57 protein-coding genes, 3 pseudogenes and 1 riboswitch (2 of these 61 cut by a window edge) are annotated in these 56,177 nt (G+C 72.9%); of the genes and pseudogenes, 51 read left to right on the top strand and 9 right to left on the bottom strand.

Translation table 11 applies throughout. The annotated features are described in order from the left end of the window. The 15 genes from carB to ACFYPS_RS18200 form a co-directional block, all read left to right on the top strand. Nucleotides 1-1,997, top strand: the 3' portion of a protein-coding gene (carB, locus tag ACFYPS_RS18270) for a carbamoyl-phosphate synthase large subunit (RefSeq protein ID WP_354964237.1). The gene continues 1,351 nt to the left of window position 1, outside the view; 1,997 of the gene's 3,348 nt are visible here — the last part of the coding sequence; its start codon lies beyond the left edge, outside the window; the stop codon is at nt 1,995-1,997. Then, complete coding sequence (locus ACFYPS_RS18265; protein WP_354964238.1) at nt 1,994-3,034, top strand: quinone-dependent dihydroorotate dehydrogenase; 1,041 nt, start codon at nt 1,994-1,996, stop codon at nt 3,032-3,034. Before carB ends, ACFYPS_RS18265 begins: the two co-directional genes overlap by 4 nt. 324 nt (nt 3,035-3,358) lie before the next feature. Further along, a complete protein-coding gene (locus ACFYPS_RS18260) occupies nt 3,359-4,633 on the top strand; it encodes an adenosylmethionine--8-amino-7-oxononanoate transaminase (RefSeq protein WP_387325673.1) in 1,275 nt (424 codons plus the stop codon). Nucleotides 4,634-4,692: 59 nt separating this feature from the next. Beyond that, complete coding sequence (gene pyrF, locus ACFYPS_RS18255; RefSeq protein WP_354964240.1) at nt 4,693-5,529, top strand: orotidine-5'-phosphate decarboxylase; 837 nt, start codon at nt 4,693-4,695, stop codon at nt 5,527-5,529. A 178-nt stretch (nt 5,530-5,707) separates the two neighbouring features. Then, a complete protein-coding gene (gene mihF / locus ACFYPS_RS18250) occupies nt 5,708-6,025 on the top strand; it encodes an integration host factor, actinobacterial type (RefSeq protein WP_030335662.1) in 318 nt (105 codons plus the stop codon). Between the two features lie 25 nt (nt 6,026-6,050). Then, a complete protein-coding gene (locus ACFYPS_RS18245) occupies nt 6,051-6,584 on the top strand; it encodes a guanylate kinase (RefSeq protein ID WP_354964241.1) in 534 nt (177 codons plus the stop codon). Nucleotides 6,585-6,648: 64 nt separating this feature from the next. After that, the gene (gene rpoZ, locus ACFYPS_RS18240; RefSeq protein WP_030335666.1) at nt 6,649-6,912 is read left to right on the top strand and encodes a DNA-directed RNA polymerase subunit omega; all 264 of its coding nucleotides are present in this window, start codon (nt 6,649-6,651) and stop codon (nt 6,910-6,912) included. 14 nt (nt 6,913-6,926) lie between these two features. Next, on the top strand, nt 6,927-8,135 hold the full coding sequence (coaBC, locus tag ACFYPS_RS18235) for a bifunctional phosphopantothenoylcysteine decarboxylase/phosphopantothenate--cysteine ligase CoaBC (RefSeq protein WP_354964242.1): 1,209 nt from the start codon (nt 6,927-6,929) through the stop codon (nt 8,133-8,135). 87 nt (nt 8,136-8,222) lie between these two features. Beyond that, nucleotides 8,223-9,416, top strand: a complete 1,194-nt coding sequence (gene metK / locus ACFYPS_RS18230) for a methionine adenosyltransferase (protein WP_387325669.1) — start codon at nt 8,223-8,225, stop codon at nt 9,414-9,416. Between the two features lie 59 nt (nt 9,417-9,475). Further along, on the top strand, nt 9,476-11,392 hold the full coding sequence (locus ACFYPS_RS18225; RefSeq protein WP_387325666.1) for a primosomal protein N': 1,917 nt from the start codon (nt 9,476-9,478) through the stop codon (nt 11,390-11,392). Nucleotides 11,393-11,637: 245 nt separating this feature from the next. After that, nucleotides 11,638-12,621, top strand: coding sequence for an AAA family ATPase (locus ACFYPS_RS18220; RefSeq protein ID WP_387325663.1), 984 nt, complete (start codon nt 11,638-11,640; stop codon nt 12,619-12,621). A gap of 166 nt (nt 12,622-12,787) precedes the next feature. Continuing rightward, nucleotides 12,788-14,056: a cytochrome P450 gene (locus ACFYPS_RS18215; protein ID WP_387325660.1), complete on the top strand. Its 1,269-nt coding sequence runs from the start codon at nt 12,788-12,790 to the stop codon at nt 14,054-14,056. Nucleotides 14,057-14,101: 45 nt separating this feature from the next. After that, entirely contained in the window at nt 14,102-14,662 is a 561-nt protein-coding gene (gene def / locus ACFYPS_RS18210; protein WP_089016580.1) for a peptide deformylase, read from the top strand. A gap of 5 nt (nt 14,663-14,667) precedes the next feature. Continuing rightward, complete coding sequence (fmt, locus tag ACFYPS_RS18205) at nt 14,668-15,594, top strand: methionyl-tRNA formyltransferase (protein ID WP_387325657.1); 927 nt, start codon at nt 14,668-14,670, stop codon at nt 15,592-15,594. Next, nucleotides 15,591-17,027 carry a transcription antitermination factor NusB gene (locus tag ACFYPS_RS18200; RefSeq protein ID WP_354964246.1) on the top strand — a complete coding sequence of 479 codons (1,437 nt, stop codon included), beginning with the start codon at nt 15,591-15,593 and terminating at the stop codon, nt 17,025-17,027. The genes fmt and ACFYPS_RS18200 overlap by 4 nt, the downstream gene beginning before the upstream one ends. Nucleotides 17,028-17,108: 81 nt before the next feature. On the opposite strand, the gene ACFYPS_RS18195 is transcribed toward ACFYPS_RS18200, so the two are convergent. After that, complete coding sequence (locus tag ACFYPS_RS18195; RefSeq protein WP_354964247.1) at nt 17,109-17,999, bottom strand: septum formation family protein; 891 nt, start codon at nt 17,997-17,999, stop codon at nt 17,109-17,111. An 85-nt stretch (nt 18,000-18,084) separates the two neighbouring features. After that, complete coding sequence (locus ACFYPS_RS18190; RefSeq protein ID WP_354964248.1) at nt 18,085-18,975, bottom strand: septum formation family protein; 891 nt, start codon at nt 18,973-18,975, stop codon at nt 18,085-18,087. 253 nt (nt 18,976-19,228) lie between these two features. Between ACFYPS_RS18190 and rpe the strand changes: the two genes are divergently transcribed. The 17 genes and pseudogenes from rpe to ACFYPS_RS18105 all read left to right on the top strand — a co-directional run. After that, a complete protein-coding gene (rpe, locus tag ACFYPS_RS18185) occupies nt 19,229-19,909 on the top strand; it encodes a ribulose-phosphate 3-epimerase (RefSeq protein WP_354964249.1) in 681 nt (226 codons plus the stop codon). 1 nt (nt 19,910) lies between these two features. Further along, on the top strand, nt 19,911-20,867 hold the full coding sequence (locus ACFYPS_RS18180) for a response regulator (RefSeq protein ID WP_354964250.1): 957 nt from the start codon (nt 19,911-19,913) through the stop codon (nt 20,865-20,867). Between the two features lie 78 nt (nt 20,868-20,945). Then, nucleotides 20,946-21,116, top strand: a riboswitch (FMN riboswitch). A 163-nt stretch (nt 21,117-21,279) separates the two neighbouring features. Beyond that, nucleotides 21,280-22,341: a bifunctional diaminohydroxyphosphoribosylaminopyrimidine deaminase/5-amino-6-(5-phosphoribosylamino)uracil reductase RibD gene (gene ribD / locus ACFYPS_RS18175; protein ID WP_354964251.1), complete on the top strand. Its 1,062-nt coding sequence runs from the start codon at nt 21,280-21,282 to the stop codon at nt 22,339-22,341. A 1-nt stretch (nt 22,342) separates the two neighbouring features. Further along, complete coding sequence (locus ACFYPS_RS18170) at nt 22,343-22,987, top strand: riboflavin synthase (RefSeq protein WP_354964252.1); 645 nt, start codon at nt 22,343-22,345, stop codon at nt 22,985-22,987. Further along, nucleotides 22,987-23,676, top strand: coding sequence for a nicotinamide riboside transporter PnuC (gene pnuC / locus ACFYPS_RS18165; RefSeq protein ID WP_354964253.1), 690 nt, complete (start codon nt 22,987-22,989; stop codon nt 23,674-23,676). Before ACFYPS_RS18170 ends, pnuC begins: the two co-directional genes overlap by 1 nt. Beyond that, entirely contained in the window at nt 23,673-24,938 is a 1,266-nt protein-coding gene (locus ACFYPS_RS18160) for a bifunctional 3,4-dihydroxy-2-butanone-4-phosphate synthase/GTP cyclohydrolase II (RefSeq protein ID WP_354964254.1), read from the top strand. The genes pnuC and ACFYPS_RS18160 overlap by 4 nt, the downstream gene beginning before the upstream one ends. A 2-nt stretch (nt 24,939-24,940) precedes the next feature. Next, the gene (gene ribH, locus ACFYPS_RS18155) at nt 24,941-25,438 is read left to right on the top strand and encodes a 6,7-dimethyl-8-ribityllumazine synthase (protein WP_354964339.1); all 498 of its coding nucleotides are present in this window, start codon (nt 24,941-24,943) and stop codon (nt 25,436-25,438) included. 8 nt (nt 25,439-25,446) lie between these two features. Continuing rightward, nucleotides 25,447-25,728: a phosphoribosyl-ATP diphosphatase gene (locus ACFYPS_RS18150; protein ID WP_197701276.1), complete on the top strand. Its 282-nt coding sequence runs from the start codon at nt 25,447-25,449 to the stop codon at nt 25,726-25,728. 46 nt (nt 25,729-25,774) lie between these two features. Beyond that, nucleotides 25,775-26,620, top strand: coding sequence for an ATP phosphoribosyltransferase (gene hisG, locus ACFYPS_RS18145; RefSeq protein WP_354964255.1), 846 nt, complete (start codon nt 25,775-25,777; stop codon nt 26,618-26,620). A gap of 62 nt (nt 26,621-26,682) precedes the next feature. Continuing rightward, nucleotides 26,683-27,156, top strand: coding sequence for a PH domain-containing protein (locus tag ACFYPS_RS18140; protein ID WP_354964256.1), 474 nt, complete (start codon nt 26,683-26,685; stop codon nt 27,154-27,156). Between the two features lie 383 nt (nt 27,157-27,539). Continuing rightward, complete coding sequence (infC, locus tag ACFYPS_RS18135) at nt 27,540-28,190, top strand: translation initiation factor IF-3 (RefSeq protein ID WP_354964257.1); 651 nt, start codon at nt 27,540-27,542, stop codon at nt 28,188-28,190. A 20-nt stretch (nt 28,191-28,210) separates the two neighbouring features. Then, nucleotides 28,211-28,405 (top strand): 50S ribosomal protein L35, encoded by a 195-nt coding sequence (gene rpmI / locus ACFYPS_RS18130; RefSeq protein ID WP_354964258.1) that lies wholly within the window; start codon nt 28,211-28,213, stop codon nt 28,403-28,405. A 32-nt stretch (nt 28,406-28,437) separates the two neighbouring features. Further along, complete coding sequence (rplT, locus tag ACFYPS_RS18125; RefSeq protein WP_030335718.1) at nt 28,438-28,830, top strand: 50S ribosomal protein L20; 393 nt, start codon at nt 28,438-28,440, stop codon at nt 28,828-28,830. Between the two features lie 83 nt (nt 28,831-28,913). Further along, the gene (locus ACFYPS_RS18120) at nt 28,914-29,711 is read left to right on the top strand and encodes a TrmH family RNA methyltransferase (RefSeq protein ID WP_387325645.1); all 798 of its coding nucleotides are present in this window, start codon (nt 28,914-28,916) and stop codon (nt 29,709-29,711) included. 215 nt (nt 29,712-29,926) lie between these two features. Beyond that, complete coding sequence (gene pheS, locus ACFYPS_RS18115) at nt 29,927-30,994, top strand: phenylalanine--tRNA ligase subunit alpha (protein ID WP_354964260.1); 1,068 nt, start codon at nt 29,927-29,929, stop codon at nt 30,992-30,994. A gap of 40 nt (nt 30,995-31,034) precedes the next feature. Beyond that, on the top strand, nt 31,035-33,581 hold the full coding sequence (pheT, locus tag ACFYPS_RS18110; protein ID WP_354964261.1) for a phenylalanine--tRNA ligase subunit beta: 2,547 nt from the start codon (nt 31,035-31,037) through the stop codon (nt 33,579-33,581). Between the two features lie 3 nt (nt 33,582-33,584). Further along, a pseudogene (locus ACFYPS_RS18105) lies at nt 33,585-33,875 on the top strand (S26 family signal peptidase); the annotation flags it as partial. 245 nt (nt 33,876-34,120) lie between these two features. Here the strand turns inward: ACFYPS_RS18105 and ACFYPS_RS18100 are convergent. After that, entirely contained in the window at nt 34,121-34,501 is a 381-nt protein-coding gene (locus ACFYPS_RS18100; RefSeq protein WP_354964262.1) for a winged helix-turn-helix domain-containing protein, read from the bottom strand. Between the two features lie 328 nt (nt 34,502-34,829). Between ACFYPS_RS18100 and ACFYPS_RS18095 the strand changes: the two genes are divergently transcribed. The 11 genes from ACFYPS_RS18095 (at nt 34,830) to argH (ending at nt 46,611) form a co-directional block, all read left to right on the top strand. Continuing rightward, entirely contained in the window at nt 34,830-36,041 is a 1,212-nt protein-coding gene (locus ACFYPS_RS18095; protein WP_354964263.1) for a nucleotide sugar dehydrogenase, read from the top strand. Further along, the gene (locus ACFYPS_RS18090; protein ID WP_354964264.1) at nt 36,038-36,832 is read left to right on the top strand and encodes a glycosyltransferase family 2 protein; all 795 of its coding nucleotides are present in this window, start codon (nt 36,038-36,040) and stop codon (nt 36,830-36,832) included. The genes ACFYPS_RS18095 and ACFYPS_RS18090 overlap by 4 nt, the downstream gene beginning before the upstream one ends. Nucleotides 36,833-36,840: 8 nt before the next feature. Continuing rightward, nucleotides 36,841-37,866, top strand: a complete 1,026-nt coding sequence (locus tag ACFYPS_RS18085) for an NAD(P)-dependent oxidoreductase (protein ID WP_354964265.1) — start codon at nt 36,841-36,843, stop codon at nt 37,864-37,866. A 173-nt stretch (nt 37,867-38,039) separates the two neighbouring features. Continuing rightward, entirely contained in the window at nt 38,040-39,041 is a 1,002-nt protein-coding gene (argC, locus tag ACFYPS_RS18080; protein WP_354964266.1) for an N-acetyl-gamma-glutamyl-phosphate reductase, read from the top strand. 55 nt (nt 39,042-39,096) lie between these two features. Beyond that, entirely contained in the window at nt 39,097-40,269 is a 1,173-nt protein-coding gene (argJ, locus tag ACFYPS_RS18075) for a bifunctional glutamate N-acetyltransferase/amino-acid acetyltransferase ArgJ (protein WP_354964267.1), read from the top strand. Then, nucleotides 40,266-41,207: an acetylglutamate kinase gene (gene argB / locus ACFYPS_RS18070; protein ID WP_354964268.1), complete on the top strand. Its 942-nt coding sequence runs from the start codon at nt 40,266-40,268 to the stop codon at nt 41,205-41,207. Before argJ ends, argB begins: the two co-directional genes overlap by 4 nt. Continuing rightward, nucleotides 41,204-42,475: an acetylornithine transaminase gene (locus ACFYPS_RS18065; RefSeq protein WP_354964269.1), complete on the top strand. Its 1,272-nt coding sequence runs from the start codon at nt 41,204-41,206 to the stop codon at nt 42,473-42,475. Before argB ends, ACFYPS_RS18065 begins: the two co-directional genes overlap by 4 nt. Beyond that, a complete protein-coding gene (gene argF / locus ACFYPS_RS18060) occupies nt 42,472-43,419 on the top strand; it encodes an ornithine carbamoyltransferase (protein WP_387325637.1) in 948 nt (315 codons plus the stop codon). Before ACFYPS_RS18065 ends, argF begins: the two co-directional genes overlap by 4 nt. After that, complete coding sequence (locus ACFYPS_RS18055; protein WP_074318603.1) at nt 43,416-43,931, top strand: arginine repressor; 516 nt, start codon at nt 43,416-43,418, stop codon at nt 43,929-43,931. The genes argF and ACFYPS_RS18055 overlap by 4 nt, the downstream gene beginning before the upstream one ends. Continuing rightward, the gene (locus ACFYPS_RS18050; protein ID WP_387325634.1) at nt 43,928-45,139 is read left to right on the top strand and encodes an argininosuccinate synthase; all 1,212 of its coding nucleotides are present in this window, start codon (nt 43,928-43,930) and stop codon (nt 45,137-45,139) included. The genes ACFYPS_RS18055 and ACFYPS_RS18050 overlap by 4 nt, the downstream gene beginning before the upstream one ends. An 8-nt stretch (nt 45,140-45,147) precedes the next feature. Then, complete coding sequence (gene argH, locus ACFYPS_RS18045; protein ID WP_354964272.1) at nt 45,148-46,611, top strand: argininosuccinate lyase; 1,464 nt, start codon at nt 45,148-45,150, stop codon at nt 46,609-46,611. Between the two features lie 46 nt (nt 46,612-46,657). Here argH and ACFYPS_RS18040 read toward each other — a convergent pair whose 3' ends face one another. Together ACFYPS_RS18040 and ACFYPS_RS18035 are read right to left on the bottom strand one after the other, a co-directional pair. Beyond that, nucleotides 46,658-47,011, bottom strand: a complete 354-nt coding sequence (locus ACFYPS_RS18040; RefSeq protein ID WP_354964273.1) for an MmcQ/YjbR family DNA-binding protein — start codon at nt 47,009-47,011, stop codon at nt 46,658-46,660. A gap of 101 nt (nt 47,012-47,112) precedes the next feature. Next, nucleotides 47,113-47,538 (bottom strand): DNA-binding protein, encoded by a 426-nt coding sequence (locus tag ACFYPS_RS18035; protein ID WP_354964274.1) that lies wholly within the window; start codon nt 47,536-47,538, stop codon nt 47,113-47,115. A 99-nt stretch (nt 47,539-47,637) separates the two neighbouring features. Here ACFYPS_RS18035 and ACFYPS_RS18030 point away from each other — a divergent pair, with 99 nt between their 5' ends. The 3 genes from ACFYPS_RS18030 to ACFYPS_RS18020 all read left to right on the top strand — a co-directional run bounded on the left by ACFYPS_RS18030 (nt 47,638) and on the right by ACFYPS_RS18020 (nt 49,721). Continuing rightward, entirely contained in the window at nt 47,638-48,273 is a 636-nt protein-coding gene (locus ACFYPS_RS18030; protein WP_354964275.1) for a DNA-3-methyladenine glycosylase, read from the top strand. An 85-nt stretch (nt 48,274-48,358) separates the two neighbouring features. After that, complete coding sequence (locus tag ACFYPS_RS18025; RefSeq protein ID WP_354964276.1) at nt 48,359-49,444, top strand: exo-alpha-sialidase; 1,086 nt, start codon at nt 48,359-48,361, stop codon at nt 49,442-49,444. Between the two features lie 10 nt (nt 49,445-49,454). Continuing rightward, nucleotides 49,455-49,721 (top strand): ubiquitin-like small modifier protein 1, encoded by a 267-nt coding sequence (locus tag ACFYPS_RS18020; protein ID WP_354964277.1) that lies wholly within the window; start codon nt 49,455-49,457, stop codon nt 49,719-49,721. 16 nt (nt 49,722-49,737) lie between these two features. On the opposite strand, the gene ACFYPS_RS18015 is transcribed toward ACFYPS_RS18020, so the two are convergent. Continuing rightward, complete coding sequence (locus ACFYPS_RS18015) at nt 49,738-49,860, bottom strand: DUF3224 domain-containing protein (RefSeq protein ID WP_354964340.1); 123 nt, start codon at nt 49,858-49,860, stop codon at nt 49,738-49,740. A gap of 47 nt (nt 49,861-49,907) precedes the next feature. Further along, a pseudogene (locus ACFYPS_RS18010) lies at nt 49,908-50,039 on the bottom strand (DUF3224 domain-containing protein); the annotation flags it as partial. 173 nt (nt 50,040-50,212) lie between these two features. Between ACFYPS_RS18010 and ACFYPS_RS18005 the strand changes: the two are divergent. Together ACFYPS_RS18005 and ACFYPS_RS18000 are read left to right on the top strand one after the other, a co-directional pair. Next, nucleotides 50,213-51,352, top strand: coding sequence for an LLM class flavin-dependent oxidoreductase (locus ACFYPS_RS18005; protein ID WP_354964278.1), 1,140 nt, complete (start codon nt 50,213-50,215; stop codon nt 51,350-51,352). Further along, nucleotides 51,349-52,047: an FMN reductase gene (locus ACFYPS_RS18000; protein WP_387325627.1), complete on the top strand. Its 699-nt coding sequence runs from the start codon at nt 51,349-51,351 to the stop codon at nt 52,045-52,047. Before ACFYPS_RS18005 ends, ACFYPS_RS18000 begins: the two co-directional genes overlap by 4 nt. Here ACFYPS_RS18000 and ACFYPS_RS17995 read toward each other — a convergent pair. Continuing rightward, complete coding sequence (locus ACFYPS_RS17995) at nt 51,977-52,858, bottom strand: universal stress protein (RefSeq protein WP_387325624.1); 882 nt, start codon at nt 52,856-52,858, stop codon at nt 51,977-51,979. The genes ACFYPS_RS18000 and ACFYPS_RS17995 overlap by 71 nt on opposite strands. A gap of 309 nt (nt 52,859-53,167) precedes the next feature. Here ACFYPS_RS17995 and ACFYPS_RS17990 point away from each other — a divergent pair, with 309 nt between their 5' ends. Then, nucleotides 53,168-53,629, top strand: coding sequence for a cyclic nucleotide-binding domain-containing protein (locus ACFYPS_RS17990; protein WP_354964281.1), 462 nt, complete (start codon nt 53,168-53,170; stop codon nt 53,627-53,629). A gap of 75 nt (nt 53,630-53,704) precedes the next feature. After that, a complete protein-coding gene (locus tag ACFYPS_RS17985; RefSeq protein WP_354964282.1) occupies nt 53,705-54,205 on the top strand; it encodes a GNAT family N-acetyltransferase in 501 nt (166 codons plus the stop codon). A 196-nt stretch (nt 54,206-54,401) separates the two neighbouring features. On the opposite strand, the pseudogene ACFYPS_RS17980 reads toward ACFYPS_RS17985, so the two are convergent. Continuing rightward, a pseudogene (locus tag ACFYPS_RS17980) lies at nt 54,402-54,509 on the bottom strand (hypothetical protein); the annotation flags it as partial. A gap of 234 nt (nt 54,510-54,743) precedes the next feature. Between ACFYPS_RS17980 and ACFYPS_RS17975 the strand changes: the two are divergent. Then, nucleotides 54,744-56,177, top strand: partial view of an AAA family ATPase gene (locus ACFYPS_RS17975; protein WP_354964283.1) — the 5' portion only. It continues 1,521 nt past the right edge of the window; 1,434 of the gene's 2,955 nt are visible here — the first part of the coding sequence; it begins with the start codon at nt 54,744-54,746; its stop codon lies beyond the right edge, outside the window.

The raw sequence follows: 56,177 nt of genomic DNA, 5'->3' as shown, positions 1-56,177 counted from the left end.
GCCTCGGTGCGTCGATCGCCGAGGTCACCGCGGCCTCGGGTGGGATCGACCCGTGGTTCCTGGATCAGATCGCCGCGCTGGTTGAGCTGCGCGCGGAGATCGTGGACGCTCCGGTGCTCGACGCCGAACGGCTGCGCCGGGCCAAGCGGGCCGGCCTGTCCGACCGGCAGCTCGCCGCGCTGCGGCCGGAGCTGGCCGCCGAGGACGGCGTGCGTACGCTGCGGCACCGTCTCGACGTGCGCCCGGTCTACAAGACCGTGGACACCTGCGCGGCCGAGTTCGAGGCGAGCACGCCGTACCACTACTCGACGTACGACTCAGAGACCGAGGTCGTGCCGTCGGACCGGCCGAAGGTGCTGATCCTGGGCTCCGGCCCGAACCGGATCGGGCAGGGCATCGAGTTCGACTACTCGTGCGTGCACGCGGTTCAGGCGCTGCGGGGCATCGGCTACGAGACGGTCATGGTCAACTGCAACCCGGAGACGGTCTCCACCGACTACGACACCGCCGACCGGCTCTACTTCGAACCACTGACCTTCGAGGACGTGCTGGAGGCCTGGCACGCCGAGGACTCCTCCGGCCGGTCGGCCGGCGGGCCGGGCGTGGTCGGTGTGATCGTGCAGCTGGGCGGGCAGACCCCGCTGGGGCTGGCGCAGCGGCTCAAGAACGCCGGGGTGCCGGTGGTCGGCACCTCCCCGGAGTCGATCCACCTGGCCGAGGAGCGGGGCGCGTTCGGTGCGGTGCTGGCCCGGGCCGGGCTGCGCGCGCCGGCACACGGCATGGCCACCTCGTACGACGAGGCCAAGACGATCGCCGACGAGATCGGCTACCCGGTGCTGGTCCGGCCGTCGTACGTGCTGGGCGGGCGGGGCATGGAGATCGTCTACGACGACCCGACCCTGCGCGACTACATCGGCCGCGCCACCGACATCTCCCCGGACCACCCGGTGCTGGTGGACCGCTTCCTCGATGACGCCATCGAGATCGACGTGGACGCGCTCTGCGACGCCGACGGTGAGGTCTACATCGGCGGGGTGATGGAGCACATCGAGGAGGCCGGCATCCACTCCGGCGACTCCTCCTGCGCGCTGCCGCCGATCACCCTCGCCGGTTCGCACCTGGCCGAGGTCCGCCGCTACACCGAGGCGATCGCCCGCGGTGTCGGCGTCCGTGGCCTGCTCAACGTGCAGTACGCGCTCAAGGACGACGTGCTCTACGTCCTGGAGGCCAACCCGCGGGCGTCGCGGACGGTCCCGTTCGTCTCCAAGGCGACCGCGGTGCCGCTGGCCAAGGCGGCGGCCCGGATCGCGCTCGGCGCGCGCATCGCCGAACTGCGCGCCGAGGGGCTGCTCCCGGCGACCGGGGACGGTGGCACGATGCCCGCCGACGCGCCGATCGCGGTGAAGGAGGCGGTGTTGCCGTTCAAGCGCTTCCGTACCCGCTCCGGCAAGGGGATCGACTCGCTGCTCGGGCCGGAGATGAAGTCGACCGGCGAGGTGATGGGCATCGACACCAACTTCGGGCACGCCTTCGCTAAGAGCCAGTCGGCCGCGTACGGCTCACTGCCGACCGCCGGGAAGATCTTCGTCTCGGTGGCCAACCGGGACAAGCGCGGCATGATCTTCCCGATCAAGCGCCTGGCGGATCTCGGCTTCGAGATCGTGGCGACCACCGGCACCGCCGAGGTGCTGCGGCGCCACGGCATCGCCTGCGAGCAGATCCGCAAGCACTACCAGGCCGGCGAGGGAGACGACGCCGTGTCGCTGATCCTCGGCGGCGCCGTGACGTTGGTGATCAACACGCCGCAGGGTTCGGGTGCCAGCGCCCGCTCGGACGGCTACGAGATCCGCAGCGCCGCGGTCACCGCGGACATCCCGTGCATCACCACGGTCCCCGGTGCCGCCGCGGCGGTCATGGGCATCGAGGCCAGGATCCGCGGCGACATGCAGGTCCGTCCCCTCCAGGATCTGCACGCCACCCTCCGGGCCGCCCAGTGACGGTGTTCGAGCGGGCGGTGCGGCCGTGGCTGTTCCGGATCGGGAGTGGGGACGCGGAGGCGGCGCACGAGTTGACGCTGCGCTGGTTGACCGCGCTGTCCCGGCGGCCGGTCGCACTGGCGGCGCTACGTGCCCGGTATGCGGTCCGGGCGCCGCGCACGGTGTTCGGCGTGGAGTTTCCCAACCCGGTCGGGTTGGCCGCCGGGATGGACAAGGACGGGGCGGCGCTGGCGGCCTGGCCGGCGCTCGGCTTCGGTTTCGTCGAGGTCGGCACGGTCACCGCGCACGCCCAGCCGGGCAATCCCCGGCCGCGCCTGTTCCGGCTGCCGGCCAGCGAGGCGGTGGTCAACCGGATGGGCTTCAACAACGCCGGCGCTGCCGCGCTGGCCGCCCGGCTGGCCGCGCTGCCGCGCGCGATCGGCGTACCGCTGGGCATCTCGCTGGGCAAGTCCAAGGTGACGCCGCTCGACGAGGCGGTCGAGGACTACCTCGCCTCGTACCGGGCGCTGCGCGGGCACGGCGACTACTTCGCGGTGAACGTGTCCTCACCGAACACCCCGGGGCTGCGCTCGTTGCAGGACCGCGCGCACCTGGACGCGCTGCTCGCCGCGCTGGTCGGGGAGAAGCCGGTGCTGGTCAAGATCGCACCTGATCTGACCGAGGCGGCGATCGCCGAGTTGCTGGAGGTCTGCCTGGCCCGGGGAGCGGCCGGGGTGATCGCCACCAACACCACCCTGGCCCGGGACGGTCTCGCCTCGGTGGACGCCGAGCGTGGCGCCCAGGCGGGTGGCCTCTCCGGCCGGCCGCTCACCGGCCGCGCGAGGGAGGTGGTCGCCTTCGTGCACCGGGAGACCGGCGGCCGACTGCCGATCATCGGCGTCGGCGGGGTGCTGGACCCGGACGACGCCGCTCGGATGTTCGACGCCGGCGCCGCCCTGGTGCAGCTCTACACCGGCTTCATCTACCGGGGCCCGGCCCTGGTCCGCGCCGCCGCCCGCGTGCCGGGGCCATCCCCGGCCCCGGTCGGCGGGCGGTGACCGGTCCGGTGCCCGGCCCCGGTCGGTGGGCGGCAGCCAGGGCGGCGCCGGTTCGGCTGTCCGCTCGGGTGCCGATCCCGGTGCCGGTCGGCGCTCCGGCCGGGTGCCCACCTCGTTCCCTTTGCTCTGCTTCACCCCACGCAACGGCCGCCGTCCGATATCCGGACGTCGGGTGGTGCGTCCGTTGAAGCAGAGCAAAGGCAGCCGGTGGGTCCCCGCGCCCGCGCGTGCGCCTGCCGCCGCGCCTGCGCCTGCGCCCGGGCCCGTGCCCGCCATGCCCGCCGTGCCCGTTGCCCCACTCGCGAACGCCATGAAGGAGCGCGCGTGACGCCCGAGGAGATCCTGACCGCCGACCGGGCGCACGTCTGGCACCCGTACACCTCACTGCCGCCGGCGAACCCGCCGTACGTGGTGCAGAGCGCCGAGGGCGTACGGCTGCGGCTTGCGGACGGCCGGGAGCTGGTGGACGGGATGTCGTCCTGGTGGGCGGCGATCCACGGCTACCGGCACCCGACGTTGGACGCGGCGGTGACCGACCAGCTCGGCCGGATGAGCCACGTGATGTTCGGCGGGCTAACCCACGAGCCCGCGGTACAGCTCGCCCGGACCCTGGTGGAGCTGGCCCCGGACGGCCTGGAGCACGTCTTCCTGGCCGACTCCGGCTCGGTCAGCGTCGAGGTGGCGGTGAAGATGTGCCTGCAGTACCAGCGGGCCGTCGGACGGCCGCAGCGGCGCCGGCTGGCCACCTGGCGGGGCGGCTACCACGGCGACACGTTCCACCCGATGAGCGTCTGTGACCCGGAGGGCGGGATGCACCACCTCTGGGGCGACGTGCTGCCCCGGCAGGTCTTCGCACCGGTTCCGCCGGGCGGGTTCGCCGATCCGCCCGACGAGGCGTACGTGGCGGCGCTGGTGGACACGGTCGAGCGGCATGCCCACGAACTGGCCGCGGTGATCGTCGAACCGGTGGTGCAGGGCGCCGGCGGGATGCGTTTCCACCATCCGGGGTACCTGCGGGTGCTGCGGGAGGTGACCCAGGCGCACGGGATCCTGCTGATCTTCGACGAGATCGCCACCGGCTTCGGCCGTACCGGCACGATGTTCGCCGCCGAGCACGCCGGGGTGACCCCGGACGTGATGTGCGTGGGCAAGGCGCTCACCGGCGGTTACGTGACCCTCGCGGCGGCCCTCTGCACCCCGCGGGTGGCCCAGGCGATCTCCGCCAGCGGCGTGCTGGCGCACGGGCCGACCTTCATGGGCAACCCGTTGGCCTGCGCGGTGGCCAACGCGTCCATCGGGCTGCTGCGGGCCGGGGACTGGGCGGCGCAGGTGTCCAGGATCGGTGCCGGCCTGCGCGCCGGGCTGGAGCCGCTGCGCGGCACGCCGGGCGTGGCCGACGTGCGGGTGCTCGGCGCGATCGGGGTGGTCCAACTCGATCACGAGGTCGACCTCGGCGCGGCCACCACGGCGGCGGTCGACCGGGGGGTGTGGCTGCGGCCGTTCCGCGACCTGATCTACACGATGCCGCCGTACGTGACCGGCGACGCCGACCTGGCCCGGATCGCGTCCGGCGTGGCGGCGGCGGTGGCGGCCGGCTGAGCCGGTTCAGAGCTACCCGTGGCGGGCTGCCGCCCGGACGAGGAGAGGGGAACTACCGGATGGAAAGCTTCGGCACCCGGCTGCACCGGGCCGTCAGCGAGCGGGGACCGCTCTGCGTGGGCATCGACCCGCATCCCGGTCTGCTGGCCCGCTGGGGCCTCACCGACGACGTTCAGGGGCTCGACAGGTTCACCCGGACAGTGGTCGACGCCCTCGGTGACCGGGTTGCGGTGGTCAAGCCTCAGTCGGCCTTTTTCGAGCGTTTCGGGTCCCGCGGCGTGGCGATTCTTGAGTCAACTATCCGACAGTTACGTGATGCCGGCTCGCTCGTTCTGCTGGACGTCAAGCGCGGCGACATCGGCTCGACGGTCAGCGCGTACGCCTCCGCGTACCTTGATCCATCCAGCCCGTTGTATGTCGACGCGGTCACCGCGAGCCCCTACCTGGGGGTGGGTTCCCTGGCGCCGATGTTCAAGCTGGCCGCCGAGCACGGTGGCGGGGTGTTCGTGCTGGCCCTCACCTCGAACCCCGAGGGAGCCGCCGTGCAGCGGGCCCGCACGGCCGACGGGCGCACCGTGGCGCAGACCGTGATCGACGAGATTTCCCAGCTCAACAGGGGTGCGGCCCCTCTCGGCAGCTTCGGGCTGGTGGTCGGCGCGACCATCGGAGACACCGGTCACGACCTCTCCGGGGTGGGTGGTCCGCTGCTCGCGCCGGGGCTCGGCGCGCAGGGTGCCGGTGCTGCCGATCTGCGGACCGTCTTCGGTCCGAGCCTCGCCGCGGTGCTCCCGTCGTACTCCCGGGAGGTGCTGTCCGCCGGCCCCGACGTCGCCGCCCTGCGGGCCGCCGCGGACCGGGTGCTGGCCGACTGCCGGGGCGTTCTGGCTGCCCGGTGACTGACTGACGGCTCGGTCACTTTGCGATGATCATCGCGCGTCCACGTTGCCGAAAGCTCCGTTGGCCGCTAGTTTTCCCCGCGCTGGGAACCATGGACCCCTTGGTTCACAGCGACACCACGTTTCACAGATGCGGCGGTGCGCCCCGCCCGCCGCGATAGGGACCTGAGGAGAACTGGTGCCGCTCCCGTCACTGACCCCCGAACAACGCGCTGCCGCGCTCGAGAAGGCCGCGGAGATCCGCAAGGCCCGTGCTCAGCTGAAGGAGCAGCTCAAGCAGGGCAAGACCACCCTCGGTGCTGTCCTCGAGCGCGCCGAGAGCGACGATGTCGTTGGCAAGCTCAAGGTGTCGGCCGTCCTGCAGGCCATGCCGGGCATCGGCAAGATCCGGGCTACCCAGATCATGGAGAAGCTCAAGATCGCCGACAGCCGTCGCCTGCGTGGCCTCGGCGAGCAGCAGCGCAAGGCACTGCTTGGAGAGTTCGCCGCCAACTGAACCTGGCAGCGTGTAGAAACAAGCAGTGAGCACGGATGACGAGGCGCGCCCGGCGGCTCGGCTCACTGTCCTGGCTGGACCTTCGGGTTCCGGCAGGGAGAGTGTCGTCGAGCTCGTCCGGGCGCGTTCTCCGTCCGTGTGGATCCCGGTGCAGGCGACCACCCGGCCGCGCCGGGAGCGGGAGATCGACGGGGAGGACCGGGTCTTCCTCGCTCCCGCCGAGTTCGACCGCCGGGTGGCCGCCGGCGAGCTGCTGGAGTGGTCCCGGATGGGCCCGCACTGTCGGGGCACCCCGTACCCACCGCTGCGCGCCCGGCTCGACGCGGGGCAGCCGGTGCTCCTCCCGCTCGACCTGACCGGCGCCCAACTGGTCCGGGCGCGACTGCCCGACGCGCGGCTGGTGCTGCTGAGCCCGCCCGGTCACCGACCCGACGCCGCCGTGGCGGCGACCTTCGAGCACGCCCTGACGCACGACCTCACCGATCGGGTGGTCGTCGAGCTGGTAGGCTTACTCGGTTCTTCTTATCCGGATCCGGCCTGGTCGCCTGTACGCGGCTGATGGCCGGCCGCCGTTGAGACTCAGCACCGCGTCCGCGCGGCTCGAAAGACGCAGAGGTTAATTCGTGGGATCCATCGCCAACCCCGAAGGCATCACCAACCCGCCGATCGACGAGCTCCTCGAGAAGACGACGTCGAAGTACGCGCTGGTCATCTTCGCCGCCAAGCGCGCGCGCCAGGTCAACGCCTACTACAGCCAGCTCGGCGAGGGCCTGCTGGAGTACGTCGGCCCGCTCGTCGAGACCACCCCCCAGGAGAAGCCCCTCTCCATCGCCATGCGCGAGATCAACTCGGGCCTGCTCACCGCTGAGCCGACCGACCAGCCGTAAGCCCCCACGCGTCGATGTCCGCCGGGATCGTCCTCGGGGTCGGCGGCGGCATCGCCGCCTACAAGGCCTGCGAGCTGCTGCGACTCTTCACCGAATCGGGTCACCGGGTTCGCGTCGTGCCGACCGCGTCGGCGCTCCGCTTCGTCGGAGCGCCGACCTGGGCAGCTCTCTCCGGTCAGCCGGTCGCCGACGACGTCTGGTCCGACGTGCACGAGGTGCCGCACGTGCGGCTCGGCCAGCAGGCCGACCTGGTGGTGGTCGCGCCGACCACCGCCGACCTGCTCGCTAAGGCCGCCCACGGGCTCGCCGACGACCTGCTGACCAACACGCTGCTGACCGCGCGCTGCCCGGTGGTGCTGGCTCCGGCCATGCACACCGAGATGTGGGAGCACCCGGCCACCGTGGCCAACGTCGCCACGCTGCGCGCCCGCGGTGTCCGGGTCATCGAGCCGGCCGTCGGCCGGCTCACCGGCGTCGACACCGGCAAGGGCCGGCTGCCCGACCCGGCGGAGATCTTCGCGGTCGCGCGTCGGGTCCTGGCCCGGGGTGGGCCGGCACCCGCCGACCTGGCCGGCCGCCGGGTGGTGGTCACCGCGGGGGGCACCCGCGAGCCGCTGGACCCGGTCCGGTTCCTCGGCAACCGCTCGTCCGGCAAGCAGGGCTACGCGTTCGCCCGGGCGGCCGTCGCCCGGGGCGCCCGGGTCACCCTGATCGCGGCCAACGTCTCCCTCGCCGACCCGGCCGGAGTCGACCTGGTCCGGGTGGGCAGCACCGGCGAGCTGCGGGAGGCGACGCTGAAGGCGGCCGTCGACGCCGACGCGGTGGTGATGGCGGCGGCTCCGGCTGATTTCCGGCCGGCGGCGTACGCGCCTGGCAAAATCAAGAAGTCGGACGACGGTGTCGCGCCCACCATCGAGCTCGTCACGAACCCGGACATCGCGGCAGAGCTCGGCCAGCGCAAACGACCGGAGCAGGTGCTGGTGGTGTTCGCCGCCGAGACCGGCGACGCGGAGGCCAACGGCCGGGCGAAACTCGCCCGGAAGCGGGCCGACCTGATCGTGGTCAACGAGGTCGGCGTGGACAAGGTCTTCGGCGCCGACACCAACACGGTGACGGTCATCGGCGCGGACGGCTCGGTCAGCCGGCTGCCCGAGCAGGCCAAGGAGGATGTGGCCGACTCCGTCTGGGATCTCGTCGTGGCGCGGCTGGCCGGCCGCTCCTGACGGGTGGAACAGGGCGCGACCGATCCCGACACCCACCGCAGCGGTGACTAGACTGCCGCGGAACGACCTCACACGCTTAGGAGTGCCGTGACACGCCGCCTCTTCACGTCCGAATCGGTCACGGAAGGCCACCCGGACAAGATCGCCGACCAGATCAGCGATGGCATCCTCGACGCGTTGCTCGCCGAGGATCCGCACAGCCGGGTCGCGGTGGAGACCATGATCACCACCGGGCAGGTGCACATCGCCGGTGAGGTGACCACCAAGGCGTACGCCGACATCCCGACGATCGTCCGCCGGACCATCCTCGACATCGGGTACGACTCGTCGAAGAAGGGCTTCGACGGCGCCTCCTGCGGGGTCAGCGTCTCCATCGGCGCGCAGTCCGAGGACATCGCGCAGGGCGTTGACAACGCCTTCGAGCTGCGCACCGGAGCCTCGGAGAGCGCACTGGACGCGCAGGGCGCCGGGGACCAGGGCATGATGTTCGGCTTCGCGTGCTCGGAGACGCCCGAGCTGATGCCGCTGCCCATCGCGCTGGCACACCGACTGGCCCGCCGGCTGGCCGCGGTGCGCAAGGACGGCACCATCCCGTACCTGCGCCCGGACGGCAAGACCCAGGTGACCATCGAGTACGAGGGGCTGCGTCCGGTCCGGCTCAACACCGTGGTCGTGTCCAGCCAGCACGCCGCGGACATCTCGCTGGAGTCGCTGCTCACCCCGGACGTGCGCGACCACGTCATCGCACCGGAGCTGGAGAGCCTCGGTCTGGACACCGACGGCTACCGGCTGCTGGTCAACCCGACCGGCCGGTTCGAGATCGGCGGCCCGATGGGTGACGCCGGGCTGACCGGTCGCAAGATCATCGTCGACACCTACGGCGGGTACGCCCGGCACGGCGGTGGCGCGTTCTCCGGCAAGGACCCGTCCAAGGTGGACCGCTCGGCCGCGTACGCGATGCGCTGGGTGGCCAAGAACGTGGTCGCCGCCGGCCTGGCCGAGCGGTGCGAGGCCCAGGTCGCGTACGCCATCGGCAAGGCGCACCCGGTGAGCCTGTTCATCGAGACGTTCGGCACCGAGACCGTGCCGGTCACCTCGATCGAGAAGGCCGTCACCGAGGTGTTCGACCTGCGCCCGGCCGCGATCATCCGGGACCTCAACCTGCTCCGCCCGATCTACCAGCAGACCGCCGCGTACGGCCACTTCGGCCGCGAGCTGCCGGACCTGACCTGGGAGAGCACCGACCGGGCCGCCGACCTCAAGTCGGCCGCGGGAGCCTGACCGCCACCAAGCGCAGCGACCGGCGACCCGCGGAAGGGTCGCCGGTCGCACGCGTCTGTGTGGATGTCCCGCTGGCTCACCTGGACCGGCCGTTCGACTACCTGGTGCCGGCCGAGCTGGACGCCGTGGCGGTGCCCGGCACCCGGGTGAAGGTGCGCTTCGCGGGGCAGCTCGTCGACGGCTGGCTGCTGTCCCGCGCCGACGACTCCGGGCACACCGGCCGGCTCGCCTACCTGGAGAAGGTGGTCTCTCCGGAGCCGGTGCTGGCGCCCGAGGTCGCCCGCCTGGCCCGTGCGGTCGCCGACCGGTACGCGGGCAGCCTCGCCGACGTGCTCCGGCTCGCCGTGCCACCCCGGCACGCCCGGGTCGAGAAGGAGGCCCACGCCGATCAGGACAGCACGCCGGCCTCCTCCGACGAGCCCGCCCTCGACCCGCGCGGGTGGCGGGACTACCCGACCGGTCCGGCTCTCCTGCGCGCGCTCACCGACGGCCGGGCACCCCGGGCCGTCTGGTCGGCGCTGCCCGGCGAGGACTGGGCCGCCCGCTACGCCGACGCGGTCGCCGCCACGGTCGCCGGGGGCCGCGGAGCGGTGGTCGTGGTGGCCGACGCCCGCGACCTCGATCGGCTGGACGCCGCGCTCACCGGCGTGCTCGGCCCGGGACGACACGTCACCCTCTCCGCCGCGCTCGGTCCGGCCCGGCGCTACCGCGCGTTCCTCGCCGCCCGGCGGGGGGAGGTGCCGGTGGTGATCGGCACCCGGGCGGCGATGTTCGCCCCGGTGGACCGGCTCGGCCTGGTCGCCGTCTGGGACGACGGCGACGACCTGCACGCCGAGCCGCGCGCCCCCTATCCGCACGCCCGGGACGTGTTGCTCACCCGCGCGCAGCTCGCCGAGGCTGGCGCGCTGGTCGGCGGGTACGCCCGCACCGCCGAGGCGCAACTGCTGGTGGAGACCGGCTGGGCCCGGGAGGTGGTGGCCGACCGGGCGACCGTGCGGGCCCGTATCCCGGCCATCGCGCCGACCGGTGACGACCCGCAGCTGGCCCGCGACCCCGGGGCGGCCACCGCCCGGCTGCCCAGCCTGGCGTGGACGGCCGCCCGCGATGCCCTCCGGGCGGACCTGCCGGTGCTGGTGCAGGTGCCCCGGCGCGGCTACCTGCCCTCGGTCGCCTGTGCGGACTGCCGCACCCCGGCCCGCTGCGCGCACTGCGCCGGGCCGCTCGCGCTGCCCTCGGCCGGCGGCACCCCGGCCTGCCGCTGGTGCGCCCGGGTGGCCGCCGCGTACGCCTGCCCCGAGTGCGGTGGCCGGCGGCTGCGGGCCGCAGTGACCGGGGCCCGGCGTACCGCCGAGGAGCTGGGCCGGGCGTTTCCCGGCGTGCCGGTGCGCACCTCCGGCCGGGAGGAGGTGCTGAGCGACGTGCCCGGTGGCGCGGCCCTGGTGGTCGCCACGCCCGGCGCCGAGCCGGGCGCCGAGGGCGGCTACGGCGCGGTGCTGCTGCTCGACTCGTGGGCCCTGCTGACCCGGGCCGACCTGCGGGCCGGCGAGGAGGCGCTGCGCCGCTGGCTGGCCGCCGCGGCGCTGGCCCGCCCGGCCCCGGCCGGCCGGGTGGTGGTGGTCGCCGACGGCGCGCTCGCCCCGGTGCAGGCGCTGCTGCGCTGGGACGCCGGCTGGTTCGCCGGCCGGGAACTGGCCGAGCGCCGTGAGCTGGGCTTCCCGCCGGCGGTGCGGATGGCCAGCGTCACCGGCCCGGCCGAGGCGGTGGCCGACCTGCTCGCCGCGGCCCGGCTGCCCGACGACGCCGAGGTGCTCGGGCCGGTGCCGGCCGAGGAGGGCCGCGAGCGGATGCTGGTGCGGGTGCCCCGGGCCCGGGCCGCCGCGCTCGCCGAGGCGCTGCACTCGGCGGCGGGGGCGCGGGCGGCCCGCAAGGCCGCCGAGCCGGTCCGCCTCCAGGTCGATCCGCTGAGCCTGTTCTGAGCCGGACGGCGGCTGGCGGGCCTGGTCGGAGGCGGTGTCCCCGCACACCGCGTCCGGCAAAGCGCTGGTGCCTGGGTGGTAACATCGCCCGTCATGCCCGGGCGGACGACGGCTCCAGGTCGCGGCGCGGCGTCAGGCGCGCCGAGCTGTAGCCTTCGCAGGGTGGCAGCGACGATGGCGGGAACGCGTCGGTCGGACGCGATGTCGATGATCTCAAACAGCCGGTGATCAGGGGTGGACCAGTCGTGACCGTTCGACACTCGATCGTCTTCAACGGCGACCTCGGCAGCGGCAAGAGCACCGTGTCGGTGGAGATCGCCAAACGGCTCGGCATGCGCCGGGTGAGCGTGGGTGACCTCTACCGGGAGATGGCGCAGCAGCGACAGATGACCGCGCTGCAGCTCAACCTGCACGCCGAGCTCGACCAGGCCGTCGACGGCTACGTCGACCAGCTCCAGCGGGACATCGCCGCCTCCGGCGAGCGCCTCATCATGGACTCCCGGCTGGCGTGGCACTTCTTCACCGACGCGCTCAAGGTGCACATGATCACCGAGCCCGGTGAGGCGGCGCGCCGGGTGCTGGCCCGGCCCTCCGGGCCGGCGGAGAGCTACGCCACGCTGGAGGAGGCCAAGGCCAAGCTGCGCGAGCGCAGCGAGAGCGAGCGCAACCGGTTCATCATCCGGTACGGGGTGGACAAGGCCCGACTGCGCAACTATGACCTGATCTGCGACACCACCCGTGCCTCCGCCGCCGAGGTGGTCGAGCACATCGTGGCCGCGTACGAGGGGACGCTCGGCGACGATGTGCTGCGCGACGACCCGCCGCTGCTGCTGCTGGACCCGGCCCGGGTCTACCCGACCGAGGACATCGCGACCCTGCGCGGGCTGTGGGACTCCGAGTTCGTCGGCGACGTGGCCGAGGCCGGCGACGCGGCCCTGGAGCCGCTGAAGATCGGGTTCACCGGTGAGTACTTCTTCGTCGTCGACGGTCACCGCCGGCTCAGCGCCGCCCTGCAGAACGGCTTCTCCCTGGTCCCTGCCCAGCTCGTGGCGGAGGTCGACGAGCCGGTGGTCGGCGGGATGAGCGCGATCGACTACTTCGCCGCGCAGGTGCGTCCGGGCCTGGTCTACGACTGGGAGGCCGCCCACAAGATCCAGCTGCCGCTGCCGGAGCCCGCGTTCCTCGGCGGCGACGCGGTCCTCGCGGGCGACCCGGGCGCCAGCGCCTGACCGCGCGGTCGCCCGCGTCCGGGCACGGCGGGGCGGGAGTCTGACGCGGCCGGCGCCGGAGACTGACGCGGGCCGGTTCGGCGTCGTTTTCTCCGCTCCGGAGGATGCCAGGCGTCGGCGGCGTGGGCATGATGGAGCCTTCGACGCATCGACGGGGAGGCCGGCCATGGAGGCTGCCGAGGCGCTCACACTGCTCATGTCGCCGCAGGGGCGGGTCGACCCGTACCCGACGTACGAGCGGCTGCGGGCGCACGGGCCGGTGGTGCAGGCCCTGCCCGGCCTGTATGTGGTGACCGGCTACCCGGAGGTCGACGAGCTGCTGCGTGATCCCCGGCTCGGAGTGCTGGACGACGCCCTGCGGGACCAGGTCTGGCCGAACTGGCGCGAGAGCGCGGCGATCTCGTCGATCGCCCGGTCCATGCTGCGGACCAACCCGCCCGACCACAGCCGGATGCGCCGGCTCGCCGCAGGCGCGTTCAGCCCGCGCCGGATCGCCGGGATGCGCGACGTGGTGCGTACCCAGGCCGAGGCCCTGCTCGACGACATGCTGGACCGTGCCGCGGACGGCGCGACCGTCGACATGCTGGCCGACTTCGCGTACCCGCTGCCGGTGGGGGTGATCTGCGCGCTGCTCGGCGTGCCGGCAACCGACCGGCCGCTGTTCCGCCGCTGGGCCGGTGACCTGACCGGGGTGCTGGAGCCGGAGATCACCGCCGAGGAGTTGGCCGTCGCCGACGCCGGCGCCGCCGAGCTGCGCGCGTACTTCGCCGAGCTGGTCGCCGCCCGCCGCCGCGCGCCGGCCGACGACCTGACCACCGCGCTGGTCCAGGTGCACGACACCGACGGCGACCGGCTCACCGGCGACGAGCTGCTGGCCAACCTGGTGGTGCTGCTGGTCGCCGGTTTCGAGACCACCACCAACCTGCTCGGCAACGGGCTGGTGGTGCTGCTGCGGCACCCCGAGGCCGCCGCCGCGCTGCGTGCCGACCCCGGGCTCGCGCCGGCGTACGTCGAGGAGCTGCTGCGCTACGACTCGCCGGTGCAGCTGACCACCCGGACCAGCACCGCGCCGGTGCGCTGCGGCGGGTTGGACCTGCCGGCCGGCAGCACGGCGCTGCTGCTGCTCGGCGCGGCCAACCGCGACCCGCGCCGGTTCCCCGACCCGCAGCGCTTCGACCCCACCCGCGACCAGGCGCACCCGCTCTCCTTCGGCGCCGGCCCGCACTACTGTCTCGGCGCCGGGCTGGCCCGGCTGGAGGCGCAGCTGGCCTTTCCGATGCTGCTGCGCCGGCTGCCCGAGCTGGCCTTGGCCGGGACGCCCCGACACCGCACCCGGCTGACCCTGCGCGGATACCAGAGCCTGGCGGTGACGCTGGGCACACCCGCGGTGGCCGATCGAGGTACGCCAGCCGGCGCCCACCCGGGCACTCCGTAGACTGGTACGGCACCGCTCGTCCATCCCATGAAGGAGCCGTCCCGCGTGACCGTCCAGCCCATCCGTCTGTTTGGGGATCCGGTGCTGCGCACGCCGGCCGATCCGGTCGTCGACTTCGACGTCGAACTGCGTAGGCTCATCGCCGATCTGACCGACACGATGCGGGAGCAGAGTGGCGCTGGCCTGGCCGCGCCGCAGCTCGGTGTGGGCCTGCGGGTGTTCGCCTTCGACGTTGACGACGTGCTCGGGCACCTGGTCAACCCGGTGCTCGAATTCCCCGACGAGGAGGAGCAGGACGGCCCGGAGGGCTGCCTGTCCATCCCCGGGCTCTACTTCGACACCAAGCGCCGGCAGAACGTCATCGCCAAGGGCTTCAACGGCTACGGCGACCCGCTCCAGATCGTCGGCACCGGGCTGATGGCCCGCTGCGTGCAGCACGAGACCGACCACCTCGACGGCGTGCTCTTCTTGGACCGGCTCGACGCCGCCGGCCGCAAGGAGGCGATGAAGGCGATCCGCCAGGCCGAGTGGTACGACCCGTCGGCCCCGCCGGTGGTCAAGGTCAACCCGCACGCCGCGGGCAGCCCCTTCGGCCTGGGTCGGTGACCCGGATGCGTGTGATCTTCGCCGGTACGCCGGCCGTCGCCGTCCCCGCCCTGGCCGCCGTCGCCGCCTCCCGGCACGAGCTGGTCGCGGTGGTCACCCGGCCGGACGCGCCCGCCGGACGCGGGCGCGGCCTGTCCCGCTCCCCGGTCGGTGAGTGGGCCGACGAGCACGGCATCGAGGTGCTCACCCCGGCCCGCCCCCGTGACCCGGAGTTCCTCGACCGGCTGCGCGAGCTCGCACCGGACTGCGTGCCGGTGGTCGCCTACGGCGCGCTGGTGCCGCCGGCCGCGCTGGAGATCCCCCGGTACGGCTGGATCAACCTGCACTTCTCGCTGCTGCCCGCCTGGCGCGGCGCCGCGCCCGTGCAGCACGCGGTGCTGCACGGCGACGAGCTGACCGGGGCCAGCGTCTTCCAGCTGGAGCAGGGTCTGGACACCGGTCCCGTCTTCGGCACCCTGACCGACGAGATCCACCCCGGCGACACCTCCGGTGACCTGCTGGAGCGCCTCGCCGGGTCCGGCGCCGGGCTGCTGGTGGCGGTGCTCGACGCGATCGCCGACGGCACCGCCCGCGCCGAGCCGCAGCCGGCCGACGGGGTGTCGCTGGCACCGAAACTGACCGTGGAGGACGCCCGGGTGCGCTGGACCGACCCGGCCTTCGCGGTGGACCGGCGGATCCGGGCCTGCACGCCGGCCCCGGGTGCCTGGACGACCTTCCGGGGCGAGCGGGTGAAGCTCGGCCCGGTGGTGGCGGCAGCCGACGGCCCCGATCTGAAGCCGGGGGAGTTGCTGGTGGAGAAGGCCCGGGTGCTGGCCGGCACGGCCACCGTGCCGGTGCGACTGGGCGAGGTTCGGGCCGCCGGCAAGCGGGCCATGCCGGCGACCGACTGGGCGCGCGGCGTCCGGGTCAGCACCGGCGAGGAGTTCGCGTGACCGCCCCGGAGGGGACGCGCCCGACGCGCTCCGGCCCGCCCGCCGGTCGTGGTGGGGACCGCCGGCCGGTCCGACCGCCGCTGGACCGGCCGCGACGCGCGGCGTACGAGGCGGTGGCCGCGGTGCACCGCGACGACGCGTTCGCCAACCTGGTGCTGCCCACCATCCTGCGCGAGGAGGGGCTGTACGGCCGGGACGCGGCCTTCGCCACCGAGCTGACCTACGGCACCCTTCGCCACCTGGGCACCCTGGACGCGATCCTGACCGACGCGGCCGGCCGGGACGTGGCCCGGATCGACCCGCCGGTGCGCGACGCGCTGCGGCTCGGGGCGTACCAGCTGCTGCACACCCGGGTGCCCCCGCACGCCGCGGTCTCGTCGACCGTGGACCTGGTCCGCGCGGTCGCGCCGGGCGCCACCGGGTTCGCCAACGCGGTGCTGCGCGAGGTGTCCACCCTCGACGTGGACGGCTGGGTGGCGAAGCTCGCCCCGCCGATGGAGACCGACCCGGTCGGGCACCTGGCCCTGGCGTACAGCCATCCGCAGTGGATCGTGCGGGCGTTCTCCGAGGCGCTCGGCGGTGATCTGGGCGAGACGGCCCGACTGCTGATCGAGGACAATGAGCGCCCGCCGGTGCACCTGTGCGCCCGGCCCGGCCTGATCGACCCGGTGGAGTTGGCCGACCAGGTCGGTGGGGCGCCCGGCGCGTTCTCGCCGTACGCCGTCTATCTGCCCGGTGGCGCGCCCGGCGACATTCCGGCGGTGGTCGACGGCCGGGCCCACGTCCAGGACGAGGGCTCCCAGTTGGTGGCCAGCGCGCTCGCCGACGCGCCGCTGGACGGCCCGGACGGGCGCTGGCTGGACCTGTGCGCCGGTCCGGGCGGCAAGGCCGGGCTGCTCGGCGCGCTGGCCGCGCAGCGCGGCGCCCGGGTGACCGCGGTGGAGGTGGCCGAGCACCGGGCCCGGCTGGTTTCCCAGGCGACCCGGGGTCTGCCGGTGACCGTTCTGGCCATGGACGGCCGTGAGGTCGGTGCCGACCCGAAGCTGCCGGAGGGGCACTTCGACCGGGTGCTGGTGGACGCCCCGTGCACCGGGCTGGGGTCGCTGCGCCGCAGGCCGGAGTCGCGCTGGCGTCGCCAGCCCTCCGACCTGCCGCCGCTGACCCGGCTGCAACGGGAGTTGCTCGGTGCGGCGCTGCGTGCGGTCCGTCCGGGTGGGCTGGTCGCCTACGTCACCTGCTCGCCGCACACGGTGGAGACCCACGTGACGGTGACCGAGGCGGCTCGCCGCAGCGGGGTGCCGGTGGACTTCGTGGACGCCCGGCCGCTGCTGCCGGCCGGTATGCCGGGCCTGGGCGACGGTCCCACCGTGCAGCTCTGGCCGCACCGGCACGGCACCGACGCGATGTTCCTCGCCGTCCTGCGCCGGGGCTGAGTCGCACCGCTTAGTTGAAAGGAAGGGCCCCTTATTAACGCCAGGCGTTAATAAGGGGCCCTTCCTTTCATTTGCGGTGGGTCAGGTGACCGGGAGGCCCTTGGTGCCGGCGCCCTTCATCGAGCGGGTCAGGGCCCGGTCGCTGATCCACAGGAAGCACTGCACGCCACGGTTGCCGTTCTTCCACTCCTGCTCGTACGGCTGGTAGTAGATCGTCCCGGCGCGGAAGTCGAGCTGGGAGTTGTCCGGCACCTTGGCGTATCTGGCGGTCACCGTCTGGCAGGCCCGGTGGGTCCGCTTGGTGGTGCGGTTGAACTCGGCGTAGCTGACGTCCGGGGCCTGCCAGATGCCGACGAACTCGGCGTGGTGCCGGCTGGTGCAGGAGACCGGCGCCATCTCGTCGATGTCGTCCTTGACCAGCTTGGGGTTGAAGCAGCGGTACGCCAGCGGCGCCGCGCCGGTCAGCGCCCGCCGCAGGCTGCCGGTGCGCAGGCCGACGGAGGTGTCGTCGATGCTGGCGAGCTCGGTGACGTCACAGCGGTACCAGCGGGCCCCACCGGCCCAGGCCGGCGCGGACGGCAGCACGACGGTCAGGCCGAGGCGCCCGGAGCGCCAGTCGGCACCCACCGCCTTGCTGACCGCCTTGTCGCAGCTGACCTGCGCGGTCCGCATGCCGACCGAGCCGGGCGGTGGGGGCGTCCCGCGGTTCGCGCCCGGGCCGCTGAGCGTGCCGACGTGCATGGTCTCCACCCGGTGCGACTCGGTGCACGCCACCGGGTTGTAGCCCGTCAGGTAGCCGACCTGCTGGGCGGGGTGGTGGCAGACCTCGGCGGCGGGAACGAACTGCTGCGCCGCGACGGGCGCCGGCCAGTCGTCGATGAGGTTCCGGTCGACTCCGGCGGGCGCGCCGCACCCGGCCAGCGCCAGGGCGGCCGTCGTGCCCGCGGCGAGCGCCGCCAACCACCGTCGCATCCCCCGACCTCCCGCCGCTGGTGGTCTCCGGCCGGCCCCCAGCCGCCCGGTAGCGCCACGGCGCAGCAGCATACGGCACCGGTGCTCAGATGGCGGGTAGTCCCTGTGGGCCCGCATTGCGCATCGAGCGGGTGAGTTTGCGGTCGTCACTCCACAGGAAACAGCGCACCCCACGGTCACCCTCCTCCCACTCCCGCTGTGACGGTGGGTAGTAGATGGACCCGGCCCGGTACGGCAGGTCGCTGTTGTTCGGCACCGCGGCGTACGTGGCGATCAAGGCCATGCAGCGTTGGTGGGTCTGCTCGGCGGAGCGGGTGAAGTCCGCCCAGCTCATGTCCCGTTCCAGGTAGACGCCGACGAACTCGGCGCGGTGCGGCTCCGTGCAGAGCACCGGCGCCATGTAGTTGAGGTTGTCGCCGATCAGCTTGGGGTCGAAGCACCGGTGCGTCAGTGGTGTGTCACCGATCAACGCGCCGCGCAGGCTGCCGGTGCGGTTCACCGGCCGGGTGTTGTCGATGCTGTCGGTCTCGCTGAGGTCGCAGCGGAACCAGCGCGCGCCGCCGGTCCAGGCGGGTGCGGAGGGCAGCGAGAGGGACAGGGTGAGCCGCGCCGTGTGCCAGTCGCCGCCGAGCACCTCCCGGGCCCGCTGGTCACATTCGGCGCGGGCGGCCCGCAGTGCCTGCGACCCCGGCTGCGGTCGGGTGGCGGCGCGTGCGGCGGGGCCGACGAGGGTGCCGACGTGGATCGCCTCGGCCAGGTGGCTGCGCGCGCAGTCCACCGTCTCGTACGTGCTGGCCTGCACGATGGAGGTGATCCGGGGCAGGCAGGTGTCGGTGGCGGGGGTGAACGGTTTCGGGGTCCGCAGCGCCGGCCAGTCGTCGGTGAGGTCACCGTCGGCGCCTCGCGCCGGCCCGCAGCCGGTCAGCAGGATCGTCGTGGCGCCGGCCAGCGCCAGCGCTCCGAGCCACCGTCGCATCGTCCGCCCTCCCGGGAGCTGGCGACCGGTCACCGCGCCCCGCGGCGAGACCCCGGCGGGCGTGCAGCCTACGGCACCGTCCCGGTTGGAGTGTCGTCGCGTTTCCGTCGATCGGCCAGCCGTTGATGTCTGTTCGTCCGGATTCGGCGGTCCGGACCGGCCAATTCTGCACCACTGGTCACTACTGGATCACAGCGCGTCCCCGATGGTGCCGCGGTGGGGCGGCGGGTTGCCGCGTTCGTACACTGGCCCCGTGACCGTACCGCCGCCCATCGTCGCGCCGAGCATCCTGGCCGCCGATTTCGCCCGCCTCGCCGAAGAGATCCGTGCCGTCGAGGACGCCGCGGACTGGTTGCACGTGGACGTGATGGACAACCACTTCGTGCCGAACCTGACCATCGGTCTGCCCGTGGTGCAGAGCCTGCGCGCCGTCACCGCGCTGCCGTTCGACGTGCACCTGATGATCGAGGACCCGCGTCGGTGGGCCCCCGGCTACGCCGACGCCGGGGCGTACAACGTGACCTTCCACGCGGAGGCGTGCGACGATCCGGTGGCGCTCGCCAAGGACCTGCGCTCCGCCGGGGCGAAGGCCGGTCTCGCCATCGACCGGGACACCCCGATCGAGCCGTACCTGGAGCTGCTGCCCAGCTTCGACACCCTTCTGATCATGACGATCAAGGCCGGTTTCGGTGGGCAGCGGTTCATCCCGCAACTGCTGGACAAGGTCCGCGCCGCCCGGGGGCACGTCGACGCCGGGCACCTGGAGCTGCGGATCGAGGTGGACGGTGGGATCGCCGCCGACACCATCGAGCAGGCCGCCGCCGCGGGCGCCGACGCGTTCGTGGCCGGCACCGCCGTCTACGGCGCCGCCGACCCGGCGGAGGCGGTACGTCACCTGCGGGCGCTGGCGGAACGCGCGGCTCCCGGGGCCTGAGGTGGACCCCGAGGGCGACCGCAAGGACATCATCCTCGTTGTGGATGACGACGAGGACATCGCCCGTTTCGTCGAGTTCAACCTGCGGCTGCACGGCTTCGAGGTGATCCACGCCAGCGACGGCCAGGAGGCCCTCGAGGTCATCGAGCGGCAGCGGCCCGACCTTGCCGTGGTCGACCTGATGATGCCCCGGATCGACGGACTGGAGCTGACCCGGCGGCTGCGCGCCGACCCGATGACCTCCGCCCTGCCGGTGATCATGCTGACGGCCAAGGGGATGACCGTCGACAAGGTGCACGGGCTCAGCGCCGGCGCCGACGACTACCTGGTCAAGCCGTTCGACACCGCCGAGCTGGTGGCCCGGGTCTCGTCGACCCTGCGCCGCAACAAGGAGTTCCGGGAGGTCTCCCCGCTGACCGGGCTGCCCGGCAACAGCCGGATCCGTCGGGAGATCAGCGACCGGGTTCGGCACGGGGTGGACTACGCGGTCGGCTACGTCGACATCGACCGGTTCAAGAGCGTCAACGACCGGTACGGCTTTGTCCGCGGCGACGACTTCATTTCCGCGCTGGCCCGCAGCCTGCACCGCGCGGTGGTGGCGGTGGGCCTGCCCCCGGCCTTCCTCGGCCACGTCGGTGGCGACGACTTCGTCATCGTCTGCGCCCCGGACCAGGTCCGCTCGCTGACCTCCCGGGCGGTGGTCGACTTCGAGAAGGCGGCCGACACGCTCTACGATCCGACCGACCGGGAGCGCGGCTTCGTCGAGCTGAAGGACCGGCGCGGCACGATCCGCCGTGCGGCCCTGGTCACCCTCTCCATCGGCGTCTCCCTCTCCGACGCCGGCAAGCGGTTCACCGACCCGCTCGAGGTGATCGCGGTGGCCTCCGAGATGAAGACGGTGGCCAAGAGCCAGCCCGGGTCGTACGTGGCGGTGGACCGGCGGCGCGGCGTCACGTGAGCGTGATCCGGCTGTGAAGTAGCTCGCCTCGGTAGCGACGGACCCCCGTTTGCGTGTAAGACTGCCGGAGTACCCACCACGCGCTGGCGGGACTCGGTGAAATTCCGAACCGGCGGTGATCCACGGTCCGACCGTGGTAAGCCCGCGACCCGGACGGCTGTGCCGCCCGGTGGACCTGGTGAGAATCCGGGGCCGACGGTTGGGGGCGGTTCGTCCGCGCCCAGACAGTCCGGATGGGAGACAGCGCGCGGGACGGACGGGTCCGAGCCGGCCGCTGGCTTCAGCGTGCCGTGCCGACCCCCCGGGGCGGCTGTGCCGCACCCGGAATCCGCCGCCGCATGCCCTGCGGCCCCATGCCGCCTCCCTGACCGCCCGCGCGCGGACCGGCGAGTGAGAGGGCAGGGACACGGCGATGGCCAGCGTCTCAGTCGATGAGGCGATGCGACGCGCGATCGAGCTGGCGGCGCGCGGGCTGGGAACCACCAGCCCCAACCCAGTGGTCGGCTGCGTGCTGCTCGACGCGGACGGCGCGGTCGTCGGTGAGGGTTTTCACGCCTACGCCGGCGGGCCGCACGCCGAGATCGTCGCGCTCGCCCAGGCCGGGGAGCGCGCCCGCGGCGGCACGGCGGTGGTCACTCTGGAACCCTGCGACCACACGGGCCGCACCGGTCCCTGCAGCACCGCGCTGGTCCAGGCCGGAGTGGGCCGGGTGGTGATCGCCGTACCCGACCCGAATCCGGTGGCCACCGGAGGCGCCGCCACGCTGCGTGCCGCCGGGGTTCGGGTCGACCTGGGAATACGCGGCGACGAGGCCGAGGCCGGCAACGTCGCCTGGTTGACCTCGATGCGCCGGGGCTGGCCGTACGTGATCTGGAAGTACGCCGCCACGGTGGACGGCCGGTCCGCGGCGGCGGACGGCACCAGCATGTGGATCACCTCGGAGGCGGCCCGGATCGACGTGCACGCGCTGCGCGGCACGGTCGACGCGGTCATCGCCGGGATCGGCACGGTGCTCGCCGACGATCCCCGACTGACCGCCCGCAACCTGCGCGACGGCAGCCTGGCCATCCGGCAGCCGCTGCGGGTGGTCGTGGACAGCTCGGGGCGTACCCCGGCCGACGCCCGGGTCCGCGACGGCGCCGCGCGGACCTGGATCGCGACCGCCGCCGAGGTGGGCGCCGGCTCGCACGGCGGGGTGGACCTGCCGGCGCTGCTCGCGGCGCTGCACCAGCGCGGGGTCCGCGCGGTGCTGCTGGAGGGCGGCCCCCGGCTGGCCGGGGCGTTCCTCGCCGCCGGCCTGGTCGACAAGATCGTCGGGTACGTCGCGCCCCGGCTGCTCGGGGCCGGCCCGACCGCCCTGGTCGACGCCGGCGTGAGCACCATCGCTGAGGCAATTGATCTGGAGTTCGTCGACGTTACGCAGATCGGTCCGGATCTCCGGATCACCGCGCTGCCCCGTAAGAGGGAGGGCTGACATGTTCACCGGCATTGTCGAGGAGTTGGGCGAGGTTGTCCGGGTGTCGTCGACGGCGGGCGATTCGGCGCTGGTCGCCGTACGCGGCCCGCTGGTCACCTCCGACGCCCGCCATGGAGACTCCATCGCGGTCAACGGCGTCTGCCTGACCGTGGTGGAGGCGGCGGACGGTGTCTTCACCGCGGACGTGATGGGCGAGACGCTGCGCCGCTCCGCGCTGGGCGCGCTGCGCCCCGGCGACCCGGTCAACCTGGAGCGGGCCGCCGCGCTGGGCAGCCGGCTCGGCGGGCACCTGGTGCAGGGGCACGTGGACGGTGTCGGTGAGCTGATCTCCCGGGAGCCGGCCGAGCAGTGGGAGACGGTCCGGTTCCGGCTGCCCGCCGCCCTGGCCCGGTACGTGGTGGAGAAGGGCTCGATCACCATCGACGGCGTCTCGCTGACCGTTGCCGAGGTGGGCGCCGACGAGTTCTCCGTCGGTCTGATCCCGACCACGCTGAAGCTGACCACGCTCGGCGCGAAGGGCGTCGGCGATCCGGTCAACCTGGAGGTCGACGTGCTGGCCAAGTACGTCGAGCGGCTGCTCGGCGCCCGGCTCACCGACGCCGACGGTCACGGGGTGGCCGCGAGCACGGGCGGGCTGGCCTGATGGGCCCGCTCGGCTGGCTGCTGGACGCCCAGGTGCAGGTGGCCGGCTCGCCGGTGCTGCTCCGGGAGATCGTCGGCAACGTGTTCGGGCTGGTCTCCGCGCTCCTCGGCCTGCGTCGGCTGGTCTGGGCCTGGCCGGTCGGCATGATCGGCAACGCGCTGCTGTTGACCGTCTTCCTCGGCGGGGTCTTCGCCACCCCGCAGGAGCACGACCTCTACGGGCAGGCCGGCCGGCAGGTGTTCTTCTTCGCGGTCAGCGTCTACGGCTGGTGGCGCTGGCGGCGCAACCGCCGGGCCGACGCCGGGCAGGCAGCGGTCGTCCCACGGTGGGCCACCGGGCGGGAGCGGCTGGCGATGCTGCTGGTCGCCGCGGTCGGCACCGCCGCGGCGTACCCGGTGCTCGCCGCACTGGGCTCCTGGGGCCCGCTGCCGGACGCCTGGATCCTCACCGGCAGCCTGCTGGCCACCTACGGCATGGCCCGCGGCTGGGTGGAGTTCTGGCTGGTCTGGATCGCGGTGGACGCGGTCGGCGTGCCGCTGCTGCTGCGCGGCGGGTTCTACCCGTCGGCGGCCATGTACCTGGTCTACGGCGCGTTCTGCGCCTGGGGCTTCGCCGCCTGGTGGCGCACCTCGCGCGCCACCCGGCCCGCCGTCTCACTCCCGCCCACCTACACGGAGGCCGTCGCATGAGCAGCTTCGCGAGCATTGAGCAGGCGGTCGCCGAGATCGCGGCCGGCCGGCCGGTCGTCGTGGTGGACGACGCCGACCGGGAGAACGAGGGCGATCTGATCTTCGCGGCCGAGCTGGCCACGCCGGAGCTGCTGGCGTTCATGGTGCGGTACACCTCGGGCTACATCTGCGTCCCGCTGACCGAGAGCGAGGCCGACCGGCTGGACCTGCCGCCGATGCACCACACCAACCAGGACCGGCGCGGCACCGCGTACACGGTGACCGTGGACGCCCGGGAGGGAATCAGCACCGGCATCTCGGCGGCTGACCGTGCGCACACCATCCGGCTGCTCGCCGACGCGGCCACCGACCCGACGGACCTGGCCCGGCCCGGGCACGTGGTGCCGCTGCGGGCTCGCGAGGGCGGGGTGCTGCGCCGGCCGGGGCACACCGAGGCGGCGGTGGACCTGACCCGGCTCGCCGGGCTGCGCCCCGCGGGCGTGCTCTGCGAGCTGGTGAACGACGACGGCACCATGATGCGGATGCCGGACCTGGAGAAGTTCTGCGCCGAGCACGGCCTCACGCTGATCACCATCGCCGACCTGATCGCGTACCGGCGGCGGAACGAGAAGCAGGTCGAGATGGTCGCCGAGGCCCGGATGCCGACCCGCCACGGGGTGTTCCGGGCGCTCGGCTACCGCGCCGAGCACGACCCTGCCGAGCACATCGCGATGGTCCTCGGTGACCTCGGTGACGGCCAGGACGTGCTGGTCCGGGTCCACTCCGAGTGCCTCACCGGAGACGTGTTCGGCTCGCTGCGCTGCGACTGCGGGCCACAGCTGGACGCCTCGCTGGCCCGCGTCGCGCGGGAGGGCCGGGGCGTCGTGCTCTACGTGCGCGGACACGAGGGGCGCGGCATCGGGTTGCTGCACAAGCTCCAGGCGTACCAGTTGCAGGACCTCGGACGGGACACCGTGGACGCCAACCTCGACCTGGGTCTGCCGGCCGACGCCCGGGACTACGGGACCGGCGCGCAGATCCTCTACGACCTGGGTGTGCGCTCGATGCGGCTGCTGACCAACAACCCGGCCAAGCGGGCCGGGCTGGAGGGCTACGGGCTGACGATCACCGGCCGGGAGGGGCTGCCGGCCGGCGCGCACCCGGAGAACATGCGCTACCTGCGCACCAAGCGGGACCGGATGGGTCACCTGCTGGACGAGTTGGACGAGGTGAGCGAGGCGCCGCTGGGGCGTCCGGTCGCCAACGACGAGATCGGAGCATGACGATGGCGGGTTTCGGTGAGCCGGGGGTCGACGCGGTGGACGCGGCGGGGCTGACCGTCGGGGTGGTGGCGGCCCGGTGGCACGGGGAGCTGACCGACCACATGCTGGAGCGGGCGGTGGCCGCCGCCGAGGCGTGCGGCGCCCGTTCGGTGGTGGCCCGGGTCGCCGGCTCGGTCGAGCTGCCGGTGGTCGCCCAGGCCCTCGCGCGCCGCTGCGACGTGGTGGTCGCGCTCGGCGTGGTGGTCCGTGGCGCCACCGCGCACTTCGACTACGTCTGCCGTTCGGTGACCGACGGGCTGACCCGGGTGGCGCTGGACGAGGGCAAGCCGGTGGCGCACGGCGTGCTCACCGTGGAAAACATCGAGCAGGCCCGGGACCGGGCCGGGCTGCCCGGGTCGGCGGAGGACAAGGGCTGGTCCGCCACCGTCGCCGCGCTCGACGCCGCGCTGGCCGTCCGGACACTCGCCCACAACGGCCAGCGGGTCGGCTTCAGCGGCTGACCGGCCGGCTGGAAGAATCGCGTTCCGTGAAGACGTTCGAGGAGTTGTTCGCCGAGCTGCAGGCCAAGGCCGCCGCCGGCACCCCGGGCTCGGGCACCGTCGCCGCCCTGGACAAGGGGGTGCACTTCATCGGCAAGAAGGTCGTCGAGGAGGCGGCCGAGTCGTGGATGGCCGCCGAGCACGAGGGGCCGCAGCGCACCGCCGAGGAGATCTCCCAACTGCTCTACCAGGTCCAGGTGCTGATGCTGGCCAGCGGTCTCGAACTCAAGGACGTCTACCGACATCTGTGAGTGCCCCACCCGTTGATCGCCATCCGGATCGAAGGAGCACTCCGTCATGCTGCGTGTCGCCATTCCCAACAAGGGCACCCTGGCCGAGCCGGCCGCCCAGATGCTGCGCGAGGCGGGCTACCGCCAGCGCACCGACCCCAAGGATCTCGTCTGCCGGGACGAGCCCAACGACGTCGAATTCTTCTACCTGCGTCCCAAGGACATCGCCACCTACGTCGGCTCCGGTGACCTCGACCTCGGGATCACCGGCCGGGACCTGCTGATCGACTCGGCCGCGCCGGCCGAGGAGGTCGTCGACCTCGTCTTCGGTCAGGCCACCTTCCGCTTCGCCGCCCGCCCCGACGACATCGCCTCGGTACGGGACCTGGGCGGGCACCGGATCGCCACCGCGTACCCGGGGCTGGTCGAGCGGCACCTCGGCGAGCTGGGCGTCAAGGCCGACGTGATCCGCCTCGACGGCGCGGTGGAAAACGCCGTCCGACTCGGCGTCGCCGACGTGGTCGCCGACGTGGTGGAGACCGGCGCCACCCTGCGCCAGGCGGGCCTGGTGGTCTTCGGCGAGCCGCTGCTGCGCTCCTCGGCGGTGCTGGTGCGCAGGGCCGGAGCGCCGGGGCACCCGCAGGCCGAGCAGTTGCTGCGCCGTCTGCACGGCGTGCTGGTGGCCCGCCGTTACGTGATGCTCGCCTACGACGTGCCCGCCGGCCTGCTGGACCGGGCCAGCGGGCTGACCCCCGGCATCGAGTCGCCCACGGTGTCGCCGCTGCACCGCGAGGGATGGGTGGCGGTGCAGGCGATGGTGCTCCGCGACGACGTGCACCGGATCATGGACGAGCTGTACGAACTGGGCGCCCGGGCCATCCTGGTCACCAACATCCACGCCTGCCGCCTCTGACGGCTGCGGTGGCTCGGCGGGTGGTGCGTCGGCCGGGCGGGTGCGAGTGGCAGACTGGCGGGGTGAGTGAAACGGAGCTGGTCCGCCTGAAGCCCCGCCGTATCCGGGTGGTCTGCTGGTCCTCGGCGGTCGCGTTGGTGGTGGTGTTCGCTCTGGTGGCCACCTCGCTGAGCGGCCCGACCGGCAACGGCTACGGCAGTTTCCAGCGCGGCGACCAGGTCGCCATGATCGGTCTGGGCATCTTCGGTGCGCTGGGCTTCCTGCTGTTCACCCGCCCACGGGTGGAGGCCGACGCGCGCGGCGTCCGGGTGCGCAATGTCATCAGCTCGTACACGCTGCCCTGGGAGGTCGTCCGCGGCGTCCGCTTCGATCGCGGCGCGCCCTGGGCGAGCCTGGAGCTGCACGACGACGACCTGCTGCCGATGGTCGCCCTGCAGGCCGCCGACAAGGAACTGGCCGTCGACGGGGTCCGCGCGCTGCGCCGGCTGCACGAGGCGCACCAGAGCCGCCTCGCCGAGCGCGCCTCCGGCCGCTGACCCCACCAGGCCGGCACGATCCGGGCGACAGCACCGAAAGTGTGCGGATTCCCGGTCGGGGATCCGGGTCCGGTTTCGGGTCGGCCGGAGCCCGGGTGTAGAGTTGTCGAGTCGACCAGGCTGTCTCCGCGTGCGAGCAGACAGCCATGAAAGCGGAGCGCCTGCTCCCACCCGAGTCGCCGCTACGGTGGCCGGGTCCGGTCCCCGGTTTCGGGCACGTCCCGGTTCCGGATGCGCGATCCTGTGATCGTGCCGACCGGTCGAGCGGGCCCTGGCATACGCCGGGGCCTTCTGCTTTCCGGGTCGGTTCCCACCCGGGAGCCGCGGGGGTCGGTGACAGAGCAGAAACGACTCGAGGAGGCCCCATCAGCGTCGAACCACGCGTGAACGAGCAGATCCGGGCACGTGAGGTCCGACTGGTCGGCCCCGAGGGTGAGCAGGTGGGCATCGTCCCACTGGAGCGCGCCCTTCAGCTGGCCGCGGACGTCGATCTGGACCTGGTCGAGGTTGCGCCGATGGCGCGCCCGCCGGTGTGCAAGCTCATGGACTTCGGCAAGTTCAAGTACGAGAGCGCACTTAAGGCGCGCGAAGCGCGGCGTAACCAGCAGCAGACCGTCATCAAGGAAATGAAGCTCCGCCCGAAGATCGACCCGCACGACTACGAGACCAAGAAGGGTCACGTGGTGCGGTTCCTCAAGGCGGGCGACAAGGTCAAGGTGACGATCATGTTCCGCGGTCGCGAGCAGAGCCGCCCGGAGCTGGGTTACCGGCTCCTGCGTCGGCTCGAATCCGAGATCACGGAACTGGGATACGTCGAGGCCGCTCCGAAGCAGGACGGCCGAAACATGATCATGGTTCTCGCTCCGCATCGTGCCGTCAAGGCCTCCGCGGTCGCCGCTACGGCGTCCCGCGGTGCACCTCGGGACCGGGCAGGGGACGAGTCCGCCGCTCCGGTAGCCGATGAGACCGCGGCGGTCGGCGAGACCGCAGCAGCCGGTGACACCGGCCTCGCCGCCGATACCAGCGGCGAGTAACAGGGGAGAAGACGTTCCACATGCCGAAGATGAAGAGCCACTCGGGTATGGGTAAGCGGGTCAAGGTCACCGGCAAGGGCAAGATCGTTGCTCAGCAGGCCGGCCTCCGCCACAACCTGGAGAAGAAGCCCTCCACCCAGACCCGCCGGCTGACCGGCACGGTCGTGCTGGCCAAGGCCGACGTCAAGCGCATCAAGAAGCTGCTCGGCCGCTGACGCGCGCCACCTTTACGTAAGAAGGAGTTGAGATGGCACGCGTCAAGCGGGCTGTGAACGCCCAGAAGAAGCGTCGTACCCTGCTGGAGACCGCGAGCGGTTACCGCGGTCAGCGCTCCCGGCTGTACCGCAAGGCCAAGGAGCAGGTGCTGCACTCGATGCAGTACGCCTACCGGGACCGTCGTGACCGCAAGGGCGACTTCCGGCAGCTGTGGATCCAGCGGATCAACGCGGGCGCCCGGGCCAACGGGATGACCTACAACCGTCTGATCCAGGGCCTGCGTCTGGCCGGCATCGAGGTCGACCGCAAGATCCTGGCCGACCTGGCCGTCAACGACGCCGCCGCCTTCGCGGCGATCGTCGAGCTGGCCCGGGCCGCGGTCGCGGCCGAGGGCACCGGCGGCGCGGCGGCCCAGGCCGCCTGATCCCCGCGCACAAGAGCGAGGCGTCTCCCGTGTCGGCACCGCCGTCCGGGGGGCGCCTCGATCGTGCCGGAGGACCGCACACCATGGCCTTCACTCCGCGTACACCCAGGGTGGTCGCCGCCCGCCGGTTGCAGCGCCGTCGGGACCGGGAGGCCACCGGCCGTTTCCTGGCCGAGGGCCCGCAGGCGGTCCGCGAGGCCCTCGCGCGGCCCGAGGTGGTCACCGAGCTGTTCGGTACGCCCACCGCCCTCGACCGGTACGCGGAGCTGGCCGCCGCCGCGGCCCGCGCCGACGTGCCGGTCTCCGAGGTGACCGACGAGGCGCTCGCCGCGCTGGCCGAGACCGTGGCCCCGCAGGGGCTGGTCGCCGTCTGCCGGCACCTGGACGTGCCGCTGGAGCAGGCCCTCGCCGGTACGCCCCGTCTGGTGGCGGTGCTCGCCGAGATCCGTGACCCGGGCAACGCCGGCACCGTGCTGCGCACCGCCGACGCCGCCGGAGCGGGCACGGTGGTCTTCTCCGGCGACGCCGTCGACCCGTACAACGGCAAGTGCGTCCGGGCCTCCGCCGGCAGCCTCTTCCACGTCGACGTGGTCCGGGCCGCCGACCCGGTCGAGGTGGTCGAAGCGCTCCGTACCGCCGGTCTGACCGTGCTCGCCACCACCGGCTACGGCGACAGCGACCTGGACGACCTGGCCGATTCCGGACGGCTCGCCGAGCCCACCGCCTGGCTGTTCGGCTCCGAGGCGCACGGGCTGCCGGAGGAGCTGGCCGCCGCGGCCGACGCCCGGGTCCGGGTGCCGCTGCACGGGCGCGCGGAGAGCCTGAACCTGGCTGCGGCCGCCGCGGTCTGCCTGTACGCTTCAGCGAGAGCACAGCGCTGAGTGTCCACACCGGCGCACCTACCGCAGGGGAGAGCGTCCGTCGATGAACGCGCCACGGCGTTCGTTTAGCCAGCCCGCCGGTGTCGGCGGGCGGCGGGCCTGACCTGCTCCCTGCACGACTCCTACCGGCGGGCTGCGGCACAGCCGCGCGTCCGTAGACTCGCTTAGCCGCCCCGGTGAGGGCTGGCGCCGCCGTGAGGGAGTGCCCGTACGCCATGAGCTACCGCAACGATCCGTACGACCCGAAGCAGGTCGCCCTGCTCGACCCCGCCGCCCTGGCCGCGGCCGTCGCCGACGCCACGAAGGCGTTCACGGCGGCCACCGACCCGGACGCGCTGACCGCGCTGCGCCCCGCGCACCTCGGTGACCGGTCCCCGGTCTCGCTGGCCCGCCGGGAGATCGGCGCGTTGCCACCGGCCGCGAAGTCCGATGCCGGCAAACGGGTCAACGAGGCCCGCCGGGCGATCGAGACCGCCTACGCCGACCGCGCCGAGGTCGTGGAGCGCGAGCAGGCCGAGCGGGTGCTGGTGGAGGAGCGGGTGGACGTCACCCTGCCCTACGACCGACGTCCGCGCGGCGCCCGGCACCCGCTGAGCACCCTGATGGAGTCGATCAGCGACCTGTTCGTCGGGATGGGCTACGAGGTGGCCGAGGGCCCCGAGGTCGACCTGGAGTGGGTCAACTTCGACGCGTTGAACATTCCCGCCGACCACCCGGCGCGCGGGCTGATGGACACCTTCCACATCGCACCGGAGGGCTCCGGCCTGGTGCTACGCACGCACACCTCGACGGTGCAGACCCGCACGATGCTCAGCCGCAAGCCGCCGATCTACGTGATCGTGCCCGGCCGCGTCTACCGCACCGACGAGATCGACGCCACCCACAGCCCGGTGTTCCACCAGGCCGAGGGTCTGGTGGTCGACAAGGGCATCACGATGGCGCACCTGCGGGGCACGCTCGACCACTTCGCCCGCGCGATGTTCGGCCCGGAGGCGAAGACCCGGTGGCGGCCGCACTACTTCCCGTTCACCGAGCCGTCGGCGGAGTTCGACGTCTGGTTCCCGGAGCACCGCGACGGCCCCCAGTGGGTCGAGTGGGGCGGCTGCGGGATGGTCAACCCGCGGGTGCTGCGCGCCTGCGGCGTGGACCCGGAGGTCTACTCCGGATTCGCCTTCGGGATGGGCATCGACCGGACCCTGATGGTCCGGCACGGGGTCAGCGACATCCGCCATCTCTTCGAGGGCGACGTGCGGTTCAGCCGGGCGCTCGGGACCGGGGCGTAGGCGATGCGGGTACGAGACACGGGAACGGTGGTCTGAAGTCATGCGAGTTTCTGTCAGTTGGCTGCGGGAGTACGTCGACCTCCCCGCCGACCTGCCCACCGGTGACCTGGAGCAGGCCCTGATCGACCTCGGCATCGAGGTCGAGTCCGTGGTGGACCTGCGGGCGAGCGTCACCGGCCAGTTGGTCGTCGGCGAGGTACGGGAGATCGAGGAGCTCACCGGCTTCAAGAAGCCGATCCGGTTCTGCCGGGTCGACGTGGGTGACGCCAACGGCACCGGCGAACCGCAGGAGATCGTCTGTGGGGCGCGCAACTTCGCGCCCGGCGACCGGGTGGTGGTGATCCTGCCCGGCGGCGTACTGCCCGGCGGCTTCGCCATCGGCGCCCGCAAGACCTACGGGCACAACTCCAACGGCATGATCTGCTCGGCGAAGGAGTTGGGCCTGGGCGAGGACCACTCCGGCATCATCGTGCTGCCGCCGGACGTGGCGGCCAAGCCGGGCGACGACGCGCGGCCGGTGGTCGGCCTCGACGACGTGGTGCTCGAGCTGGAGATCACCCCCGACCGGGGGTACGGGTTGAGCCTGCGCGGCCTGGCCCGGGAGCTGTCGCACGCCTTCGACGTGCCGCTGCACGATCCGGCCCTGGTGCCCGCGCCGGCCGGCACCGAGGCGCCGGCGTACCCGGTGGAGGTGCGCGACCCGGTCGGCTGCGACCGTTTCGCCGCCCGCCTGGTCCGCGGCGTCGACCCGACGGCGCCCACGCCGTCGTGGATGCAGCAGCGGCTCGTCACCGCGGGCATCCGCAGCATCTCGCTGCCGGTCGACATCACGAACTACGTGATGCTGGAGCTGGGCCAGCCGATGCACGCCTTCGACGCCGACCGGATCGCCGGGCCGCTGGTGGTCCGCCGCGCCGAGCCGGGGGAGAAGCTGACCACCCTGGACGGGGTGCAGCGGGTGCTCGCCGGCGACGACATGGTGATCTGCGACGACACTGGCCCGATCTCGCTGGCCGCGGTGATGGGCGGTGAGACCAGTGAGGTCATCGCCGGCACCACCAGCGTGCTCTTCGAGGCGGCACACTGGGACCCGGCGATGGTCGGGCGCACCGCCCGCCGGCACAAGCTGTTCAGCGAGGCCGCGAAGCGCTGGGAGCGGGGCGTCGACCCGGCCCTGCCGCTGGTCGCGCTGGAGCGGGCCGTTCGGCTGCTCACCGAGCACGGTGGCGGCACCCCGGGTGCGGAGATCCTGGACATCGACCACGTCCGTCCGCGTACCCCGATCACCCTGCCGGCGGACCTGCCGACCCGGCGGGTCGGCGTCGAGTACCCGCCGGCGCGGGTGGTCGCCCTGCTGGAGCGGGTCGGCTGCACGGTGGCGCAGGGCGCCGACCGGTTGGCCGAGGACCCGGGCGCGGTCGGCGTCGCCAGCGGCGCCGGGGTGGCGCTCAGCGTCACGCCACCCAGCTGGCGGCCCGACCTGACCGACCCGGCTGACCTGGTCGAGGAGGTGGTCCGCCTCGACGGGTACGACCGGGTGCCGTCGGTGCTGCCGACCGCGCCGCCGGGCCGTGGGTTGACCCCGCGGCAGCGCCGGCGCCGGGCGGTCGCCGGGTCGTTGGCCGAGCGGGGGTACGTGGAGGTGCTCGCGCACCCGTTCGTGTCGCCGGAGCTGGCCGACCTGCTCGGCCTGCCGGCCGACGACCCGCGCCGGCCGGCGGTGCGGCTGGCCAACCCCCTGTCCGAGGAGGAGCCGCTGCTGCGCACCACGCTGCTCGGCCCGCTGCTCGGCATTCTCAAGCGCAACCTCGGCCGGGGGCACCGTGACGTGGCGCTCTACGAGATCGGGGCGGTGTTCCACCCGCGCGTCGGGGCTGGCAGCCCGCCGGCGATGGGCGTGGACCGGCGCCCCACCGACGAGGAGTTCGCGGCCGCCGACGCGGTGGTGCCGGCGCAGCCCGTGCACGTCGCGGTGGTGGTGACCGGTGACCTCGACCCGGCCGGCTGGTGGGGTCCGGGCCGGGCGGCCGGCTGGGCGGACGCCATCGAGGCGGCCCGCGACGTGCTGGCCGCCGTCGGCATCCCCGACGAGCGGGTCGAGGTGAGTGCCGCCGAGTACGCCCCGTGGCACCCCGGCCGCTGCGCCGAGCTGCGGGTCGACGGCACGGTCGTCGGGCACGCCGGCGAGCTGCACCCCGCGGTGGTGGCGGCGCTGGAACTGCCCCGCCGGACCTGCGCGATGGAGCTGTCCCTGGACGCGCTGCCGTCCGCCCCGGTGACGCCCGCCCCGGCGGTGTCCGGCTTCCCGCCGGCGCTGATCGACGTGGCGCTGGTGGTGGACGGGTCGGTGCCGGCGGAGCAGGTGCGCCGGGCGCTGGAGGCGGGCGCCGGGGAGCTGCTGGAGGACGTGCGGCTGTTCGACGTGTACTCCAGTGAGCAGCTCGGCGCGGGTCGCCGGTCGCTGGCGTACAAGCTCACCTTCCGCGCACCGGACCGGACGCTCACCGTCGAGGAGGCGGTGGCCGCCCGGGACGCGGCGGTGGCCGTGGCCGCCGAGCGCTTCGGCGCCACCCTGCGCGGCGCCTGACCGGTGCTGGGATGGCTCGCGGTGGCCGCCGTGCTCGCGGTGGCCACCGCCGGCCTGCTCTGGGCCCGCCGGCACCTGCTGCTGGTCGCGGTGGTGGGGCGCAGCATGGAGCCGACGCTGCGCTCCGGTGACCGGGTGCTGGCCCGGCGGCTGCCGCTGGCCCGGGTCCGCCCCGGCGACGTGGTCGTGGTGGTGGCCCCGGCCAGGATGACCGCCGGTCACCCCACCCGTCCGGACGCGCCGGGCGGGCCCGGCCTGCTGATCAAGCGGGCGCACGCGGTGCCGGGCGATCCGGTGCCGGTGGACCGGGTGCCGCTGCTGCGCCAGGGCGGTGAGCGGGTGGTGCCGACGGGGCGGCTGGTCGTGCTCGGTGACAACGCCGCAGAGCTACGACTCCCGCGAGTGCGGCTACATCCCCGAGCCGGACGTGCTCGGGGTGGTGGTCCGGCCGCGCCTGCGCGCGGACTGACCGCCGGCGTACGCGGCGGCTCGCTACGCATGACGGCGTGCCGCCCAGCCGAGGGCCGGACGCCACGCCGTCACCGCCTCAGCAGAGAGCGGTCATCGTGCTCGCGCCAGCGCTGCAGTAGTACCCGCAGCTGCCGCAGAACGTCTTGCAGCCCAAATTCTGGCTGCACCGCTTGAAGTAACCCGCCATGGTCGGCGGGCAGCCGGACCGGTTCGTCGGGGGAGTTCAGCAGGTGGCGCAGCTGGCTGGCGTGGCTGCGCAGATTCGCCACCGCCGAAGCGGGTGCCCGCTCACCCCACAGCTCCTCCCGCAGCCGTTCGACGGGGACCGCCGTGCCGGCGTGCAGCAGCAGGGTGACCAGCAGGGCGGTGGGTCGGCCGGCCGGCGTCCGTACGGGCTGACCGTCGCGGCGTATCCGAACCGGACCGAGGATCTCGAACGACAGGCCCACTGCGTCCTCCGTCGGGTGCCCCCGTGGGCCGGACGGGCCGGCCCCACCACCGTCAGGCAGTCATGTTAGTCGATTTAACGAAGGTTCAGGTGCGGTCGGGACGACGGATCCGTCGATGCGCCGGCGGACCGCGGGCCGTGCCGCGGCTCCCGAGGGCGCTCAGCCCGTCGCGCTACGTCACCGGCTGCGTTCACCGCGGGGGCTATCGGCCGAAAGGGCACCGGCCTCGGCATGTTTGGCTACCCGCGAGTCACCTCCGAGCGGTTAGCCTGCTTGGATTCCGGCGACCACCGGAACACACCCCCACCACCCCCATGGGAGTTGATCCATGTTCGAGGATCAGGCCGCGCAGGTCACGACGGCCGACGTCTGCATCGTCGGTGGCTGCGGTCGGGTGGGTCTGCCGCTGGGCATCGCCTTCGCCGCCCGCGGCCTCTCCGTGGTTCTGTACGACATCAACGCCGAAGCGGTGGCCACGGTGAACTCGGCGCAGCTCCCGTTCGCCGAGCCCGGTGCGGCGGAGCCGCTGGCGGAGGCGGTCGCCGCCGGGCGACTGCGGGCGACGACCGATCCGGCCAGCGTGGGCGGCTCCGAGCACCTGGTGGTGGTCGTCGGCACGCCGGTGGACGAGCACCTCAACCCGGACCTCGGCGCGGTGCCCCGGGCCTTGGAGCGGTGCGCCGAGCACCTGCGCGACGGGCAACTCGTGGTGCTCCGCAGCACCGTCTACCCGGGAGTGACGGCGCTGACCGAGAAGCTGCTGGTCGGCAAGGGCATCCGGGCCGACGTGGCGTTCTGTCCGGAGCGGATCGCCGAGGGCCGGGCGATGACCGAGCTGTTCGCGCTGCCGCAGATCGTGGCGGCCCGGACGCCGGCGGCGCTGGCCCGGGCCGAGAAGCTCTTCCGGCACCTGACCGAGGAGATCGTGCCGCTGGAGCCGGAGGAGGCGGAGCTGGCGAAGCTGTTCACCAACACCTGGCGCTACATCAAGTTCGCCACCGCCAACCAGTTCTGGATGATGGCCAACGACTTCGGGCTCGACTTCGCCCGGATCCGGCACGCCGTGGCGTACGACTACCCGCGCGCGGCGGACCTGCCGATGCCGGGCTTCGCCGCCGGGCCGTGCCTGTTCAAGGACACCATGCAGCTGGCCGCGTTCAACCGCAACAACTTCGTCCTCGGCCACTCGGCCATGCTGATCAACGAGGGGCTGCCGCTTTACCTGGTGTCCCGGTTGGAGGACCGGTTCGACCTGTCTGAGATGACCGTCGGGATCCTCGGCATGGCGTTCAAGGGTGGTAGCGACGACCCGCGGGAGAGCCTGGCGTACAAGCTGCGCAAGATTCTGGCGTTGAAGACCCGGGAGACGCTCTGCACCGACCCGTACGTGGTCGACGAGCGCTTCGTCGACCTGGACGAGGTGCTGCGCCGGGCCGACCTGCTGGTCATCGCCGCCCCGCACGAGCAGTACGCGCGGCTGGAGACCGACACCCCACTGATCGACATGTGGGGGCTGACCGGGCAGGGAGTGCGGGTATGACGCCGCGGGTGTCGGTCATCGTCCCGGTCTACAACGAGGGCGAGGCGATCGTCCGCTGCCTTGAGCGGATGCTGCGGGAGATGCTGCTCCCGGCCGAGGTGCTCATCGTGCACGACATGCCGGAGGACACGACAGTTCCGTACGCCGAGCAGATCGCCCGGCAGGATCCCCGGGTCCGGGCCGTGCTCAACACCTACGGTCGGGGGCCGGCGAACGCGATCCGGTTCGGCGTCGACGCGGCCCAGGCTCCCGTCGTGGTGGTCACCATGGCCGACGGCTGCGACGACCCGCGCCAGATCGACGAGCTGGCCCGGCTGGTGGACCGGGGCGTGGTGGTGGCCGCCGCCTCCCGGTACATGCCGGGCGGGCAGCAGGTGGGCGGGCCGCGGCTGAAGCGGATGATGTCCCGGTGGGCCGGGCGCAGCCTCTACACCTTCGCCCGGGTCGGCACCCGCGACGCCACCAACAGCTTCAAGGCGTACGACACGGCCTTCGTCCGCGAGGTGGGCATCGAGTCCCGGACCGGGTTCGAAATCGGCCTGGAGTTGACCGCCAAGGCCACCCGGCTGCGGCTGCCGGTGGCCGAGATCCCGACCATCTGGCTGGACCGGCCGCTGGGCGAGTCCCACTTCGACCTGGGCCGGTTCCTCCCCGGGTATCTGCGGTGGTACTTCTTCGCCTACGGTCGGCGGCTGGGCCGGGCGAAGCCCGTCGCGGGCACCGTCACGGCGGACGTACCGGCCCCGCGCGACCCGCAGGACAACAGCACCGAGTACGAGAAAACCGCTTAGGAGCGCACGTGGCGAAGGTCCTGGTAACTGGTTCGGCCGGATTCATCGGTGGCTACCTCGTGGAGGAGCTGTTGGACCGGGGCCACGAGGTGGTGGGGGTGGACAACTTCTCCAAGTACGGCCCCGTGACGCACAGCTACGACGATCATCCCGGCTACCGCTTCGTCGAGGGTGACGCCCGCGACGTCGACCTGCTCACCGATCTGCTGGACGGTTGCGACCACCTGGTGGCCGGGGCGGCGATGATCGGCGGCATCTCCTACTTCCACGCGTACGCCTACGACCTGCTGGCCACCAATGAGCGGATCATGGCGGCGACCTGCGACGCGGCGATCCGGGCGCACCGGGAGGGGCAGTTGGCGAAGGTCACCTACCTCTCCTCGTCGATGGTCTACGAGTCGACCGAGCAGTGGCCGAGCCGGGAGGGCGACGAGCGGCGCGTCCCACCGCCGCTGTCGTCGTACGGGTTCCAGAAGCTGGCCGTGGAGTACTACGCCCGCGCCGCCTGGGAGCAGTACCAGGTGCCGTACACGATTGTCCGGCCGTTCAACTGTGTGGGCGTTGGCGAGGGGCGGGCGCTCGGCCAGGCCGAGGTGCTTTCGGGCAACGTCAAGCTGGCCATGTCGCACGTCGTTCCGGACCTGGTGCAGAAGATCGTCAAGGGGCAGGACCCGCTGCACATCCTGGGCGAGGGCAACCAGGTGCGGCACTACACGTACGGCGGCGACCTGGCTCGGGGGATCGCCACCGCGATCGAGCATCCGGCCGCCCGGAACGAGGACTTCAACCTCTCCACCGCGGAGTCGACCAGCGTGCTGGAGCTGGCCGAGCTGATCTGGCACAAGATCAAGGGGCCGGACGTGCCGTTCCGGTACGTCAGCGACGAGCCGTTCCGCTACGACGTGCAGAAGCGGGTGCCGGACGTCACCAAGTCCCGTGAGGTGCTCGGGTTCACCGCGACCACGTCGCTGGACGTGATGCTCGACGAGGTCGTTCCCTGGGTGACCCGTGCGGTCGCGGAGGGTCGCCTCTGACCGTCGTCCCGTTCCGTTCCATTTCCGCCCGTCCGGCCCGGTCTCGCCCCCGCGACCCGGGCCGGACGTGTGTCCGGCGACATGCATCCCATTCCCATGCAATGGACTGCATGAACTTGCAGTGCCGCGATCATGGCTGCTAACCTTCGTTGCATAGTCATGCGGAGGTGAGTATGGGAATCCGAGTCGCGGTCGCCGGAGCGAGCGGCTACGCCGGGGGCGAGCTGCTGCGCCTGGTCACCGGGCACCCGGAGTTCGACCTGGTCGCCGCCACCGCGCACCGCCAGGCCGGGCACCGCGTCGACGTGGTGCACCCGCAGCTCACCGGGCTCGACCTGGTGCTCGGCGAGACCGACCCGACGACGCTCATCGACGCGGACCTGGTCTTCCTGGCGCTGCCGCACGGCGAGTCGGCGGTGCTGGCCGCCCAGATCCCGCCGCACGTGCGGATCGTCGACCTGGGGGCGGACCACCGGCTCGCCGACGCGTACCACTGGGCCCAGTACTACGGCGGCCCGTACGCCGGCCAGTGGACCTACGGCCTGCCCGAGCTGCCCGGCCAGCGGGAGCTGATCGCCGCCTCCACCCGCGTGGCGAACACCGGCTGTTACGCCGCCGCGATCACCCTGGCGCTCGCGCCGCTGATCGCGGCCGGTGCGGCCAACCCCGCCGACGTCGTGGTGGTCGCCGCGTCCGGCACCTCGGGCGCCGGACGGGCGGCCAAGCCGCACCTGCTGGCCAGCGAGGTGATGGGGGACCTGTCGCCGTACCGGGTCGGCACCCACCAGCACGTGCCGGAGATCAAGCAGGCGTCCGGGGCGACCGGTCTGTCGCTCACCCCGGTCCTGGCGCCGATGCCACGCGGCATCCTGGCCACGGTCACCGCGGCGCCGACGCACGGCGTCGACCCGCAGCACGTGCTGGCGCAGGCGTACGCGGACGCGCCGTTCGTGCACGTGCTGCCAGAGGGCAGGTGGCCGCACACCGCGGCCACGCTGGGCTCGAACTCCTGCCACCTGCAGGCAACCGTCGACGTGGACTCCGGCCGCCTGATCGTGCTCAGCGCGCTGGACAACCTCGGCAAGGGCGCCGCCGGTCAGGCCGTCCAGAACGCCAACCTGATGTTCGGCCTGCCGGAGACCACCGGCCTGTCGGTCTGGGGGGTCACCCCGTGAGCGCGAGGAGTGCAGCGCAGCGAAGCCCCGCAGTCGCGAACGAAAGGCCAGCACCGTGAGCGTCACCACCCCACGGGGGTTCCGGGCCGCCGGCGTGGCCGCCGGCCTCAAGGCCAGCGGTGGCACCGACATCGCGCTGGTGGTCAACGACGGCCCGGACGCCGGCGTCGCCGGTGTCTTCACCACCAACCGGATCAAGGCCGCGCCGGTGCTCTGGACCCAGCAGGTCGTGCACGGCGGCGTGGTCCGCGCGGTCGTGCTCAACTCCGGTGGCGCCAACGCCTGCACCGGCCCGGCCGGCTTCCAGGACACCCACGCCACCGCCGAGCACACCGCCGCCGCGCTGACCTCGGTCAGCCCGCGGCTGATACTCGGCGCGGGGGAGGTGGCGGTCTGCTCCACGGGGCTGATCGGTGAGCGACTCCCGATGCCGAAGCTGCTGCCCGGCGTCCGCTCGGCGATCCGGGGGTTGTCCCGCGACGGCGGCACCGCCGCCGCCGAGGCCATCATGACCACGGACACCCGATCGAAGACCACGGTGGCCCGGGGCAGCGGCTGGACGGTCGGCGGAATGGCCAAGGGCGCCGGGATGCTCGCGCCGGGGATGGCCACCATGCTCTGCGTCCTGACCACCGACGCGGTGGCCGGGCCAGCGATGCTGGACGAGGTGCTGCGCGCGGCCACCCGGGTCAGCTTCGACCGGGTCGACTCCGACGGCTGCATGTCGACCAACGACACGGTGCTCCTGCTGTCCAGCGGCGCGAGCGGCATCGAGCCGACGCCGGCCGAGCTGGCCGCCGCGGTCACCGCGGCCTGCCACGACCTGGCCCAGCAGCTGGTCGCCGACGCCGAGGGCGCCACCAAGCAGATCGCCATCGACGTGGTCGGCGCCGCCGACGAGGACGACGCGGTCGAGGTGGGCCGCACGGTGGCCCGCAACAACCTGGTCAAGACCGCGCTGTTCGGCAACGACCCGAACTGGGGGCGGATCCTCGCCGCGGTCGGCACCACCACCGCCGCGTTCGAGCCGGACGGGGTGGACGTGGCCGTCAACGGGGTGTGGGTGTGCCGGGGCGGCGGCGCCGCCGAGGACCGCTCGAAGGTCGACCTGACCGGGCGGGACGTGACCATCCGGATCGACCTGCACGCCGGCACGTCGGCCGCGACGATCTGGACCAACGACCTGTCCCACGCGTACGTGCACGAGAACTCGGCGTACTCCACATGAGCCTGAGCACCGACCTCACCCGCGCCCAGGTCAAGGCGGAGACGCTGATCGAGGCGCTGCCCTGGCTGGCACGCTTCTCCGGCTCCACGGTGGTGGTCAAGTACGGCGGCAACGCCATGACCGACCCCGAGTTGCAGCGGGCGTTCGCCGCCGACATGGTCTTCCTGCGGTACGCCGGTCTCAAGCCGGTGGTGGTGCACGGCGGCGGCCCGCAGATCTCCGCCATGCTGGGCCGGCTCGGCATCGCCAGCGAGTTCCGTGGCGGCCTGCGGGTGACCACCGCCGAGGCGATGGACGTGGTCCGGATGGTGCTGGTCGGGCAGGTGGGCCGGGAACTGGTCGGGCTGATCAACTCACACGGGCCCTTCGCCGTCGGCCTCTCCGGCGAGGATGCCCGGCTGTTCACCGCGGTGCGCCGCCCGGCGTACGTGGACGGGCTGCCGGTCGACGTCGGCCAGGTCGGCGACGTCGAGTCGGTGGACGTGTCGGCGGTGACCGACCTGATCACGGCCGGCCGGATCCCGGTGATCTCCACGGTCGCGCCGGACGCCGACGGGGTGCTGCACAACCTCAACGCGGACACCGCCGCCGCCGCGCTGGCCGTCGCGTTGCAGGCCCGCAAGCTGGTCGTCCTCACCGACGTGGCCGGCCTGTACGCCGACTGGCCGGACACCACCAGCCTGGTCTCCGAGATCGCCGCGGACGACCTCGCCACGCTGCTGCCCAGCCTCGAGTCGGGAATGGTGCCGAAGATGGAGGCCTGCCTGCGGGCGGTGCGCGGGGGAGTCCCCGCCGCGCACGTCGTCGACGGTCGGGTGGCGCACTCCACGTTGCTCGAGGTGTTCACCTCGGAAGGGTTCGGAACGATGGTCGTGAGCGCGAGGAGTGAGCTTGCGAGCCCCGCAGTCGCGAACAAGGAAGGCTCGGTTCCGTCATGAGTACGCTCGTACAGCGTTGGTCGCAGTCCATGATGGACAACTACGGCACGCCGCCGATGGCGCTGGTTTCCGGCGCCGGCGCCGTCGTGGTCGACGACGCCGGCCGGGAGTACCTCGACCTGGTGGGCGGGATCGCGGTGAACGCCCTCGGCCACGCCCACCCGGCCGTGGTGGCCGCCGTCTCGAAGCAGGTCGCCACCCTCGGGCACGTCTCCAACCTCTACGTGGCCGAGCCGCCGGTCGCGCTGGCCGAGCTGCTGCTGGCGCTCGCCGGCCGGCCCGGCCGGGTCTTCTTCGCCAACTCCGGCGCGGAGGCGAACGAGGCGGCGTTCAAGCTCTCCCGGCGCACCGGCCGCAGCCACGTGGTGGCCACGCGGGGCGGGTTCCACGGCCGGACCATGGGGGCTCTCGCGCTGACCGGCCAGCCAGCCAAGGCCGACCCGTTCCGGCCGCTGCCCGGTGAGGTGACCCACGTCGACTACGGCGACGTCGCCGCCCTCGAGGCCGCGGTCACCGACGCGACCGCCATGGTGATCCTGGAGCCGATCCAGGGTGAGAACGGCGTGGTCGTACCGCCGGCCGGTTACCTCGCCGCCGCGCGGCGGATCACCGCACGACACGGGGCACTGCTGGTGCTCGACGAGGTGCAGACCGGCATCGGCCGTACCGGGCACTGGTTCGCCCATCAGGCCGAGGGCGTGGAGCCGGACGTGGTCACCCTGGCCAAGGGGCTGGGCGGCGGGCTGCCCCTCGGCGCCACGCTGGCGTTCGGCCGGGCCGCCGATCTGCTCACCCCCGGCTCGCACGGCACCACCTTCGGCGGCAACCCAGTCAGCTGCGCCGCCGCGCTCGCCGTGGTGGCGACCATCGCCAACGAGGGGTTGCTCGATCACGTGAAGAGGGTCGGCGAGCGGCTGCGCAGCGGGATCGAGACACTGGGTCACCCGCTGGTGGCCGGTGTGCGCGGCGCCGGCCTGCTGCTCGGTGTGGCGCTCACCGCGCCGGTGGCGAAGGTGCTCAGCGAGGCGCTGCGCGAGGCCGGCTTCCTGGTCAACCCGGTGCAGCCGGGCGTGGTCCGGCTGGCCCCGCCGCTGATCCTCACGACCGCCCAGGCGGACGCCTTCCTCGCCGCGCTACCCGCCGCCCTGGCCGCGGCGGCTCCGGCAGCCGCCGGCAGCGCAGATCTTGGAGCGAAAGCGCCCCTGCAGGGGTCGGCATCTTCCAAGATCTCGACGCCGACCACGACCACGACGGGGACGACCGCATGAGCCGGCATTTTCTGCGCGACGACGATCTCTCGCCCGCCGAGCAGTCCACCGTGCTCGACCTGGCGGCGCGGATGAAAGCGGACCGGTTCGGCCATCGGCCGCTGTCCGGGCCGCGCTCGGTGGCGGTGCTCTTCGACAAGCAGAGCCTGCGCACCCGGATCTCGTTCGACGTCGGGATCGCCGAGTTGGGCGGGCACCCGCTCGTGGTGGACACCCAGGTCACCCACTTCGGCCGGGGCGAGTCGCTGGCCGACGCCGGGCGGGTGCTGTCCCGTTACGTCGCGGCCATCGTGCTGCGCACCCACGGCGACGACCGGATCGCCGAGGTGGCGGCGGGCGCGAGCGTGCCGGTGATCAACGCGCTCACCGACGGTTTCCACCCCTGCCAGCTGCTGGCCGACCTGCTCACCGTGCGCGAGCGGTGCGGCGGCACGGCCGGCCGCACCCTGACCTACGTGGGGGACGGCGCGAACAACATGGCGCAGTCGTACCTGCTGGCCGGGGCGACCGCCGGGATGCACGTGCGGGTCGCCGGGCCGGCCGGCTTCGCACCGGATCCGACCGTGGTGAGCCGGGCGGCGGAGATCGCCGCCGGCACCGGCGGGTCGGTGCGGGTGCTGACCGATCCGGCCCAGGCGGTACGCGACGCCGACGTGGTGGCCACCGACGCCTGGACCTCGATGGGGCAGGAGGACGACGGGCTGGACCGGATCACCCCGTTCCTGCCCTACCAGGTCAACAAGGAGCTGCTCGGCCAGGCCGCGCCGGAAGCGATCGTGCTGCACTGCCTGCCCGCGCACCGCGGCGAGGAGATCACCGACGAGGTGCTCGACGGTCCGCAGAGCGCGGTCTTCGATCAGGCGGAGAACCGGCTGCACGCCCAGAAGGCGCTGCTGGCGTTCCTGGTGGGCGCCGGGGCCGCGACGATCGGGGAGCCCCGGTGACCGCCCCGCTGACCCGCGCCGCGCGGCACGCCCGAATCGTGGAGCTGATCCGTGACAAGGCCGTCCGCTCGCAGACCGAGCTGGCCGACCTGCTCGCCGCCGACGGCGTCGGAGTCACCCAGGCCACCCTCTCCCGGGATCTGGAGGAGCTGGGCGCGGTCAAGGTGCGCGGCGGCGACGGGCCGGCGGTCTACCTGATCCCCGAGGACGGCCACCGGCCGCTGCGCGACGCCGAGGCGGCCCCCGCCCGGCTGGTGCGGCTGCTGCGCGAGCTGCTCAACGGGGTCGACTCCAGCGGCAACATCGCCGTGCTGCGTACCCCGCCGGGCGCAGCCCAGTACCTGGCCAGCGCGTTGGACCGAGCGGGCCTGCCCGAGATCGTCGGCACCATCGCCGGCGACGACACCATCCTCGTCGTGGCCCGCGAGGCCGTCGGCGGGGCCGCACTCGGCGAGAAGCTCGCCGGCTGGGCCCGCAGGGAAGACAACGTTGAAGGGAGCACGACACCATGACCGAGCGGGTCGTCCTGGCATACTCCGGAGGTCTCGACACCTCCGTCGCCATTCCTTACCTGGCCGAGCAGACCGGCGCCGAGGTGATCGCGGTGGCGGTCGACGTCGGGCAGGGCGGTGAGGACCTCGACGCCATCCGGCAGCGTGCGCTGGACTGCGGCGCCGCCGAGTCGGAGGTGGTCGACGCGCGCGACGAGTTCGCCGCCGACTACTGCCTGCCGGCCATCCGGGCGAACGCCCTCTACATGGACCGCTACCCGCTGGTATCGGCGCTGTCCCGGCCGCTGATCGTCAAGCACCTGGTGGCCGCGGCGCGCAAGCACGGCGGGACGATCGTCTCGCACGGCTGCACCGGCAAGGGCAACGACCAGGTCCGGTTCGAGGTCGGCCTGAACGCGCTCGCGCCCGACCTGAAGATCATTGCGCCGGCCCGGGATTTCGCCTGGACCCGGGACAAGGCGATCGCGTTCGCCGAGGAGAAGGGGCTGCCGATCGACGTGTCGGCCAAGTCTCCGTACTCCATCGACCAGAACCTGTGGGGCCGCGCGGTGGAGACCGGCTTCCTGGAGGACATCTGGAACGCGCCGATCGAGGACCTCTACTCGTACACCTCCGACCCGGCGCAGGACCGCGACGCCGACGAGGTCGTGATCACCTTCGACGGCGGCGTGCCGGTCGCCATCGACGGTGAGACGGTCACCCCGTACCAGGCGATCCTGGAGCTGAACCGGCGCGCCGGCGCGCAGGGTGTGGGCCGGCTCGACATGGTCGAGGACCGGCTGGTCGGCATCAAGAGCCGCGAGGTGTACGAGGCTCCCGGCGCGATCGCGCTGATCACCGCCCACCAGGAGCTGGAGGCGGTCACCGTGGAGCGGGACCTGGCCCGGTTCAAGCGGGGCGTCGACCAGCGCTGGGGTGAGCTGGTCTACGACGGCCTGTGGTTCTCGCCGCTGAAGGACTCGCTGGACGCCTTCATCGACGACGCGCAGCGGCACGTCAGCGGCGAGGTGCGGATGACCCTGCACGGCGGTCGGGCCACCGTCACCGGTCGGCGCTCCGAGGCGAGCCTCTACGACTTCGGGATGGCCACCTACGACACCGGCGACACCTTCGACCAGTCCCTGGCGAAGGGTTTCGTGCAGCTGTGGGGCCTGCCGAGCCGGATGGCCGCCGCGCGGAACGCCCGGCTGGGCGACTCCGGCCAGTGAGCCCCACAATGGGCGGCGTGGACGACAAGAGCCTGACCGAGAACAGCGCCGCCACCAACCGGACGAGCCTGTGGGGTGGCCGGTTCGCCGGCGGTCCCGCCGAGGCGCTCGCCCGGCTGTCGGTGAGCGTGCAGTTCGACTGGCGCCTGGCCCCGTACGACATCGCCGGTTCCCGGGCGCACGCGCGGGTCCTGGCGGGCGCCGGCCTGCTCGACCCCGAGGAGCTGGGCCGGATCCTGGCGGCCCTGGACGACCTGGAGGCCGCCTGCGCGTCCGGGTCGTTCCGGCCCACCGTTGACGACGAAGACGTGCACACCGCGCTGGAGCGCGGGCTCCTGGAGCGGCTGGGCAGCCTCGGGGGCAAGCTGCGCGCCGGCCGGTCCCGCAACGACCAGGTCGCCACGGACCTGCGGCTCTACCTGCGCGACCACGCCCGGGGTGTGGCCAGCCGGCTGGTGGAGCTGGCCGAGGCGCTGGTCGAGCAGGCCGAGCGGCACGTCGACACCGCCGCGCCCGGCATGACCCACCTTCAGCACGCCCAGCCGGTCACCTTCGGGCACTGGCTGCTCGCCCACGTACAGCCGCTGCTGCGCGACCTGGAGCGGCTGCGCGACTGGGACCACCGCGCGGCGATCAGTCCGCTCGGCGCCGGCGCGCTGGCCGGCTCCGGGCTGCCGCTGGACCCGGTGGCGGTGGCGAAGGAGCTCGGCTTCCGCACGTCGTTCGCCAACTCGATGGACGCCGTCGCCGACCGGGACTTCGTCGCCGAGTTCCTCTTCACCACCGCCATGATCGGGGTGCACCTGTCCCGGCTCGGCGAGGAGGTGGTGCTCTGGACCTCGCACGAGTTCGGCTGGGTGGAGTTGGACGACGCGTTCGCGACCGGTTCGTCGATCATGCCGCAGAAGAAGAACGCGGACATCGCCGAGCTGGCCCGGGGCAAGTCCGGTCGGCTGGTCGGCGGGCTGATGACCGTGCTGACCATGCTCAAGGGTCTGCCGATGACCTACGACCGGGACATGCAGGAGGACAAGGAGCCGGCCTTCGACGCGGTCGACACGCTGGAACTGCTGCTCCCGGCCCTGGCGGGAATGATCTCCACGATGACGGTCCACGTGGACCGTCTGGTGGCCGCCGCGCCGGTCGGCTTCTCGCTGGCCACCGAGGTGGCCGACTGGCTCGTCCGCAAGGGCGTGCCGTTCCGTGACGCGCACGAGATCACCGGACGTCTGGTGGCGCTCTGCGCTGTCCGGGACTGCGAGCTGGAGGAGGTCTCCGACGCCGATCTGGCCGCGGTCAGCGACCACCTCGACCCGTCGGTGCGCGACGTGCTCTCGGTCCGTTCGGCCCTCGCGGCCCGGACCACCCCCGGCTCGACCGGCCCCGGGCCGGTCGCCGACCAGCTCGCCGCCGCCGCGGACCGGCTGGTCGGCTGGCGGGAGTGGGCCACCGAGCGGGTCGTCCCGCGCTGATCTCGCCGTGGCGCCGGAGCTGCCCGCTTCCGGCGCCGCGGCCGGCTCAGGCCGTCGGGTGCTCCCGCTTCGGAAGCTTGGCGACGACCATGTCGTACGACGCGTCGACGGCCTCGGAGAGCTCCTCCTCGTCGATCCCGCCGTCCAGGCGCAGCGTGTTCCACCCGGACCGGCCGATGTAGGCCATCACCCGGGCGTCGTCGGGGTGCCGGTGCAGCCACTCGTCGGCCACCTCGCGGGTCGGGCCGCACTTCACGCCGATGGTCGGGTTGCCGTCCCCGTTGCCGAGGAACGCGAAGATCCGGCTGCCCACCTTCACCACCTCGTCGCCCTCCCACGGCCGGTCCAGCCACGCTCCCGGCTTGGCAAGGCAGTACGCCAGCATCTCCGCGCGCTCCATGGTGCCTCCTCCCGGAATCGTCGTGCGCACAGTCTGCCCGCCCGGCCGCTGGTCGGCGCGCGCCGTGCCGGTCGGGTCGCCACCTCTGAGGGGTGGCGGGGTCAGCCGGTCTGGTCGGCCGAGCGGGCGGCGACCCGCTCGTAACGCTGCCGGGCGGCCTGCGCGCTGCCCAGGCCCAGCCCGTACGCGATGGCCTGCCAGGTCAGCCCTCGGTCGCGGGCCAGCGTCAACAGGCCGGCCTCCAGGGCGTCCAGCTCCGCGCGGACGTGCGGCAGCAGGGTCAGCGCGGCGGTGAGGTCGGCGCCGTCGACCGGCTCCTCCGTGGGCTCGCGCTCGGCCCCGCCCGCGGCCAGCGCGGTGACCAGGGCCACCGCCTCCCACGGATCCAGCACGTACGGGTGGGCCCAACGCCCTCGTCGGGCTTCGGTGCCGGCGTGCCGCTCGCTGATCCGTTGCAGCGCCTCGTGGGTGCGGTGGGTGCGGGCGCGGGCCGGGTCCGGCGCGGTGAACGGGTCGTTCGTCGTCATACCCCGATCACAACCCATCAACGAGGCCTTGTCAACAGATTGTTGAAAGACCTGCGCCCGGCTGCGGCGACCGGGCGGTGGGCTGGGTACCGTCGGGCCATGGACCTGCTGCCCGGTGACCGTGACGCCGACCTGGCGACGCTGGCGGATCTGCTCGCCGGCCCGCTGCTGCCGGCCGCGCGCGGGCTGCTCGGCTGTCTGCTGCACGCCGGCGGGGTCACCGTCCGGATCACCGAGGTCGAGGCGTACGCCGGCACGGCCGGGGACCCGGCCTCACACGCGTACCGCGGGCGCACCCCGCGCAACGCCGTGATGTTCGGGCCGGCCGGGCACACCTACGTCTACTTCACCTACGGCATGCACTGGTGCATGAACGTGGTCACCGGGGTCGAGGGGGAGGCCGCCGCGGTGCTGCTGCGCGCCGGCGCGGTGGTCGACGGGCTGGACACGGCACGGGCCCGCCGACCGGCCGTACGTCGGGACGTGGACCTGGCCCGGGGGCCGGCTCGGCTCTGCGCCACGCTCGGCATCGACCGCGCCGCGTACGGCGGGTACCTGCTCGGCGACGGGCCGGTCCGGTTGCGCCCTCCGGCGGGACCGGTGCCGGCGGAGGCGGTCGCCGCCGGTCCACGGGTCGGCGTGACCGGAGCGCACGACCTGCCGTGGCGGTTCTGGCTGGACGGCGACCCGACGGTCAGCGCGTACCGCCGGCACGTGCCCCGCGCCCGGCGCTGAGCGACCACGGCGTGTGCCCTGGCGAATCTGTCGGGGGGTGTGGCCATAATCACCGCACCTGCTCACCGACGGTTCGGAGGACGTCATGGCAACGCTGCTCGCGATCGGCACGGCCAAGGGATTGTTTCTCGCCACCAGCGCCGACGACCGGCGCAGTTGGGAGATCACCGGCCCACACTTCCCGATGACCGGCGTCTACGCGGTCGCGGTCGACACCCGCCGCCCCACCCCGCGGCTGCTCGCCGGGGTGACCAGCTCACACTTCGGGCCCAGCGTGGCCACCAGCGACGACCTCGGCGCCTCGTGGGACGAGCCCGACCAGGCCCCGGTCGCCTTCCCGGCCGACACGGGCGCGACCCTCGGGCGGGTCTGGCAGCTGATGCCGGCCGGCCCCGACGAGCCGGACGTGGTCTGGGCCGGCACCGAGCCCTCGGCGCTGTTCCGGTCCACCGACGGTGGCCGCAGCTTCGAGCTGGTCCGGTCGCTCTGGGACCATCCGCACCGCCCTGAGTGGGGGGCCGGCTTCGGCGGCCAGGCCGTGCACACCGTGCTGCCCCACCCGCGTGACCCGGCTCGGCTGCTGGTCGCGATGTCCACCGGCGGGGTCTACCGCTCGGAGGACGCCGGGGCGAGCTGGGCGCCGGGCAACACCGGCATCCGCGCCTACTTCATGCCCGACGAGTGGCCGGAGTTCGGCCAGTGTGTCCACAAGGTCGCGCGGGACGCCGGCAACCCCGAGCGGCTATACGCGCAGAACCACCACGGCGTCTACCGCTCCGACGACGACGGCCGCACCTGGTCCTCGATCGCCGACGGGCTCCCCAGCGACTTCGGCTTCGCGATGGTGTCCCACCCCGGGCGTGCCGGGACGGTGTGGACGTTCCCGCTGGTAGCCGACAGCGAGCGGTTCCCCACCGACCACCGCTGCCGGGTGTTCCGCTCCGCGGACGCCGGTGGCAAGTGGGAGCCGCTGTCGGTGGGGCTGCCCGAGGGCCCGTTCTACCCGGCGGTGCTGCGCGACGCGATGTGCGCCGACGACGCCACCCCGGGCGGGGTCTACTTCGGCACCCGCTCCGGCGAGGTCTACGCGAGTCGCGACGAGGGCGACTCCTGGTCGTTGGTGGCGGCGCACCTGCCCGACGTGCTCAGCGTCCGGGCCGCGGCGGTGTGAGGTGGTCACCGTGCTGCTGCCCGGTCCGCTGCGCGGCGAGGCCGGCGGCGCCAGCCGGTTGAGCGTCACCGCGGCCGGGACGCTGGGGGCGGTCCTCGACGAACTGGCCGCCGACCACCCGCGGCTGGCCCGGCGAATCCGCGACGAGCGCGGCGAGTTGCGTCGCTACGTCAACGTCTACGTCGACGGGGAGGATTGCCGGCACTCCGGCGGGCTGGCCACCCCGGTCGGCGATGACGCCGAGGTGCAGGTGCTGCCCTCGGTCGCCGGCGGCTGAGCCGGCCGGGCGGCGGTCAGGTCAGGTCGTAGTCGAGCAGGCAGGCGTGGCCGCCGTCCGGGCCACCGATGATCTGCCCGCCGCCGCGCAGGCCACGCAGCTCGCCGGTGCCCGAGTCCGGCACCACGGTCCAGGCCAGGCGGCGACGGCGACGGCTTGGCCCTGGCCTGGACCGTGGTGCAGCACGAAACCGCCGACCCGGCCGGCGAGCGAGCCGGTCAACCGCTCGAACCCCACGTACGCCGCCGACGTCTCCACCGGCGTGCGGCACATCAGGATCCGAGTGCGGCTGGTGGCCCCCCCGGCGCGTTCGGTCATGCCGTCCCCGAGTGACTGACACCTTCCGTCACGTTCCGGGCGGCGTGACCGGCCGCGGACGTGACCGGCGCCACCGGGGAACCGTCCGCCAGCGGAATAGTTGCGCCGTCAAATAAGTTGTGCGCAATGTTCGGGTACCACGACGGACCCGGTAGTCACGCGAGGAGCTGGTCATGCAGTTCGGAGTCTTTACCGTCGGCGACGTCACGGTCGACCCGACCACCGGTCGGGAGCCGACCGAGCATGAGCGGATCAAGGCGATGGTCGCCATCGCGTTGAAGGCCGAAGAGGTCGGTCTGGACGTCTTCGCCACCGGCGAGCACCACAACCCGCCGTTCGTGCCCTCGTCGCCGACCACCATGCTCGGTTACATCGCGGCGCGTACCGAGCGGCTGCTGCTGTCGACCGCGACGACGCTGATCACGACGAACGACCCGGTGAAGATCGCCGAGGACTACGCGATGCTCCAGCACCTCGCCGACGGCCGGGTGGACCTGATGATGGGCCGTGGCAACACCGGCCCGGTCTACCCGTGGTTCGGCAAGGACATCCGCGCCGGCATTCCGCTGGCGATCGAGAACTACGACCTGCTGCGCCGGCTGTGGCGCGAGGACGTGGTCGACTGGAAGGGGCGCCATCGCACTCCGCTGCAGTCGTTCACCTCGACGCCGCGCCCGCTCGACGGGGTGCCCCCGTTCGTCTGGCACGGCTCGATCCGCAGCCCGGAGATCGCCGAGCAGGCCGCGTACTACGGTGACGGCTTCTTCGCCAACCACATCTTCTGGCCCAAGGAGCACACCCAGCGGATGATCGAGCTCTACCGCGAGCGGTACGCGCACTACGGCCACGGCTCCGCCGACCAGGCCATCGTCGGCCTCGGCGGGCAGGTGTTCATGCGGCGCAACTCGCAGGACGCGGTCCGGGAGTTCCGTCCGTACTTCGACAACGCCCCGGTCTACGGCCACGGGCCGTCGATGGAGGAGTTCACCCGGGAGACCCCGCTGACCGTGGGCAGCCCGCAGCAGGTCATCGACCGCACGCTGGGCTTCCGGGAGTACGTCGGCGACTATCAGCGGCAGCTGTTCCTGATGGACCACGCCGGGCTGCCCCTCAAGACGGTCCTGGAGCAGCTCGACCTGCTCGGCGAGGAGGTCGTGCCGGTGCTGCGCAAGGAGTTCGCCGCGCTGCGTCCGGCGCACGTGCCGGAGGCGCCCACGCACGCGTCGCTGGTCGCCACGGCGGGCGGCGCCAAGGACAAAACCGTCCACGCCGTCGACGACGTGACGGGCAAGGCGCCGGAGGTGGCGCGATGACCCACCGCACCCTGGCCGTGGTCTCCGCGGGGCTGAGCCAGCCCTCGTCGACCCGGCTGCTCGCCGACCAGCTCGCCGCGGCCACCCGCGACGAGTTGGTCCGGCGCGGCTCCGAGGTGGAGCTGCGCGTCGTCGACCTGCGGGAGTACGCCCACGACGTGGTGAACAACATGCTCACCGGTTTCCCGCCGACCGCACTGCGCGGGGCCATCGACGCGGTGACCGGTGCTGACGGGATCATCGCCGTGACCCCGATCTTCAGCGCGTCGTACAACGGGTTGTTCAAGTCCTTCTTCGACGTGCTGGACGCCGAGTCGCTGGTCGACCGGCCGGTGTTGATCGGGGCCACCGGCGGCACCGCCCGGCACTCGTTGGCGCTGGAGCACGCCGTCCGCCCGATGTTCAGCTACCTGCGGGCGGTCGTGGTCCCCACGGCGGTCTTCGCCGCCCCGGAGGACTGGTCCGACGGCACCGCCGACGGCGCGCTGCGGGCCCGGATCAGACGTGCGGCCGGGGAGTTGGCCGACCAGGTCGAGCGTCGACTACCGGCCACCGGCCCGGCCGACCCGTTCGCTCTCACCACCGACTTCCTGCAGATGCTCGGCCGGGCCGACGACGCCCCGGTCACCCCGCCCGGTCGTACGGGTGCGCCACCAGCACCGGGCAGTGCGCGTGCTGGATCGCCGCCTGGCTGACCGAGCCGAGCAGCATTCCGATGAATCCGTGCCGGCCCCGGGTGCCCACGACCAGCAGCGACGCGGTGCCGCTCGCCTCGATGAGCCCCTGGGCCGGCCCGGCCGCCCGGACCGGATGTTCTCGCACCAGCAGGCCAGGATGCTCCGCCCGAACGGTGAGGGAGGCGTCGGCCAGCAGCCGCACCGCCTCGGCCTGGTACGCGGCCTGAGACTCCTCCACCCCGTCCGGCACCGACCGGTCGCCGGCCGCCGGGCTGACATGCACCAGCACCAGCGGGACCTCGCGACGTGCCGCCTCGTCGGCGCCGTACCCCACCGCGAGCCGGGACGACTCCGACCCGTCCACGCCGACCAGCACCGGCGCGTCCATCGGGATCGGCTGCTCATCCGGGCGCACGACCAGCACCGGGCAGTGCGCGTGCGCGGCCACCTGCGCGCCGACCGACCCGAGCAGCAGGCCGGCGAACCCGCCAATCCCTCGGCTGCCCACCACCACGAGCTCGGCCCGGCGGGATTCCTCGACCATCGTCGCGCCGGGGCCGCCGGCGATCTGGCGCACCTCGACGGTGAGGCCGGGCCAGCGGTCGGTCAGGTCGGCCGCCGTCCGCTCCAACATCTTCTGCGCCTCCTCGGAGGGCGCCGGCACCCCGAGGTCGTACGGGTTGAGCGGCACGCCGTACCCGAGTGGGTGCAGGTAGCCGTGCACCAGAAGCAGCGGCCGGGCCCGGAGCAGGGCGGCGCGGGCCGCGTGCTCGGCGGCGACGAGGCTGGACGGCGATCCGTCCACACCCACCACGACAGGTCGGTTCATCGGCACTCCCAGGGTCGGTCAGGTCATTGTCGACCGCGCACCACCGCCGCGGTGCCGGGACGCGCCGTCTGGCCGGCGCAGGACGCGGTGTCACGCCCGGTCCGGCGTGGGTCCGCGCCGGCCGGGAAGGGGCCGGCGCGGACGAGGGAACAGCGGAAGGATCCCGCCTCGTCCCACCCTCCCGCCGCGGAATCACGCACGGCAGAGGCGTTGCGCCCGTGGGGCCCGGGACCAATGGCCCTCGCGCGGTGTACCCGAAAGGAGTCGGATGGAGCAGGGACCGATCGCCGCGACGGAAGGGACCGCACCATGACCCCACTGGATCTGCTCCGGGAGCATCCCTTCCTGGCCGGCCTGCCGCAGGAGTGGCTGCCGAGACTCACCGGGTACGCCCGACCGGTGGTGTGGCACCCCGGGCACCGGGTGTTCCGCGCCGGACAGCCGGCCGAACGGTTCTGGCTGATCTCCGGTGGAGAGGTGGCGCTGGACTTCCCGGTGCCCGGTCGGGGCGACGTCGGCATCGAGCCCATCGGCGCGGGCGGAGTGCTCGGCTGGTCCTGGATCTTCCCGCCGTACCGGTGGCAGTTCGGCGCGGTCGCGGTGCGCCGCACCACGACGCTCGAGTTCGCGGCTGAGGGTGTTCGGCGGCTGATCGAATCCGATGATGCCCTGGCTCGGCAGGTCACCCTCCGGTTCATGGCCGTCGTGGTGGACCGCCTCCAGGCGTCGCGGGGCCGGCTGCTGGAGCTGTACGGCTACCCGAGTCAGTAGACGCACCGGTCCGCAGGTACCCCCGCCGGACGGTACGGTCGGCGGGCCGGAGGTCCCGCCGCGTACCCTCGGCCGATGACCTCCGACGTGCAGCTGCGCCCGGTCCGCGAGGACGACCTCGTCGAGTTCTTCCTGCACCAGCAGGATCCGGAGGCCAACCGGATGGCCGCGTTCGGCCCCGTCGACCCGTCCGACCACCGCGAGTTCGCCCGGCACTGGGCGCGGGTGCTCACCGACCCGGCGAACCGGGTCCGCACCGTCGAGGTCGCCGGCGAGGTGGTCGGCCACGTCACCGCCTTCCCGGTGGGTGACCGCACCGAGGTCAGCTACTGGATCGACCCGACCCGCTGGGGTCGGGGTTACGCCACCGCAGCCCTGGCCGCCCTGCTGCGCGAGCTGCCCCGGCCGGTGTGGGCCCGCGCCGCCAAGGACAACGCCGCGTCGCTCGCGGTGCTCCGCAAGTGCGGCTTCGTGGTGGTCGGCGAGGACTCGGGGTACGCCAACGGCCGCGGCGCCGAGGTCGCGGAGTGGCTGCTGGAGCTGCCCGCCGACGCCCCTGAGCAGGGTGGGCACTAAGGCGTGTTGCATAAGCCGGTCAGAGCCACTCGGTGATGATCGTGATGTCCGGCTGGCCCGGGTCCAGGTCGGCGCATCGGCGGATGAGCTTGGGGCTACTGAGCCCGGTCATCGAGTCGCACAGCGCCGGGTCGGCGTCAACGAGGACGGCTTTGAGCTGGTTGATGGCCTGCGCTCGTGATTTGGTGGCCGAGGCTTTGGCCAGCTTGAACAGCCGTATCCGCTCGACATGGCCGTCGCCTGCCTTGGCGAGGGCGGTAGCTCTGCCGGAAAGGACTGCTCGAGCTGCTGTTTCGGCATCGATGGCGTCGGTCTTGCCGCGGCGGCGCCGGGCCTCGGTGAGGCCTGCGCCCTGCCGCGTCAGCTCCCGATAGGTCCGGCCTGTATCCGGCGGTGGTGGGAAGCGTCTGACGTCCGGTGTCGGGCAGGCTGGCGAACAGGTGTGGGTGCGGCGGGGTGCCGCACAGGTCGAGCGCGAGGGCCTTCAGTCGCCGCGATGCTACTTGCGCACGAGCATCGAAAAGCGAGATCATCACGCATGCTCGACCCCTCGCCCGAGGACGACCGGGCTTCACCGACGGTTTCTACGCCGGATTTCGTGGGTCGTGATCGGGAGCTGGCGGCGCTCAGGGCCGCCTTGGCCCGGCCACCGGCGATCGTGCTGGTAGAGGGCGAGGCGGGGATCGGGAAGAGCCGACTGCTGCGAGAGTGGTTGGCCGCGCCGGACCAGCGCACTGCCTTGGTCTCGGTGTGCCCACCGCTTCGCGAGTCGCTGACGTTGGGGCCGATCGTCGACGCGTTCCGTGGGATCGACCGCCCGGTGTCGCGATTGCGGCTCACCGAGCTTGCGGGTGCGTTACGGCCCCTGTTCCCTGAATGGTCCTCGGACCTGCCGCCCGCACTGCCGCCCTTGGACGATGCGAAGGCGGCACGGCATCGCCTGTTCCGCGCCCTGGACGAGCTGCTGCGGGCCCTGCGTGTCGACGTTCTCGTGCTCGAGGACGCGCACTGGGCCGACGAGGTGACCTTGGAGTTCCTGCTGTTCGTCACCTCCCGACAGCAATCGGACGGGCCGAGCCTCGTGATCTCCTATCGGCCGGAGGAGGTGGACGTCGGATCGCTGTTGCTGCGGCTGACGTCCCGGTTGCCTGCTGGCGTGACCCAGCTGAGGATCGCCCTGGCGCCGATGCGACCCAACGACACGGCAGCGCTGGTGTCCTCGATGTTGGACGGCAACCCGATATCGCAGGAGTTCACGACGTTCATGCACGAGCGGACCGGTGGCGTTCCTCTGGCGCTGGAGGAGTCGGTTCGCCTCATGTGCGACCGCGCCGACCTGGTCTTCCGCGACGGACAGTGGGTCCGGCTGAAGCTGCGCGAGCTACAGGTGCCGCCAACGGTGCGCGACTCCACCCGGGAGCGGGTGGGCCGTCTGTCGCCGACGGCGCAGCAGGTGTTGCGAGCGGCGGCGACGTTGGCTGAGCGGACATCGGTGGCCACGATCGCGGTGACCGCCGGTCTGTCACCAGCTGCGTGTCGCGGCGCTATCGCGGAGTCGGCCAGCGCCGGCGTCCTGGACGGAGACGACCGCGGCCAGTGGCGATTCCGGCATGTGCTGGCCGCCACGGCTGTCTACGAAGCGATCCCGTTGACCGACCGCAGACACTTCCACCTGCTGGCCGGCCGGGCCTTGGAGGACATCCATCCGCCGCCTGTCGCACGCCTTGCCCACCACTTCCGTGAGGCGGGCGAGACGCAGTCCTGGGCGCGGTACGCCGAGCAGGGTGCCGAGCTGGCCATGGCCTCGGGTGACCACACCAAGGCGGTCGACTTGCTGGTCGATCTGTTGTCGTGGGCCGTGTTGCCGCCGACGGATCGGGCACGAGTCGCGCGCATCGCCGGAGTTGCCGCACTGGGCCGTCGTGAACCGGTCGACGAGGTCTACCACCGCGTGATCCGTACCTTGCGCTCG

The sequence above is a fragment of the Micromonospora sp. NPDC005087 genome, from assembly GCF_042872965.1.
GTDB lineage: Bacteria > Actinomycetota > Actinomycetes > Mycobacteriales > Micromonosporaceae > Micromonospora.
Note: the sequence above shows the minus strand (reverse complement) of the source record. Positions and strands in the feature narration are given on the sequence as shown.

Coding starts and splice junctions, on each gene's coding strand:
- pyrF (WP_354964240.1), top strand. CDS start 4,693: ATGGAAAGCTTCGGCACCCGGCTGCACCGGGCCGTCAGCGAGCGGGGA.
- coaBC (WP_354964242.1), top strand. CDS start 6,927: ATGTCCGCCGGGATCGTCCTCGGGGTCGGCGGCGGCATCGCCGCCTAC.
- ACFYPS_RS18215 (WP_387325660.1), top strand. CDS start 12,788: ATGGAGGCTGCCGAGGCGCTCACACTGCTCATGTCGCCGCAGGGGCGG.
- fmt (WP_387325657.1), top strand. CDS start 14,668: ATGCGTGTGATCTTCGCCGGTACGCCGGCCGTCGCCGTCCCCGCCCTG.
- ACFYPS_RS18195 (WP_354964247.1), bottom strand. CDS start 17,999: ATGCGACGGTGGTTGGCGGCGCTCGCCGCGGGCACGACGGCCGCCCTG.
- ACFYPS_RS18190 (WP_354964248.1), bottom strand. CDS start 18,975: ATGCGACGGTGGCTCGGAGCGCTGGCGCTGGCCGGCGCCACGACGATC.
- ribD (WP_354964251.1), top strand. CDS start 21,280: ATGGCCAGCGTCTCAGTCGATGAGGCGATGCGACGCGCGATCGAGCTG.
- ACFYPS_RS18170 (WP_354964252.1), top strand. CDS start 22,343: ATGTTCACCGGCATTGTCGAGGAGTTGGGCGAGGTTGTCCGGGTGTCG.
- pnuC (WP_354964253.1), top strand. CDS start 22,987: ATGGGCCCGCTCGGCTGGCTGCTGGACGCCCAGGTGCAGGTGGCCGGC.
- ACFYPS_RS18160 (WP_354964254.1), top strand. CDS start 23,673: ATGAGCAGCTTCGCGAGCATTGAGCAGGCGGTCGCCGAGATCGCGGCC.
- ribH (WP_354964339.1), top strand. CDS start 24,941: ATGGCGGGTTTCGGTGAGCCGGGGGTCGACGCGGTGGACGCGGCGGGG.
- hisG (WP_354964255.1), top strand. CDS start 25,775: ATGCTGCGTGTCGCCATTCCCAACAAGGGCACCCTGGCCGAGCCGGCC.
- rpmI (WP_354964258.1), top strand. CDS start 28,211: ATGCCGAAGATGAAGAGCCACTCGGGTATGGGTAAGCGGGTCAAGGTC.
- rplT (WP_030335718.1), top strand. CDS start 28,438: ATGGCACGCGTCAAGCGGGCTGTGAACGCCCAGAAGAAGCGTCGTACC.
- ACFYPS_RS18120 (WP_387325645.1), top strand. CDS start 28,914: ATGGCCTTCACTCCGCGTACACCCAGGGTGGTCGCCGCCCGCCGGTTG.
- pheS (WP_354964260.1), top strand. CDS start 29,927: ATGAGCTACCGCAACGATCCGTACGACCCGAAGCAGGTCGCCCTGCTC.
- pheT (WP_354964261.1), top strand. CDS start 31,035: ATGCGAGTTTCTGTCAGTTGGCTGCGGGAGTACGTCGACCTCCCCGCC.
- ACFYPS_RS18095 (WP_354964263.1), top strand. CDS start 34,830: ATGTTCGAGGATCAGGCCGCGCAGGTCACGACGGCCGACGTCTGCATC.
- ACFYPS_RS18090 (WP_354964264.1), top strand. CDS start 36,038: ATGACGCCGCGGGTGTCGGTCATCGTCCCGGTCTACAACGAGGGCGAG.
- argC (WP_354964266.1), top strand. CDS start 38,040: ATGGGAATCCGAGTCGCGGTCGCCGGAGCGAGCGGCTACGCCGGGGGC.
- argB (WP_354964268.1), top strand. CDS start 40,266: ATGAGCCTGAGCACCGACCTCACCCGCGCCCAGGTCAAGGCGGAGACG.
- ACFYPS_RS18065 (WP_354964269.1), top strand. CDS start 41,204: ATGAGTACGCTCGTACAGCGTTGGTCGCAGTCCATGATGGACAACTAC.
- argF (WP_387325637.1), top strand. CDS start 42,472: ATGAGCCGGCATTTTCTGCGCGACGACGATCTCTCGCCCGCCGAGCAG.
- ACFYPS_RS18050 (WP_387325634.1), top strand. CDS start 43,928: ATGACCGAGCGGGTCGTCCTGGCATACTCCGGAGGTCTCGACACCTCC.
- argH (WP_354964272.1), top strand. CDS start 45,148: ATGGGCGGCGTGGACGACAAGAGCCTGACCGAGAACAGCGCCGCCACC.
- ACFYPS_RS18040 (WP_354964273.1), bottom strand. CDS start 47,011: ATGGAGCGCGCGGAGATGCTGGCGTACTGCCTTGCCAAGCCGGGAGCG.
- ACFYPS_RS18035 (WP_354964274.1), bottom strand. CDS start 47,538: ATGACGACGAACGACCCGTTCACCGCGCCGGACCCGGCCCGCGCCCGC.
- ACFYPS_RS18030 (WP_354964275.1), top strand. CDS start 47,638: ATGGACCTGCTGCCCGGTGACCGTGACGCCGACCTGGCGACGCTGGCG.
- ACFYPS_RS18025 (WP_354964276.1), top strand. CDS start 48,359: ATGGCAACGCTGCTCGCGATCGGCACGGCCAAGGGATTGTTTCTCGCC.
- ACFYPS_RS18005 (WP_354964278.1), top strand. CDS start 50,213: ATGCAGTTCGGAGTCTTTACCGTCGGCGACGTCACGGTCGACCCGACC.
- ACFYPS_RS18000 (WP_387325627.1), top strand. CDS start 51,349: ATGACCCACCGCACCCTGGCCGTGGTCTCCGCGGGGCTGAGCCAGCCC.
- ACFYPS_RS17995 (WP_387325624.1), bottom strand. CDS start 52,858: ATGAACCGACCTGTCGTGGTGGGTGTGGACGGATCGCCGTCCAGCCTC.
- ACFYPS_RS17990 (WP_354964281.1), top strand. CDS start 53,168: ATGACCCCACTGGATCTGCTCCGGGAGCATCCCTTCCTGGCCGGCCTG.
- ACFYPS_RS17985 (WP_354964282.1), top strand. CDS start 53,705: ATGACCTCCGACGTGCAGCTGCGCCCGGTCCGCGAGGACGACCTCGTC.